The 57,671-nt window shown below is 41.2% G+C and carries 48 protein-coding genes and 1 pseudogene (2 of these 49 cut by a window edge); 18 read left to right on the forward strand and 31 right to left on the reverse strand.

What is annotated here, in order from left to right; all coding sequences use genetic code 11:
• The 8 genes from C6Y02_RS12265 to C6Y02_RS12300 form a co-directional block, all read right to left on the reverse strand.
• A protein-coding gene (locus C6Y02_RS12265) for a sensor histidine kinase (RefSeq protein ID WP_106031350.1) crosses the window boundary here: on the reverse strand, nucleotides 1-351 show its start. Its footprint begins 1,248 nt before the window's first position; the window shows 351 of its 1,599 coding nt (coding positions 1-351); its start codon is at nucleotides 349-351; its stop codon lies beyond the left edge, outside the window.
• 138 nt (nucleotides 352-489) lie between these two features.
• Nucleotides 490-2,688, reverse strand: a complete 2,199-nt coding sequence (locus tag C6Y02_RS12270; protein ID WP_142393577.1) for an exosporium glycoprotein BclB-related protein — start codon at nucleotides 2,686-2,688, stop codon at nucleotides 490-492.
• A gap of 116 nt (nucleotides 2,689-2,804) precedes the next feature.
• Complete coding sequence (ribD, locus tag C6Y02_RS12275; RefSeq protein WP_106031352.1) at nucleotides 2,805-3,887, reverse strand: bifunctional diaminohydroxyphosphoribosylaminopyrimidine deaminase/5-amino-6-(5-phosphoribosylamino)uracil reductase RibD; 1,083 nt, start codon at nucleotides 3,885-3,887, stop codon at nucleotides 2,805-2,807.
• Nucleotides 3,888-4,170: 283 nt separating this feature from the next.
• The gene (locus tag C6Y02_RS12280; RefSeq protein WP_106031353.1) at nucleotides 4,171-5,928 is read right to left on the reverse strand and encodes a WD40 repeat domain-containing protein; all 1,758 of its coding nucleotides are present in this window, start codon (nucleotides 5,926-5,928) and stop codon (nucleotides 4,171-4,173) included.
• A gap of 4 nt (nucleotides 5,929-5,932) precedes the next feature.
• Nucleotides 5,933-6,736 (reverse strand): formylglycine-generating enzyme family protein, encoded by an 804-nt coding sequence (locus C6Y02_RS12285; RefSeq protein ID WP_106031354.1) that lies wholly within the window; start codon nucleotides 6,734-6,736, stop codon nucleotides 5,933-5,935.
• 33 nt (nucleotides 6,737-6,769) lie between these two features.
• A complete protein-coding gene (locus C6Y02_RS12290) occupies nucleotides 6,770-7,495 on the reverse strand; it encodes a GTP cyclohydrolase II (RefSeq protein WP_066031179.1) in 726 nt (241 codons plus the stop codon).
• A 348-nt stretch (nucleotides 7,496-7,843) separates the two neighbouring features.
• A complete protein-coding gene (locus tag C6Y02_RS12295; RefSeq protein WP_034664521.1) occupies nucleotides 7,844-8,500 on the reverse strand; it encodes a class I SAM-dependent methyltransferase in 657 nt (218 codons plus the stop codon).
• Between the two features lie 962 nt (nucleotides 8,501-9,462).
• Nucleotides 9,463-9,810 (reverse strand): YflT domain-containing protein, encoded by a 348-nt coding sequence (locus C6Y02_RS12300; RefSeq protein ID WP_060595744.1) that lies wholly within the window; start codon nucleotides 9,808-9,810, stop codon nucleotides 9,463-9,465.
• 221 nt (nucleotides 9,811-10,031) lie between these two features.
• Here C6Y02_RS12300 and C6Y02_RS12305 point away from each other — a divergent pair, with 221 nt between their 5' ends.
• A complete protein-coding gene (locus C6Y02_RS12305; RefSeq protein WP_003214189.1) occupies nucleotides 10,032-10,421 on the forward strand; it encodes a YfmB family protein in 390 nt (129 codons plus the stop codon).
• Between the two features lie 108 nt (nucleotides 10,422-10,529).
• Entirely contained in the window at nucleotides 10,530-11,534 is a 1,005-nt protein-coding gene (locus C6Y02_RS12310; protein ID WP_060595742.1) for an NADP-dependent oxidoreductase, read from the forward strand.
• A gap of 34 nt (nucleotides 11,535-11,568) precedes the next feature.
• Here C6Y02_RS12310 and C6Y02_RS12315 read toward each other — a convergent pair whose 3' ends face one another.
• Complete coding sequence (locus C6Y02_RS12315; RefSeq protein ID WP_106031355.1) at nucleotides 11,569-12,711, reverse strand: DEAD/DEAH box helicase; 1,143 nt, start codon at nucleotides 12,709-12,711, stop codon at nucleotides 11,569-11,571.
• A gap of 152 nt (nucleotides 12,712-12,863) precedes the next feature.
• On the opposite strand from C6Y02_RS12315, the gene C6Y02_RS12320 reads away from it, so the two are divergent.
• Nucleotides 12,864-14,417 carry an ABC-F family ATP-binding cassette domain-containing protein gene (locus tag C6Y02_RS12320; protein ID WP_024426645.1) on the forward strand — a complete coding sequence of 518 codons (1,554 nt, stop codon included), beginning with the start codon at nucleotides 12,864-12,866 and terminating at the stop codon, nucleotides 14,415-14,417.
• A 49-nt stretch (nucleotides 14,418-14,466) separates the two neighbouring features.
• On the opposite strand, the gene C6Y02_RS12325 is transcribed toward C6Y02_RS12320, so the two are convergent.
• Together C6Y02_RS12325 and C6Y02_RS12330 are read right to left on the reverse strand one after the other, a co-directional pair.
• A complete protein-coding gene (locus C6Y02_RS12325; RefSeq protein WP_066031184.1) occupies nucleotides 14,467-15,657 on the reverse strand; it encodes an MFS transporter in 1,191 nt (396 codons plus the stop codon).
• 56 nt (nucleotides 15,658-15,713) lie between these two features.
• A complete protein-coding gene (locus C6Y02_RS12330) occupies nucleotides 15,714-16,139 on the reverse strand; it encodes a MerR family transcriptional regulator (RefSeq protein WP_060595739.1) in 426 nt (141 codons plus the stop codon).
• Between the two features lie 143 nt (nucleotides 16,140-16,282).
• Here C6Y02_RS12330 and folE2 point away from each other — a divergent pair, with 143 nt between their 5' ends.
• A complete protein-coding gene (folE2, locus tag C6Y02_RS12335; protein ID WP_066031185.1) occupies nucleotides 16,283-17,179 on the forward strand; it encodes a GTP cyclohydrolase FolE2 in 897 nt (298 codons plus the stop codon).
• A 25-nt stretch (nucleotides 17,180-17,204) separates the two neighbouring features.
• Here the strand turns inward: folE2 and C6Y02_RS12340 are convergent, their stop codons facing one another.
• A complete protein-coding gene (locus tag C6Y02_RS12340) occupies nucleotides 17,205-19,094 on the reverse strand; it encodes an ABC-F family ATP-binding cassette domain-containing protein (RefSeq protein ID WP_106031356.1) in 1,890 nt (629 codons plus the stop codon).
• A 133-nt stretch (nucleotides 19,095-19,227) separates the two neighbouring features.
• On the opposite strand from C6Y02_RS12340, the gene C6Y02_RS12345 reads away from it, so the two are divergent.
• A complete protein-coding gene (locus C6Y02_RS12345) occupies nucleotides 19,228-20,301 on the forward strand; it encodes a tetratricopeptide repeat-containing glycosyltransferase family 2 protein (protein WP_106031357.1) in 1,074 nt (357 codons plus the stop codon).
• A gap of 180 nt (nucleotides 20,302-20,481) precedes the next feature.
• A complete protein-coding gene (gene bcaP / locus C6Y02_RS12350; RefSeq protein ID WP_106031358.1) occupies nucleotides 20,482-21,873 on the forward strand; it encodes a branched-chain amino acid transporter BcaP in 1,392 nt (463 codons plus the stop codon).
• A gap of 204 nt (nucleotides 21,874-22,077) precedes the next feature.
• Here bcaP and C6Y02_RS12355 read toward each other — a convergent pair whose 3' ends face one another.
• Entirely contained in the window at nucleotides 22,078-23,493 is a 1,416-nt protein-coding gene (locus C6Y02_RS12355) for an SLC13 family permease (RefSeq protein ID WP_106031359.1), read from the reverse strand.
• A 262-nt stretch (nucleotides 23,494-23,755) separates the two neighbouring features.
• Between C6Y02_RS12355 and pbp4 the strand changes: the two genes are divergently transcribed.
• Both pbp4 and C6Y02_RS12365 read left to right on the forward strand, forming a co-directional pair.
• Entirely contained in the window at nucleotides 23,756-25,795 is a 2,040-nt protein-coding gene (gene pbp4, locus C6Y02_RS12360) for a penicillin-binding protein PBP4(5) (protein WP_106031360.1), read from the forward strand.
• A 134-nt stretch (nucleotides 25,796-25,929) separates the two neighbouring features.
• The gene (locus C6Y02_RS12365; protein WP_034664564.1) at nucleotides 25,930-27,168 is read left to right on the forward strand and encodes an MFS transporter; all 1,239 of its coding nucleotides are present in this window, start codon (nucleotides 25,930-25,932) and stop codon (nucleotides 27,166-27,168) included.
• Between the two features lie 35 nt (nucleotides 27,169-27,203).
• Here the strand turns inward: C6Y02_RS12365 and C6Y02_RS12370 are convergent, their stop codons facing one another.
• Genes C6Y02_RS12370 through rfbF form a run of 5 tightly spaced genes read right to left on the reverse strand, consistent with a single transcriptional unit; the run spans nucleotide 27,204 to nucleotide 31,985 of the window.
• On the reverse strand, nucleotides 27,204-28,133 hold the full coding sequence (locus C6Y02_RS12370) for a putative nucleotide-diphospho-sugar transferase (protein ID WP_106031361.1): 930 nt from the start codon (nucleotides 28,131-28,133) through the stop codon (nucleotides 27,204-27,206).
• A complete protein-coding gene (locus tag C6Y02_RS12375) occupies nucleotides 28,134-29,324 on the reverse strand; it encodes a glycosyltransferase family 2 protein (RefSeq protein ID WP_060595732.1) in 1,191 nt (396 codons plus the stop codon).
• Nucleotides 29,321-30,232: a putative nucleotide-diphospho-sugar transferase gene (locus tag C6Y02_RS12380; protein WP_060595731.1), complete on the reverse strand. Its 912-nt coding sequence runs from the start codon at nucleotides 30,230-30,232 to the stop codon at nucleotides 29,321-29,323. Before C6Y02_RS12380 ends, C6Y02_RS12375 begins: the two co-directional genes overlap by 4 nt.
• 12 nt (nucleotides 30,233-30,244) lie before the next feature.
• Nucleotides 30,245-31,216, reverse strand: coding sequence for a GDP-mannose 4,6-dehydratase (locus tag C6Y02_RS12385; RefSeq protein WP_025092661.1), 972 nt, complete (start codon nucleotides 31,214-31,216; stop codon nucleotides 30,245-30,247).
• 4 nt (nucleotides 31,217-31,220) lie between these two features.
• Nucleotides 31,221-31,985: a glucose-1-phosphate cytidylyltransferase gene (gene rfbF, locus C6Y02_RS12390; RefSeq protein WP_060595730.1), complete on the reverse strand. Its 765-nt coding sequence runs from the start codon at nucleotides 31,983-31,985 to the stop codon at nucleotides 31,221-31,223.
• Nucleotides 31,986-32,340: 355 nt separating this feature from the next.
• Here rfbF and C6Y02_RS12395 point away from each other — a divergent pair, with 355 nt between their 5' ends.
• Nucleotides 32,341-32,490 carry a DUF1540 domain-containing protein gene (locus C6Y02_RS12395; protein WP_003213883.1) on the forward strand — a complete coding sequence of 50 codons (150 nt, stop codon included), beginning with the start codon at nucleotides 32,341-32,343 and terminating at the stop codon, nucleotides 32,488-32,490.
• A 198-nt stretch (nucleotides 32,491-32,688) separates the two neighbouring features.
• Entirely contained in the window at nucleotides 32,689-33,768 is a 1,080-nt protein-coding gene (locus tag C6Y02_RS12400) for a DUF3900 domain-containing protein (protein ID WP_106031362.1), read from the forward strand.
• Between the two features lie 64 nt (nucleotides 33,769-33,832).
• On the opposite strand, the gene C6Y02_RS12405 is transcribed toward C6Y02_RS12400, so the two are convergent.
• On the reverse strand, nucleotides 33,833-35,035 hold the full coding sequence (locus C6Y02_RS12405; protein ID WP_106031363.1) for an MFS transporter: 1,203 nt from the start codon (nucleotides 35,033-35,035) through the stop codon (nucleotides 33,833-33,835).
• A 103-nt stretch (nucleotides 35,036-35,138) separates the two neighbouring features.
• On the opposite strand from C6Y02_RS12405, the gene C6Y02_RS12410 reads away from it, so the two are divergent.
• Nucleotides 35,139-36,047, forward strand: coding sequence for a LysR family transcriptional regulator (locus C6Y02_RS12410; protein ID WP_034664581.1), 909 nt, complete (start codon nucleotides 35,139-35,141; stop codon nucleotides 36,045-36,047).
• Between the two features lie 34 nt (nucleotides 36,048-36,081).
• Here the strand turns inward: C6Y02_RS12410 and C6Y02_RS12415 are convergent, their stop codons facing one another.
• Complete coding sequence (locus C6Y02_RS12415; RefSeq protein WP_060595726.1) at nucleotides 36,082-36,561, reverse strand: aminoacyl-tRNA deacylase; 480 nt, start codon at nucleotides 36,559-36,561, stop codon at nucleotides 36,082-36,084.
• A 145-nt stretch (nucleotides 36,562-36,706) separates the two neighbouring features.
• Here C6Y02_RS12415 and C6Y02_RS12420 point away from each other — a divergent pair, with 145 nt between their 5' ends.
• The gene (locus tag C6Y02_RS12420; RefSeq protein WP_060595725.1) at nucleotides 36,707-37,906 is read left to right on the forward strand and encodes an MFS transporter; all 1,200 of its coding nucleotides are present in this window, start codon (nucleotides 36,707-36,709) and stop codon (nucleotides 37,904-37,906) included.
• 17 nt (nucleotides 37,907-37,923) lie between these two features.
• On the opposite strand, the gene C6Y02_RS12425 is transcribed toward C6Y02_RS12420, so the two are convergent.
• Complete coding sequence (locus tag C6Y02_RS12425) at nucleotides 37,924-38,655, reverse strand: MurR/RpiR family transcriptional regulator (RefSeq protein WP_060595724.1); 732 nt, start codon at nucleotides 38,653-38,655, stop codon at nucleotides 37,924-37,926.
• Nucleotides 38,656-38,854: 199 nt separating this feature from the next.
• Between C6Y02_RS12425 and C6Y02_RS12430 the strand changes: the two genes are divergently transcribed.
• Nucleotides 38,855-40,183, forward strand: coding sequence for a 6-phospho-beta-glucosidase (locus C6Y02_RS12430; RefSeq protein ID WP_034664592.1), 1,329 nt, complete (start codon nucleotides 38,855-38,857; stop codon nucleotides 40,181-40,183).
• 33 nt (nucleotides 40,184-40,216) lie between these two features.
• Here C6Y02_RS12430 and C6Y02_RS12435 read toward each other — a convergent pair whose 3' ends face one another.
• Nucleotides 40,217-40,864 (reverse strand): DUF3885 domain-containing protein, encoded by a 648-nt coding sequence (locus C6Y02_RS12435; protein WP_106031364.1) that lies wholly within the window; start codon nucleotides 40,862-40,864, stop codon nucleotides 40,217-40,219.
• 113 nt (nucleotides 40,865-40,977) lie between these two features.
• On the opposite strand from C6Y02_RS12435, the gene C6Y02_RS12440 reads away from it, so the two are divergent.
• Nucleotides 40,978-41,184, forward strand: a complete 207-nt coding sequence (locus C6Y02_RS12440; protein WP_066031192.1) for a hypothetical protein — start codon at nucleotides 40,978-40,980, stop codon at nucleotides 41,182-41,184.
• A 10-nt stretch (nucleotides 41,185-41,194) separates the two neighbouring features.
• Here C6Y02_RS12440 and C6Y02_RS12445 read toward each other — a convergent pair whose 3' ends face one another.
• Together C6Y02_RS12445 and C6Y02_RS12450 are read right to left on the reverse strand one after the other, a co-directional pair.
• Complete coding sequence (locus tag C6Y02_RS12445; RefSeq protein WP_106031365.1) at nucleotides 41,195-42,106, reverse strand: NAD(P)/FAD-dependent oxidoreductase; 912 nt, start codon at nucleotides 42,104-42,106, stop codon at nucleotides 41,195-41,197.
• Between the two features lie 65 nt (nucleotides 42,107-42,171).
• On the reverse strand, nucleotides 42,172-42,609 hold the full coding sequence (locus C6Y02_RS12450; protein WP_106031366.1) for an Rrf2 family transcriptional regulator: 438 nt from the start codon (nucleotides 42,607-42,609) through the stop codon (nucleotides 42,172-42,174).
• Between the two features lie 180 nt (nucleotides 42,610-42,789).
• Here C6Y02_RS12450 and C6Y02_RS12455 point away from each other — a divergent pair, with 180 nt between their 5' ends.
• The gene (locus tag C6Y02_RS12455) at nucleotides 42,790-43,164 is read left to right on the forward strand and encodes a hypothetical protein (protein ID WP_106031367.1); all 375 of its coding nucleotides are present in this window, start codon (nucleotides 42,790-42,792) and stop codon (nucleotides 43,162-43,164) included.
• Between the two features lie 149 nt (nucleotides 43,165-43,313).
• Here C6Y02_RS12455 and C6Y02_RS12460 read toward each other — a convergent pair whose 3' ends face one another.
• Entirely contained in the window at nucleotides 43,314-44,642 is a 1,329-nt protein-coding gene (locus C6Y02_RS12460; RefSeq protein ID WP_106031368.1) for a 6-phospho-alpha-glucosidase, read from the reverse strand.
• Nucleotides 44,643-44,659: 17 nt separating this feature from the next.
• Nucleotides 44,660-46,246 (reverse strand): alpha-glucoside-specific PTS transporter subunit IIBC, encoded by a 1,587-nt coding sequence (locus C6Y02_RS12465; protein WP_106031369.1) that lies wholly within the window; start codon nucleotides 46,244-46,246, stop codon nucleotides 44,660-44,662.
• A 148-nt stretch (nucleotides 46,247-46,394) separates the two neighbouring features.
• Here C6Y02_RS12465 and C6Y02_RS12470 point away from each other — a divergent pair, with 148 nt between their 5' ends.
• Nucleotides 46,395-47,159, forward strand: a complete 765-nt coding sequence (locus C6Y02_RS12470; protein ID WP_060595719.1) for a MurR/RpiR family transcriptional regulator — start codon at nucleotides 46,395-46,397, stop codon at nucleotides 47,157-47,159.
• A gap of 132 nt (nucleotides 47,160-47,291) precedes the next feature.
• On the opposite strand, the pseudogene C6Y02_RS12475 reads toward C6Y02_RS12470, so the two are convergent.
• The 3 genes and pseudogenes from C6Y02_RS12475 to C6Y02_RS12485 form a co-directional block, all read right to left on the reverse strand.
• Nucleotides 47,292-47,741, reverse strand: a pseudogene (locus C6Y02_RS12475) (SMI1/KNR4 family protein); the annotation flags it as partial.
• Nucleotides 47,742-47,851: 110 nt separating this feature from the next.
• Nucleotides 47,852-48,823: a tRNA dihydrouridine synthase gene (locus C6Y02_RS12480; RefSeq protein WP_060595718.1), complete on the reverse strand. Its 972-nt coding sequence runs from the start codon at nucleotides 48,821-48,823 to the stop codon at nucleotides 47,852-47,854.
• Nucleotides 48,824-49,236: 413 nt separating this feature from the next.
• Nucleotides 49,237-50,373: a response regulator aspartate phosphatase gene (locus C6Y02_RS12485; protein WP_223256557.1), complete on the reverse strand. Its 1,137-nt coding sequence runs from the start codon at nucleotides 50,371-50,373 to the stop codon at nucleotides 49,237-49,239.
• A gap of 341 nt (nucleotides 50,374-50,714) precedes the next feature.
• On the opposite strand from C6Y02_RS12485, the gene C6Y02_RS12490 reads away from it, so the two are divergent.
• On the forward strand, nucleotides 50,715-51,197 hold the full coding sequence (locus C6Y02_RS12490; RefSeq protein WP_106031371.1) for a hypothetical protein: 483 nt from the start codon (nucleotides 50,715-50,717) through the stop codon (nucleotides 51,195-51,197).
• A 48-nt stretch (nucleotides 51,198-51,245) separates the two neighbouring features.
• Nucleotides 51,246-51,803, forward strand: coding sequence for a hypothetical protein (locus tag C6Y02_RS12495; RefSeq protein ID WP_106031372.1), 558 nt, complete (start codon nucleotides 51,246-51,248; stop codon nucleotides 51,801-51,803).
• A gap of 147 nt (nucleotides 51,804-51,950) precedes the next feature.
• On the opposite strand, the gene C6Y02_RS12500 is transcribed toward C6Y02_RS12495, so the two are convergent.
• Both C6Y02_RS12500 and rlmD read right to left on the reverse strand, forming a co-directional pair.
• Nucleotides 51,951-56,336, reverse strand: coding sequence for an NACHT domain-containing protein (locus tag C6Y02_RS12500; protein ID WP_106031373.1), 4,386 nt, complete (start codon nucleotides 56,334-56,336; stop codon nucleotides 51,951-51,953).
• A 243-nt stretch (nucleotides 56,337-56,579) separates the two neighbouring features.
• Nucleotides 56,580-57,671, reverse strand: the 3' portion of a protein-coding gene (rlmD, locus tag C6Y02_RS12505; protein ID WP_189318261.1) for a 23S rRNA (uracil(1939)-C(5))-methyltransferase RlmD. Its footprint extends 294 nt past the window's final position; 1,092 of the gene's 1,386 nt are visible here — the last part of the coding sequence; the start codon falls outside the window, past its right edge; its stop codon occupies nucleotides 56,580-56,582.

Below are 57,671 nucleotides of genomic sequence, written 5' to 3' on the forward strand. Positions count from 1 at the left end.
TCCTCTAAATACACTGATGGTTTTTCCTACATTCTCATGATTCGTATGAAAAAGGACCTTCCCTTTTTGATTGGTAATGAAGATGGCATGTGCTCTGACTTGATCCTTCATTTGCTCAAGCACTGCCTGTTCTTCATACTCAGACACTGATGAGGTGCCCACCGATGTTTTAATGGGCGGCATATATGAGATTGTTCTAGCGGTTTGCACCGCCAGCTGTTCAGCTTGCCGCTGCCTTTCTGATGTCTGCAGAAAACCAAAACAAATGGTCAATAACGCAATGACAACAAGCAAAAGCCCGATAATTAACCCCAAAATTTTCGTTTGTAAAGTGACTTTCCTTTTGCCCATCCTCACCGCTACAACCCCTAATTCAAGTAGATTCATCGACTAGACTCTAAGAAAATCATATCATTTTTTCTTACGAAGTTAAGAGAAAATTCATTCAAACAAAAAAGGACGACTCAAATCGAGTCATCCCTGTTTCAATTACGTGATAGATAAGCCTGCACTCGCATAGCCTGCTACAGTGTTAATTAAAGATAAGCCTGTTGCAGTCGCAGAGAAAACAACCAGTAATCTTGTTTCTGCTGTAACTGGCACATTCAGGCCGGTAGCGATTCCGTTTGAAATAGCACCAATAGTTAAAATCCCCGTTAATGGTGGTGCCAATGTGACACTCGCTACTTGAGTGAAGCTGTTATCTGGTGTCGGTGAAGCAAATAAGCTAGCTGTCACTGTAATACTCGTGCCGACTAAAGCCAATGCTGCCGTAGTACTAAAGTATCCGGCAAATGAAGTAATAGTGCCATCCCTTGGTACAGAGAATGCCATATTTAAAAGAGTACCTGCTGCTCCTGTTAAGTCGATGATACCACCTAGTATGCTAACGCCTGTTGCAGAGCTACCAAAGCCGACCAAACTAGAAGTTCCGACAAGACCCCCTGCAATTGTAGTCAAGACAGCAGGGGTACCTGATGCAAATGGAATAATCGCACTCGATCCAGTTGCTCCGGTTGCTCCGGTAACTCCGGTGGCGCCGGTATCTCCTGTGGCTCCCGTTACTCCAGTCGCTCCGGTGATTCCGGTATCTCCTGTGGCTCCCGTTACTCCAGTCGCTCCGGTGATTCCGGTATCTCCTGTGGCTCCTGTGACTCCGGTGGCGCCAGTATCTCCTGTGGCTCCCGTTACTCCGGTCGCTCCGGTGGCGCCGGTATCTCCGGTCGCTCCGGTGACTCCGGTGGCGCCAGTATCTCCTGTGGCTCCCGTTACTCCAGTCGCTCCGGTGACTCCGGTGGCGCCGGTATCTCCTGTGGCTCCCGTTACTCCAGTCGCTCCGGTATCTCCTGTGGCTCCTGTGACTCCGGTATCTCCGGTCGCTCCGGTGACTCCGGTGGCGCCAGTATCTCCTGTGGCTCCTGTGACTCCGGTGGCCCCGATATCTCCTGTGGCTCCCGTTACTCCAGTCGCTCCGGTGGCGCCGGTATCTCCGGTGGCGCCCGTTACTCCAGTCGCTCCGGTGACTCCGGTATCTCCTGTGGCTCCTGTGACTCCGGTGGCGCCAGTATCTCCTGTGGCTCCCGTTACTCCGGTCGCTCCGGTGGCGCCGGTATCTCCGGTGGCGCCAGTATCTCCTGTGGCTCCTGTGACTCCGGTGGCCCCGATATCTCCGGTCGCTCCTGTGACTCCGGTCGCTCCAGTATCTCCTGTTGCTCCCGTTACTCCGGTCGCTCCGGTGACCCCGATATCTCCGGTTGCTCCGGTAACTCCAGTCGCACCTGTATCTCCTGTTGCACCGGTCGCTCCTGTACCTGTTGCTCCTGTGATCCCGGTTGCTCCGGTAACTCCAGTCGCTCCCGTATCACCTGTTGCACCGGTTGCTCCTGTACCTGTTGCTCCTGTGGCTCCTGTGGCTCCTGTGATTCCGGTTGCTCCGGTAACTCCAGTCGCACCTGTATCTCCTGTTGCACCGGTCGCTCCTGTACCTGTTGCTCCTGTGATCCCGGTTGCTCCGGTAACTCCAGTCGCACCTGTATCTCCTGTCGCACCGGTTGCTCCTGTACCTGTTGCTCCTGTGGCTCCTGTGATCCCGGTTGCTCCAGTAACTCCTGTTGCTCCTGTGGCTCCTGTGATTCCGGTTGCTCCGGTAACTCCAGTCGCACCTGTATCTCCTGTCGCACCGGTCGCTCCTGTACCTGTTGCTCCGGTTGCACCCGTTTCACCAGCAGCTGCTAACAATGTATAATCTGGTGACGTACCTGGCGTACCTGTTGGCGGCGCTGAATTCACCACATACGTACTTCCATCGAATGTCACGACTTGACCTACTGGATAGGTTGGGGCTACCGCTGGATCAAATGCCACGATGCCCGTTAAGCCTACACCAGTGGCTCCAGTTGCTCCTGCCGGGCCTGCTGGGCCTGCTGGACCCGCTGGACCCACTGCACCTGCTGGACCTGCTGGGCCTCTTCTTCCTCTCCCGCCTGGCGGACCTTGAATCACACAAACACAAGGATCTTTTCCGCAGCAAGGATTTTTCACTGGTTTCCCTGGCTTTCCAGATTTCCCTTTCTTACAACTATCACATTCCCAGCCGTCATCCTTATACGCATCATACCAGCTTCCTTTTTGGTAGTGGTCTGTCGAATGAGTTGGATATGTCTTTCCGCATTGTCTACATCTTCTCATGGAATCACCCCCCATCCATCGTATTCATCATTCCTTGGAAAGGTGTATGTACACTTTTATTTTTATCAAGAAGTATTGAAAAGACCTTGCGCTCGATGCACAAAGTCTTACATTTATTAGAATTTTATTGTCATTTTGATATCTTTTCCAACCATACTATATTCAATATCTGCTGGACGGATCGCTTCTTTTAGTTTTTTCACCCCCTCTCCTTCAAAAAAAGTAGGTGCATGTTTTCCACCGATTAATAAAGGTGCCATATAAATGACGGCTTCATTGACTAGTGATTCTTCTAAAAAGGACGCACTCACATTTCCTCCTGCTTCAACGAGAACTGACATGACAGAACGTTCCTTCAGCTTTCGTAACACGTCATGAATATTTGTCCGCTGCTCTCCGCTTGTGACATAGACTTGATGCCCTTTATCTACCAGCTGTTCATACTTTTTCTGATCATACATGTGCGAGGTGCAAATAATGGTTTCGGCCATATGATCTGTTAAACATTTCGCATGAAGCGGAATCCTTAATGTGGAATCTAAAATGACACGAATGGGCTGGGTCGCCATTGAATCTTTCACAATAAGACCTGCATCATCTTGAATAATCGTTTCGACACCTGTTATCACAGCATCGGCTTCTTGACGCAATTGCTGCACTTCTTTCCTCGCTTCTGTTCCTGTGATCCATTTGCTTTCAAGATGAGATGTTGCAATTTTCCCGTCTAACGAAATGGCTGATTTTAAGATGACGTAAGGAAGGTCTGATTGAATGAAATGAAAAAAAGGCACATTTAAGCGATCCGCCTCCTGTTTACATATTCCTTCATCTACTTCGATCCCTGCTTGTTTCAACATGGTAACCCCCTTACCTGCGACAAGCGGATTTGGGTCTTGCGTCGCAATGACTACACGTTTCACACCACTTTTGATAATGGCTTCCGTGCAAGGACCCGTTTTCCCATGATGCGAACAAGGTTCAAGCGTCACATACATGTCAGCTCCCTTTGCCTTTTCCCCTGCCATTTGCAGCGCATGAATTTCAGCATGAGGTTCGCCCGCCTTCATGTGAGCACCAATCCCAACAATCTCACCTTGCTGTACAATGACTGCACCGACAAGCGGATTTGGGGAGGTTTGCCCTTTCATTGCCTTTGCGTTGGCAATCGCCAGCTTCATATAAAAAACATCGTCTTTCATGTGAGTCTCCTTTCTTCTCTTTCAAGGGAAAGAACTCCTTCAGGAAATGAAGGAGTTCTATTCTCATGTGCTATATTTTTTCCATCCGTTTCTTTTCAGATCGATCATAGTAAGGCAAGGAATAAAAAAGTTTATATGATGCTCGTTGTTTACAAAAACAGCATTTGCGTAATTCATATTTATTAATGAGGAGCACATGCGGACAATTGAGTACAGTCAGGCCTTTTTTCATATGTTCCTTGCAAACACTTATCATGAGAATCCCCCGCTTACATTCTTTTTCTTAATGAGAGATTACTTCTTTCGGAAATTGTTCAAATAAGCGCAGTACTTCAGTATGTGTGCCATCTTCTCGAATATGATAAATCCCGCCGTCATATGAGCTTGCGTATACATCATTGCCTAATTGTCTGATGGCACTAATCCCATTCTTGGCAATTCTAATTGGGCCGGTATTGACATCTAGCTCTGGATTCCACACAACGACATAGCCCCAATAATCTCCGCTCACAATATAGCCAGAGTCTGTGACAGAGACAGATTTAATAGAATACTGGTGTTCATTATGCTGGTCTAAAATTCTTCCTGTATGCAAATCAAACAATCTCACATTCTTGTCACGGCTGACAATGGCAATACGATCTCTTTTACTATCAATGAATACATCATTTAACAGCTCTGTCGCTCCGATATATTTCGCTTTTAAAGACAAGCTCTTCTTATCTAAAAGACAGATGGTTCCTTCTACCGCGGCTGTGATGATATGATCTCCTTCTACTTTTAATGCTTTAACAGCACAATCGTGTGCTTTGGAACGGCCAATTTCCTTTAAATGTTCTGTCGAAATGACATGTACATAACCGCCGTAAGTTCCAATATAGAATTGCCGATCCTCCTCGTGGAAATACACACTGTTGACCGGCCCTGTGTTGAGATCAAACGAAACCATTTGCTGTAATGATTCATGAACAATATGCACCTGACTTGCATGATCTCCCCACGCATAATAGCTTCCATCTCGTGCGACAGCCACTCCATTTGTTAAAACGCCTGTCGATTTAGCGATTTCAATCCCGTTCTTTCTGAATTTTCCGTCATCTGATGCTGTGATGATATCTCCCGCATCAGTCAGCGCAATATCATTAATAGATGGTGTCGCCATTTCAATCTCATCTGATACAACTTTTCCCTTTTCAATAGACCATTCACAATACGTTTTTCCAAAACTGGCTCCTAGGATGGATTTCTCATCCTCCGTCCAGACAAGCGAACGCTCCCACTGATATTTATGAGGCAGCAACGTATCGACTAAATCCCCTGTTTCATAATTCCACAGCTTAATTAAATGGTCATAGCCTGCTGTCAGCAAGTAATTGCCGCTTGGAGAAAAGTTCACCCGCTTGACGCCCTGTAAATGGGCTTTAATGATTTTTTTCTCCTGTAAAGTAACCGCATCATAAATAATGACGGTGCCATCGTCTCTGCCAAGTGCGAACACTTCTTTTTGATTGCTGCCGCTGATTGTGTCCAGCTCATAATCAAACGGACCAATTTCTCCTACAATTTCTCCTGTATCATACAGCCATACAAGAACGTAGCCATCATCACCTGTTGTATAAGCTTTATCTCCATGTATCCATACAGCTAATACATCTTTGCTATGTCCATGGAATTCTCTTAAAATAGCTCCTGTTTCGATATCCCACACTAAGCACCTTCTATCTCTAGACACCGATACTAGTAAGGTATCCTGTTTGGCAAAGGCGACGGCTTCTACATCATCCGCATGACCAAACAGGGTGCGAATTCGAGTATGAGTACCTGTATCATACAATTGAATGGTGTAGTCTGACGATGCACTCGCTAAATACTTTCCGTTTTCAGAAAGAGATAAAGAGTTAATGATATGCTCGTGACTTCCAATAAACGTTCCTTCTCCTGTTGCCCGGTTCCACTTATAAATACAACGGTCATAGCCGCCAGTGTAAACAATTTGGTCCTGCTGAGTTGATAAAACAGATGTAATCGGTCCTCTATGCATGATTTTACACTCCCACCTTTATATGTTGTTTTTGACGAGTCACTATACGAAAACCAGTAAATCGGAAAACGGGATCTGGATGCTTCCCGTGTCTTCTGGCGACTCTGCATAAATCTCCGCCTCTTGCAAAGGAGCCGCCTTTTAAAATGTAGTAATTACTGCCAAGCGTCTCCGTTAAATCATCTACGACCTCGATGCCGCCTTCGTATACATGATATTTGGTGTTGACCCATTCCTCGACGTTGCCCCCCATATCATAAAGACCAAATAAGGATCTGCCCTTTTTGTATTGACGGACAGGCGTCGTTTTTTCAATATTTGATTCGAACGTATTACATAAAGAAGGATCAAACTCATCTCCCCACGGGTATTGATTTCTCGTATTTCCCCGGGCAGCATATTCCCATTCTTCTTCAGTAGGAATCGACACGTCTATCCCAAGTTTCCCGCTCAGCCACTGGCAGAACGAGAAGGCTTCCTCGATATCCATGCCCCAAGCCGGATGATCTTTCCCGCCACCAAGCTCTTGATTCGTTAAGCTCTCCGGGTACGCCTGGCCTGTTTCATCACAGTAGCTTTGATACCATTCATTGGTGACGACCGTATCTGAAATAAAAAATTCATTGATATACGGCTGATAGGATGGAAATTCTTTGTACAGCCATTTTTGAAATTTTTTCTCACGGCCGTAGGTTGGATTGAGAAGCTTGTCCTTCCAGAATTCTGATGCCTTTTTCATATCTTCTTCATTACTTCCAATCGTTGCATAGCCGCTTGGGATTTGAATCCAATTGATTTCAGGTTTCACGCTTTTCTCCCGCCTTCTTTAAAGTAAACTCATCTACTGATTAATTAATTTTTTCTCATCGACCATATGCCCTGAGGCTGCTTTTGCCTTCAAATAGGCTGCATTATAGAGAGAAGCTTCGACCGTATGATCAAATCGCAATACAGGAAGACCGTAAGCAGCAATGGAATCGACTTTATCTGGATTGTTCGTTAGGAGGTGCATTGGTTTCCCTTTGTTTAAATAGTGCAGAACAGCCGCTGCCTCCTCGTAATGCCGGTCATCATCTCCGCAGCCAATCAGGCGGTTGGCTTCAAAAGTATCCAGCTTCATTTCCTGTAATTTATACGTCAATGCTTTCGCCATCAGCCCAATTGACCGCCCTTCTTGATTGGCCATATATACGAGCATGCCTTTACCGTAATCGGTGATTTTCTTCAGCGATAACGCAAGCTGTGGACCGCAGTCACATTTCAGTGACCCAAACACATCCCCTGTTTGGCAGACACTATGAATTCGCACTAGCGGCGGCACCTCATTTTCAAAGTCGCCAAATAAGAGACAAGAGGAAAAGGTTTGCTGCGCGGTACTCATTTGGACAATAGATTCGATCGTTGGTTTTGTCTCCCCTTCAACAGGTGCGAAGGCATACCATTTAAATGGCACTTCTTCATGTTGAATGGAGATCGGCAGGTTCACTGGCCCCACGAGCAAATAGTTTTTTTCTTGAAAGGTAAAATGATGAATCATTGATTGTAATTCATCTACAAACTTGTTCATTTGTCTCCCCCCTATTCATCGCTGCACCCAAATCGACTCTCATAGCGCAGTGATGGAGTGATGAATATGTGTCCGCACTCCCTTACTTAACATGTGTGCTCATTTCAAACGGCACTCATGCCTAAAAAGAAGAATATAGATGTGCGATGCCTCTCATCGTTCAGACCCTGATTTTCGCTAGAATGTCTTCGTTCCCAGCTCTTCTTGCGATGTTTCAATCTAGGTCTTGTCCAGTACAAAGGAGCAGAAATCTTGGTTCATACGATGTTAACGCCTTTCGATTCTTACATGATGCATGCTCTTTATTAGAATGAACACCTCTGCTAGGTTTGAGTGATCACCTTTGTACTAGATTTTGACGGCAATGACATGATGCTGGCTAATGCCGGCCTTTGCTTTTAATGGTGTAATCGATACAAGCTCCAGACCTGATGAACAAATTCTTTCTCCAAGCTGAGAGTCTGAAAATGAAAAGTGGAAACGGCCATCTTCTCCGATTAACCCTGTTCTCCACTCTTCTCCCCATACAACAAGTGAGAAGACGCCGCCTTCATGAAGCAAAGAGGAAACCTGTTTTAAATAACGCTCATGATCATCAGGATGCTGGTGATGAAAGCAGCCATGATCTAAAATTAAATCAAACTGCATCCCGCGTCCCTGATCCATCGACCAGGACATAAAATCTTGATGAACAAAATGGACAGGAACCGTTTCTCTTTTCTGTAATCCTTCCCACTCCTCATGCTCATACAGGTCGATACCGACATATGCAGAAAGCCCCCTTAAATGTTCAAGTGCCCGGCCGTTCCCGCACCCGATATCGAGCACAGAAGCAAGTGCATTCTTTTCCCGTGAATGCCATGCCTTTAATGACATCACGGCTGCATCTGTTAAGGATGGATCAGTAGACCACATATCTGTTCTTTTCTCATAATGTTCTTGAAATGCCATACGCATTTTTTCTAGATACAACCCACTGTCTTCATGGTATAAAGCTTTTTTCATCACAGGACCTCCTTCTATTCAAAATCGGCTTTTCGGGCAAAGGTCATTTTCAAGCCAAAAACCTTATGTTAAAATGAAAGATGGATTTTTTAGGAAAATCTGTTTTCTGAAAAAGGAGAGAAGCATCCCACATGTTCACTCTTCTTTTTCAGCATGCATCCTCATATGCAGCCATTTGAGAGCTGCAGCGCCTCAGCTTATTGTCTCTTTTTTTCATATGAGTTCACCTCCTTCACCGTTCGATCAACTCACAGCCTTTATTGAAACCGCTTTCTCTCTTAAACAAGAACATAACGTCTTTTGAATATCTCTTGCAAAGTGATCATAGTAGAAAGGTCAATCTACTGTTTAGATCGGCTACCATTGTAAAAGACCGTTTTCTTATGTTTTAGTAGAAATATTCCAATCAAGCTTTTTCTCTTAAAAGCGCTTGTACCTTGGTTTTATGACACCACCTCTCACTAGAATGTGCCTTGAATAAACTCATCAGATATTTAACAACTACTTCCACAATGACTGGAATAAGCCAAATATATTGTTTTTAGATTATTTTGTCAACAAATTATTTCCTAAACATTAAAATGAATTTTCCAATTGAAAATACAGGTATTTTTCGTGGTTTTTTGACCTCAAAACACTTATTTCTACACAAAAATACAACATAAACCAATAGAACTAAGAAATTTATCTACTAAATTACACAAGATTTTTATTACATTTTGAAACAAAATCGAAAGATACAATGATTATTTCCCGAATGGATTTTTGTGAAATTTTTACTATTCTTTTCTCATTTCCGATCATTTTCTTTGGTATATCTGTATTTTCAATTAGATGATTTACTGTTTATTCCAATCTGCTGTTTTTTCTTATTATAGTAAAAAAGATATGTTCTCTCCTTCAGAGATATCGGCATGAAAAAAAGCCCCTTACGAAAGTAAGAGGCTTTTTTCAGTTGGCGTTTATGCCCAAGTTTTCACTTTTTCATGGTCTGTCACAAAGAGAAGGACTTTTCCTTCGTCTAAATGTTCTTCAAATTTCTCAGCTTCTTCTTTAGAGAAACCAATTTCATGGATTTTATTTCGGAGCTCATCGCCCTTTTTACTAAAGATGTTCCCAACAGCATGTTTAAGTCCAACTTCTCTTTGACCTATCGTATTAGCATCTGCATTTCCAGCAATACGCTCTGTACGATCATCGTCATGGGACAGAACATAAATGTCCTCTCTGGCTACACCGAGTGCTTTTAATTGCTCTACATCTCTTTGAAGTGTCTCATCATTTGAATACTCTCTTACAACAGGTTTCATTTTATATTCCTCCTTTAGCGTCTTACGAATCTTTTACCCGTCACTTTTGTCATTAAACCTTCCTTGAGCACATCCATTTTACATTGTGTACTAACCGTGCCTATTGGCTTATTTTTGACAAAAAGCCCGAAAAAATGACTAAATTTTCTGAAATATTGTATTCATCCCTGCTGTTTTGTTGTACAATTCTTATACTGGAGGCTAGAAATGAGGTAGAGCTGATGTATTACTTTTCAGCGGAGCAGCAGTTTAATGCTTGGGTTGTCAGTGATTTGGTGAAACAGCTTTTTCAGAAGTGGAATCCTGAAGAAGCAAAAGCAAAGCCGCTTACATTGTTTGCTGAACAGCACTTTCGCATCTCCATTGATTATCTCTTTTCAATCATCATTAACATTGGAGATATCGAGTCGATTGAACAAGATCCACAAGACCTGTTGTCCTCATACTTGAATATCCTTTTTCCTTTTGTGACGCGCGATATGATGAAAGCCTCCATGCAAAATGCGAACGAATATTTGTTAAAAGAACGTGATGCGGATGTGTATCAGCTGTTTGGCTGTCTGCCGCCGCTCCTCTCTGTTGACTTCCAAAAAAGTAGTCCTCATCTATGAGATGGCGGCTGCTTTTTTGTATGTGTTTGAAAAAGACCGTATGTTTTGAATGAAAAGAAGCATCATGTTAATGTAAATCTAGGCTGCAAGTGAAAGGGAGGATTTGACATGAGTCAACAAAAGCAAATTCAATTAGCCAAACGTCCAAAAGGATTACCTACAAAAGATGTTTTTCATTTTGAAACAGTCGATATACCTGTGCCGCAAGATGGCGAAGTCTTGATTCAAACGAAATATGTTTCTGTAGATCCTTATATGAGAGGACGAATGCAGGATACAAAATCCTATACACCTCCATTCAAGCTAAATGAAGTGATTCAGGGCGGTGTTGTCGGAGAAGTCGTTGAATCCAAATCGCCTCAATTTGAAAAAGGGGATTTTGTTCTTGGATTCCTTGGCTGGCAAGAATATTCTACAGCCAAAGCTGAATCTCTGACTAAAATTGATCCATCCATTGCGCCATTGTCCTATTATTTAGGAATTTTGGGCATGCCAGGGCAAACCGCTTATTTCGGACTTCTTGCGATTGGCCAGCCAAAAGAAGGCGAGACCGTTGTCATTTCTGGAGCCGCAGGTGCCGTTGGTTCCGTTGTGGGACAAATTGCTAAGATCAAAGGCGCTCACGTCGTTGGGATTGCGGGATCTGATGATAAGCTGGCTTATTTAAAAGAACTAGGCTTTGATGAAACGATTAATTATAAAACAACAAATGATTTAGATGATGCCATAGCAAAGGCGTGCCCTAACGGCGTCGATGTGTATTTTGACAATGTTGGCGGCGAAATTTCTGATGCCGTGATGAATCATTTGAACCGCTTTGCACGTATTCCAGTGTGCGGCGCAATTTCGTCTTATAACATTAGCGCAAGCGAGGACATCGGACCGCGTGTGCAAACAAAACTCATTAAAACAAGCGCATTGATGCAAGGCTTCATTGTTGCCAACTATTCAGATCGTTTTGAAGAGGCTGCAAGAGATCTCGCACAATGGGTAAAAGAAGACAAACTGACTTATAAAGAAACAATCATTGAAGGCTTTGACAACATTCCTGATGCATTCCTTGGACTATTTAAAGGGGAAAATGTCGGAAAACAGCTTGTCAAAATTTCATAATAAAAAAGGCCCCTCCATGTGGAAGGGTCCTTTTTTATGCCTGCTTGGGGGCAAGATGCAGCTGGCCTTGCTTATAAACAATTTCCTGAAGCGAAAGATTCAGCTTTTTCGCCATTTTTTTGAGCGTTGCATGCTCTTGAGGTGTGACTAGGCTGATGACAGCCCCTTCCTTTCCTGCGCGCCCGGTTCTGCCTGAACGGTGGATATAGCCTTCTTCGTTTGGCAGGTCGGCATGGATTACGTACGGCAGATCGTCAATATCGATGCCTCTTGCTGCGATATCTGTTGCAAGGAGAAGCGGAAATTCACGCTGTTCAAATTCCTTTAAGATGATAGCACGCTCTGCTTTTTTCGCCTCACTATGAAGCACACCAAGGTCGACATGGTGATACGCTAATTTCTCTGCATAAATGCTTAAATTCGTAATATCACGCACAAAGACGAGCGCCTGCATGTCCTCAAGCCGTGATAGCTTTTGCAGTAATTTCACTTTATCACGCTGATCACATAACAGATAATAGTGTCCTACTTTCTGCGCTTCTTCCTCACTTCTGGCAATTTTCAATACTTCTGGTTCAGACGTCATTTGTTTAATCAGTTGAACCGTTTCCTCTTTTAACGTCGCAGAAAAACAGAGGATTTGTCTTTCTTTTAATGTGGATTTAATGATCGATTGGATCGTTTTCATATGCTCTGGCACAAGAAGCTGATCTGCTTCATCTAGCACGACCGTTTTCACTTCATGCATTTTCAGTTTTTTGATTTTGATTAATTCCTGTACACGGCCAGGTGTTGCGACAACGATGTTCGGGTGTTTCTTTAGTTTTTCCTGCTGCTTTTTGATGTTCGCTCCACCAATCAAGGAGACCGCTTTGATATCTGATCCTTGTTTGAACTCTTGCACGACATCAAAAATTTGCATCACAAGCTCTCTTGAAGGTGCCAAGATTAAGACTTGCGGGTGCTTGATATTCACATCGATTTTATTTAAAAGCGGCAACACATACGCCAGTGTCTTCCCCGTTCCCGTAGGCGATTCTGCGATCACATCACGCTTCTCCGTAATCCACTCTGCTGTTTTTTCTTGTATAGCTGTTGGTTTTTCGAAGCCAGCCGCTTGAAAGTTTTCCTGAATAAATGGCTTTGCTTCTTTCAAAAATGCCCAATTTTCTATCATGTCGATCTCCTTTATCCTCATTCAATCTATCCTTTAGTATCTCAAAATCAGCTTTGAAACGCAATTTTTCTTTTGATGCTTTTATCGAGCCGGACAGTTCGATATAATCATGAGAGGCACTAGCCGTTTTGAATCTATTTGAGGTGTAAAAAATGATATTATCTGTTAAAGATTTAAGCCATGGCTTTGGCGACAGAGCCATTTTTCACGAAGTCTCCTTCCGTTTATTAAAAGGCGAGCATGTCGGCTTAATTGGCGCCAACGGTGAAGGAAAGTCAACGTTTATGAATATTATTACTGGCAAGCTGGAGCCAGATGCAGGAAAAGTCGAATGGGCAAAAAATGTCCGTGTCGGCTACCTTGATCAGCATACTGTACTAGAAAAGGGAAGAACGATCCGCGAAGTGCTTCAGGATGCATTCCACTATTTATTTTCCATGGAAGCAGCGATGAATGACATTTACGGCAAAATGGGTGAAGCCGATCCTGATGAGCTGGAAAAGCTGTTAGAGGAAGTTGGCGTCATTCAAGATGCGCTCACAAACAATGATTTTTATATCATTGATTCCAAGGTCGAAGAAATTGCGAGAGGTCTTGGGTTAACGGATCTTGGGCTGGACCGTGATGTGACGGAGCTGAGCGGCGGGCAGCGTACAAAAGTATTGCTTGCGAAATTGCTGTTAGAGAAGCCAGAAATTCTCCTTCTCGATGAGCCAACCAACTATTTGGATGAGCAGCATATTGAGTGGCTGAAGCGCTATTTACAGGAATATGAAAATGCGTTTATCCTCATTTCACATGATATTCCGTTTTTAAACAGTGTCATTAACTTGATTTATCATGTTGAAAATCAAGAGCTCACGCGCTATGTTGGTGATTATGATCAATTTAAACAAGTGTACGAAGTCAAAAAGCAGCAGCTTGAAGCAGCTTATAAAAGGCAGCAGCAGGAAGTCGCTGAATTAAAGGATTTTGTTGCAAGAAACAAAGCACGTGTCAGCACAAGAAATATGGCCATGTCCCGTCAAAAGAAACTGGATAAAATGGATATGATTGAACTCGCAGCAGAAAAGCCAAAGCCTGAATTCCACTTTAAGCCGGCACGAACTTCCGGGAAATTGATTTTTGAAACAAAAGATTTGGTCATTGGTTATGATGAACCGCTCTCTCGTCCATTGAATCTGAAAATGGAACGCGGGCAAAAAATTGCGTTATACGGCGCTAACGGTATCGGAAAAACGACATTGCTGCGAAGTCTTCTTGGAGAAATCACGCCAATTTCTGGTGAGGTGGAACGCGGAGAATTCCTGCATATTGGCTACTTTGAGCAAGAAGTAAAAGAGCAAAACAGCAACACTTGTATTGAAGAGGTGTGGAGTACCTTCCCTTCTTACACGCAATATGAAGTCAGAGCCGCTCTTGCAAAATGCGGATTAACGACAAAGCATATTGAAAGCCGCGTGTCTGTTTTAAGCGGTGGAGAAAAAGCAAAGGTCCGTCTTTGTAAGCTGATCAACGAAGAAACCAACTTACTTGTTCTCGATGAGCCGACCAATCACTTGGATGTCGATGCAAAAGAAGAACTAAAACGCGCATTAAAAGAATACAAAGGGAGCGTCTTATTGATCTCTCACGAACCTGAATTTTATCAAGATGTAGCCACTGAAACTTGGAATTGCGAATCTTGGACGACAAAAGTATTATAACGACAAAAAAGCCTTATATCTGTTCAGAAGATATAAGGCTTTTTTCTATTTAATGACCTGCTTGAATATTGACCAAATGCTTCCGGCCAAGAAGCAGGATGATCATGCCTAACAGAACGACAGCCGCCCCTACATAGTAAGGGGTGCTTGCTGTGTAAGATTCAGCAAGTACTCCGGCAATCCAAGGAGCAATCGCGCCCCCAATAAACCGCACAGCACTGTAAGAGGATGAAGCAATCGAACGTTCAACCGGCGCCGATCCCATCACAGCGGTCGTGAGCACTGTATTGATCATGCCAAGGATGCCCCCAGCAATAACAATTCCGCAGATGACGACTACAACATGTGAAGTCCATACCCCAATGCCGAATAAAATCACAGCAAATGAAGCAAACAGAACCACAAGGGAAGTCAATGTCCCAAGTTTGCGATGAATGACCGGCGCTGAGAAGACGGATGTCACTGCCAAAAATAGTCCCCATCCAAAAAAGACATAACCAAGACCATGCTCATCCAGATGAAGCACAAATGGCGAATAGGCTAAAAGCACAAAGAAACCAAAATTGTATAAGAAAGCCGCAGATGCCATCGTTAATAGCCCTTTATATTTTAACGCCCCGACAGCCTCGAATAATTTCACCTTTTTCTGAGGTTTTTGCATCGGCGGGAGCATAAACGTAATGGCTAAAAGAGCAACAAGCATTAACACCGCAACGCCAAAGAATGGCCCGCGCCAAGAGATCGTCCCAAGCTCTCCGCCAAGCAGCGGTCCAACCGAAATCCCAAGACCTAGTGCAGCCTCGTATAAAATAATGGCCTTCGCACTTCCTCCAACAGACACACCGACAATCACAGAGAGGGCAGTTGAAATAAATAAGGCATTCCCAATGCCCCATCCGCCTCTAAAGCCGATTAATTCATTAATCGTTGAAGAGGTACCGCCTAAAGCAGAAAAGACAATAATAAAAATAAGTCCTATTAATAACGTCCATTTCGCACCAATCCGACTAGAGATAAAGCCGGTAAAAAACATGACAAAGCCGGTCACAAGTAAGTAGCTCGTAAATAAAAGAGAGACCTGACTTGGAGATGCATCTAATTGTGATGCAATGGCTGGCAAGATCGGGTCCACAAGTCCTATCCCCATAAATGAAATCACACACGCAAAGGCAACAGCCCAGACGGCTTTCGGCTGCCTAAGCAGACTTGTACGCTGTTTCAACACTTCTTCTTCCTTCATTCCATCAGAACCTTTCCTTCAAATGTTGACAAAATAAAATAAACACGCAGAGGTGTTTATTTTTGTAATTGCTCAATTGCATGAGCCGCTCTTTCTTTCATCGCTTCAAGATCCTTTTTAAAAGATTGAATCGTTTCAAGCTTTTTTGTAATCAATTGATGCTGTACAGACAGCTGCGCCTCAATATCTAACAGCTTCTCTAATCGTTCCTTCGGATCAAGCGACAGCAAGTAACCTTCTTTATTCAGCTCAAGCTGCTTTCCTATTTCCATAAACGATTGAAGCTCTTGTAAAGAAAATCCAAGTACCTCTTTTGCCTGCATCACTTTCTCTAGTTCTTCCATGTCGTCCTCTGAGTAAAGTCTGACACCGCCCTCTGTCCGCTTTGGTGCTGATAATAAACCAATCTCTTCATAGAAACGTATCGTCCGTTTGGTCAGTCCGCTTCTTTTCGCCACTTGATCAATTTTCATCCATTCCATTGCCAGTGCCTCCTGCTCATCAATTCATGATTTATTATACACCTTTATAACCTTAACGTAAACGTAAATGTTCTCACTCTTGATTTTTCTCGTGTTTTGATGCAAAATAAATAGGAATTATTACGATTTAAAGGAGGGATCTCATGTTTTCTTTTCCACCCAAAAAAGAACGACACCAACAATTCGGATCTGTACCGCCAAGCCTTGGAACGAAGCCTTCTCAAAAAGAGAACATGACTGACACCCAAAAGACGGAGCAGGACTTTTATTTTCATCTTGAACAAGTCGGCATCTGCCGCGTGTCTTATCCTGTACGAATTTTGTCTAAAACGGCACCGCAGGACCAAATAACTTCTGCTGACTTTGCACTGAGTACCTCCCTGAGAGCTCACGAAAAAGGCATTCATATGAGCCGTCTCACTGAACAGCTGCACTCGTTTTACGAAAGCGGAAAGCCGCTTGATGTGAATAGCTTAAAAGCATTGACAGCAGCGCTTGCCCGTCAGATGAATCAGTCATCTGCCTCGGTTCAAGTTTCCTTCCCTTGGTACATGGAAAAGCAAAGCCCAGTCACCGGGAAATCGGGTTTGATGCATGCGACAATCACATATGACATTCATTTTCATGAAAAGGATGGATGGACCTGTCATATTGGCTGCGATGCACAAGTCACCACATTATGTCCTTGTTCTAAAGAAATTAGTGAATACGGTGCACATAATCAGCGCGGCTCTGTTTCCATTCAGGTAGAGTTGTTTGAACAAGCATCATTCCCTAACGACATGAAAGCAGCTCTTTTACATATCATTGAGTCCAATGCGAGTGCACCGCTGTATCCTGTGCTTAAAAGACCTGATGAAAAGAAAGTGACAGAAGAGGCTTATGAAAATCCACGCTTTGTAGAAGATCTCACAAGGTTAATGGCCATCGAATTATATGAGCAGCCATGGGTCAGGGGCTTTCAAGTCGAGTGTCGTAATGAGGAATCCATTCATCAGCATGATGCCTATGCGAAATGCTCTTATCAAAAAAACCTGTAGATCAACTCTACAGGTTTCTTATTTCTTAGTCATGACTCTCTAATTCCTCAATCATCAGCGATAGTTCTGTCCAGCGGTCCATTGCTTGTTCTAGTTCTTCAGCAACGGCTTTTTGTTCGTCCATCAGCTCTTGAATTTTTCCAAAATCACTGCCTGCCTCCGCAATGCTTGCTTCAAGCTGCTGGTGTTTTTCCTCTAATGCCTGAATCCGGTCTTCAATTCCGTCCCATTCAAGCTGGTCTTTATAAGAAAGTTTTTTTCTCTTTTTAGGCGCCGCTTCTACTTGTTTCTCAGCAGGCTTTGTCTCTGTCCGCTTCGCCTCTTTTTCTTGCTCCATGTAATCGCTGTAAGCACCTTGGAAGTGTGAAATGCGGCCATTACCTTCAAAGACAAGCAGACGGTGAACCACTCGGTCTAAGAAATAACGATCATGCGATACGGTCATAACAACGCCAGGAAACTGTTCTAAATAATCCTCTAAAATGCTGAGGGTCTCCGTATCAAGATCGTTCGTCGGCTCATCTAAAAAGAGAACATTTGGTTCTTCCATTAAGACTTTCAATAAATACAATCTGCGGCGTTCTCCCCCTGACAGCTTGCGAATAAACGTCCGCTGCATGGATCTTGGGAATAGGAACCGTTCTAGCATTTGCTCTGCTGTCACGATGGCGCCATCAGATGTCTTGACGATCTCAGCTGTTTCCTTGATGTACTCAATGATGGTCAGTTCTTCATCCATTTCCTTGTGATCCTGCGTGTAATAGCCAACGCGAACGGTTTGTCCAATCGTCAATTGTCCTGTAGTCGGTTCTATTTTACCCGCTAGACAGTTAAGAAGAGTCGTTTTGCCGACTCCATTCGGTCCGATAAATCCAATCCGGTCGCCCGGCACGACTAAATCTGTAAACCGCTCCACAAGGGTCTGGCCAGCAAATGAAATTGATAAGTCTTCTGCCTCTATGACTTGTTTTCCTAGGCGGTGCGAGCCGATAGCGAAATCAAGCTCTCCTTTCGCATCAGGCCCTTTTTGATCCATCAGCTCTTCGGCTCTGCCAATGCGAGCTTTTTGCTTCGTCGTTCTTGCTTTTGCCCCTCTTCTCAGCCATGCAAGTTCTCGTCTGAGTAAGTTTTGACGCTTCGTTTCTTTCACCTGAGCTTCTGCTTCTCGTTCGGCTCTTTTTTCTAAAAAGACTTCATAATTTCCTTTATACGTATAGAGCTGCCCTTGATTCAATTCATAAATTCGGTTGGCCACACGGTTTAGGAAATAACGATCATGCGTCACCAGAATGACAGCACCGCTGTATTGACTCAAATATCCTTCGAGCCATTCAATCGTTGCATTATCGAGATGGTTGGTTGGCTCGTCTAAAATCAGCAATCCCGCGGGCTGAATTAAATTTTTAGCAATCGCGACACGCTTTTTCTGTCCGCCTGATAATGCATGAACAGAGCGGCTCACATCTTTGACACCAAGCTTTGTCAAAATCGTTTTTGCTGACAGGTTCGCATCCCATGCGTCTTCCTGATCCATTCGATTTTGCATGCGCATGAGCGCTTCTTGTTTTGCTTCATTTTGCGGATCATGCTCTAAATCGGCTAGCGCCTTTTCATATGCCTTCATCGTTTGAATCATGGGTGCCGTTCCAGAAAAAATGTAATCAAGAATCGTTTCATTCCCGCTCATTTCAGGGTCTTGCTCAAGAAATTCGATATCAAGTGTCCCTGCCTTCGTGATGTCACCCTCCTCAAACGATTCAAGTCCTGCAATGACCTTTAGGAGCGTTGACTTTCCTGTTCCGTTTGGTCCAATCAATCCGATGCGTTCCCTTGGTTCTATATGAAAAGAAATATGATCAAACAGCGTTTTCTCGCCATATGTTTTATATAATCCTTCAACATTCAATAAACTCATTTTTATCAGCCCTTACATAGATTCTCCCTTTATTTTAAATCAGCCGGTAGCAGAAAACTAGTTTTAAAAAACCCGCTGCTGAAAAGAATGTTTCCTTTTGCTGCTCGATACACTATGAAGAGGTGATCTAAAGATGGTAACCATTAGCTTATGTATGATTGTGAAAAATGAAGAGGAAGTATTGGCGGATTGCCTTTCCTCTGTTCAAGACATTGTAGATGAAATGATCATCGTTGATACAGGATCAACAGATCGTACGAAGGAGATTGCTCACTCCTTTTCAGCACAGGTACTTGATTTCGAATGGGTTCAGCACTTTGCAAAAGCCCGCAATTTCGCTTTCTCACATGCAACGAAAGAGTATATTTTATGGCTTGATGCTGACGATGTTCTGCTTGAAGAAGACCGTCAAAAACTTCTTCATCTCAAAGAGACACTTGATCCTTCGGTGGACGCCGTCTCGATGTTTTATCATGTGGGATTCGATGAAGACGGTCAGGTGAATTTTAAATATAGAAGAAATCGCCTTGTGAAGCGTGCCTTGAACTTTCAGTGGTACGGGGCCGTACATGAGTTTCTTCAAGTGTATGGCAACATCTTTCCAGCCGATATAGCCGTCACACATCAAAAGCGCAAGAAAACAACCACTGGTGAGCCCGGGCGCAATCTTCGAATTTATGAAGACATGCTCGCAAAAGGAGAGGACATGACGCCACGTGATCTCTTTTACTTTGCCAATGAATTAAGAGATAACAGGCAGCATGTCAGGGCGATTCGTTTTTATCATGAATTTTTAGCGACAAAACAGTGCTGGATTGAGGATGAAATTCGCACATGCCAATATTTAGCCGACTGCTATTATGCGGTAGGCTTCGAGGAAGCGGCTTTATCCTCATTATTACGTTCTTTCTTATACGATCAGCCCCGTCCAGAATTTTGCTGCCGGATCGGGGATCATCTAAAAATACAAAATAAACATCAGGCAGCGATCTTTTGGTATGAGCAGGCGCTGAAGGCTCCTGAAAACGAAACAGCCTTCACACTCACACAGTATAAAACGTGGTATCCACATCTCCAGCTTTGCTATTGTTATTATCAGCTCGGCGATTTGGAAAAAGCCAAGACACATCACCTTGCCTCCTCCGCCCATTACCCCACTCATCCAAGTGTGCTGTTCAATGAAAAAATATTTGCTGAACAGACATAGATCCCCCGTCACCACATCCGCCTTCCACCTGCCAGCGGATGTCTCTTTTTATGCACAAATTCGATTGTGATGTTTAACACTTTAGTGATTTAAAGCGTTTTTCAACCAATTGACTAAATTGTCAATTACGCATATACTAACATTCGTCTTACGAAAAGATTTATCCATTAGGAGGTCAACATGAGTTCTTTATTTCGAAAAAAGTCTCTCGACCAGCTCATGCTTGAAAGTCAAACGAAGCGGCTTAGCCGATCGTTAAATACGTTTGATTTAATCTTGCTTGGCATTGGCTGCGTGGTCGGGACTGGTATCTTTGTGATTACGGGGGTTGCGGCAGCAAAGGATGCGGGACCTGCGATTATTATATCTTTTATTTTGGCTGCGATCGCATGCGCCCTTGCTGCTTTTTGCTACGCTGAATTCTCCTCGTCCATTCCTGTGTCAGGAAGCGTCTATACGTATTCCTACGCCACACTTGGGGAATTTCTCGCCTTCTTAATGGGCTGGGATCTCATGCTTGAATATGTCATTGCGCTCTCTGCTGTAGCAAGTGGATGGTCGTCCTATTTTCAATCACTGCTCAGTGGATTCGGTCTGCACATACCGAAGGCTTTATCAGCTGCACCTGGAGCCGCTGATGGTGCCGTCTTTAACCTTCCAGGCGCACTTATTATTTTACTCATCACCTTTATCGTCTCAAGAGGCGTCAAAGAAAGCACGAAGCTGAATAACATCATTGTGTTAATCAAAATTGCCATCGTCCTTCTCTTTATCATTTCAGGCTTTGCTTACGTCAAACCTGAAAACTGGACACCCTTTATGCCGATGGGCTTTGAAGGAGTGATCGCAGGCGCGGCAACAGTCTTTTTTGCTTATCTCGGATTTGATGCGATCGCCAATGCATCTGAAGAAGTCAAAAATCCGCAAAAGGCGATGCCGGTTGGCATTATCGGGGCGCTCGGTGTTTGTACCATTTTATACATCGGTGTGTCCTTTGTCTTAACCGGCATGGTTCACTATACGAAACTGAATGTCAGTGACCCTGTCGCATTTGCTCTTCAAGTCGTTGGCCTTCATAGTGTGGCAGGTATCATATCAGCCGGTGCCATTATTGGGATCACAACGGTTTTAATTGCCTTGGTCTATGCGCAGGTTCGCTTAACCTTTGCGATGAGCCGCGATGGACTCATGCCAAAAATTTTCTCAAATGTTCATCCAAAATCGCAAACACCCGTTGCCAACACTTGGCTGACAGGTGCTGTCGCAGCATGTATCGTAGGTTTTGTGAATTTATCGACGCTTGCGAATTTAGTGAGTATCGGTACACTTGCTGCCTTTACGGTGATTTCAATTGCCGTCATTGTTTTACGGAAAAAGCACCCGAATGTCAAAGCAGCGTTTAAAGTACCATTCGTGCCTGTTCTTCCGATTATCAGTGCGGTCATTTGTATCACACTTGCGACGACCCTTTCATGGGTGACTTGGAGAGCCTTCCTTATCTGGGTGGCCATTGGTGTCGTTGTTTACTTCACCTATGCAAGACGAAAAAGTCATCTTAATGAAACACATTAGAAAAGAGACACGGGGTTTCCCGGTCTCTTTTTTTTGCTTAAATCACGCTGTTTTTGGCTGAATTTGAGTCCACCAAGTCTGGATCTAACACGCTTATTACACGCCAAAGGACACTCACATCAAAAAATCCACACCAGCACCGAAACCAAAAGAAACAAAAACACCGACGGTCTCGATTCGATCAAAGCCATCTTCTTAACCCGCTCAGCTTTTAAACACAATCGGGAGCCAGAAATAAACCGCAAGGACAATCGCCACAATACTGATGATATTTAACCAAAAGCCTGCCCTGACCATATCAGATATTTTCAGCACGTCCGCACTAAAGACAGCGGCGTTTGGCGGTGTGGAGATCGGCAGCATAAACGCACATGAAGAAGCCAAAGCAGCCGCAGCCATTAACCCATATGGCTCCATGCCAATCGCAAGCCCAAGCCCTACCGTAATCGGAATAATCATATTGGCAACAGCTGTATTTGACATAATTTCAGTCATAAACAAAATCGATCCCGTTAAAATGATCAACAGCACGATATACGAAAGCCCATTTAAATGCTGTAGATTTTCCCCAATCCATCCCGTTAGATTGGTTTCTGCAAAGCCCGTAGCGAGCGAAAGCCCACCTCCAAACAAAAGCAAAAGCCCCCACGGCAGCTGTTTCATATCCTGCCATTCTAATATTCTCTCTCCATTTGTTGCTGGAATGAGAAATAACAGCATGGCACCGAAAATGGCGATAGACGTATCAGATACGGTGATCCCTCCAAACAAAAAGAGCTTAAAAATCCACAAAAACGCCGTCATGAGAAAAACAACAAACACCCATTTTTCCTCTTGTTTCATTTTTCCTAAATTCTCTAATCCCTTTCGAATGAACGCTACACTCATTTCACCTGTGTGCTCTACCTTGAACTGTACCTTGGTCAAATACAGAAATAAGAGAATGAGCAGAATCATCGCAACAGGAAAACCAAACAAAAACCATTCAAAAAACATAATTTCCCGATCTAGCAGTTTTTTTGACATCGCAGCAAACACCGCATTTGGCACAGATCCGACAAGTGTTGCTAGACCACCAATTGACGCTGAATACGCAACCGACAATAAGATGCTTTTACTGAATCGATCAAGAGATGGACCAGATAAGATTTCATTAGCCTTGACCTCTTTAATCACTGCAAGTGCCACTGGGAGCATCATCAGGGCTGTCGCTGCATTCGAAATCCACATAGATAAAAAAGCAGTCGCGATCATGACACCTAATACAATGCGATCACTTCTTGTGCCAATCACCCTCAAAATGTGTAAGGCCATTCTTCTATGTAAGTTCCATTTTTCAATGGCAATAGCAATCATAAATCCTCCCATGTACATAAAAACGATCGGATCTCCATAAGCCCTTGATGTCTGTTCCATAGAAAGCCCGCCAAGTGTCGGCAGTAGGATGATGGGCAATAAAGATGTTGCAGGTATGGGCAGTGCTTCTGTCACCCACCATGTTGCCGTCCAAGCCGTAATGCCCAAGACTACCCTCGCAGCATAGGTCAATTCATCTTCAGGTATGAGAAACAGAACGAGCAAGAAGAGTGTCGGTCCAAGAATAAGTCCAATTACATTCACTTTTTTATAAACGATAACAATTCCCCCCTATTGAAAGCGCTTGTCATATTTTTTCTAATTTTCCACATTCGATGATCTCTTAAGAAATCCTTTAAATCATAAGAAAAAATGAAGATATCTTTCATAAAAACAGCTGTCATTTTACTCCCATTTCCAATACCATGACATGATGCCTTGGTCTATTTTCATAGAAGAAACTATACAAATCATGTGCAATCACTGTAAAATATAGAAGATCTAATCAAAAATTGAGGTGTTTTCATTGTATACGGATCAAAGAAAATCATTTTGGAAACAGAAAAAATTCATTATTCCTCTTCTTAGCATCATCGTGATAGCAGCTGCTCTCTTTTTCTTAAAAGATACTCTTTTCTCAAAAGAAAAAGAGGCTTTAAAAGCGGCTCAATCCTTTACGAAACAATTGGAGAAGAAAGACTTTACGAAGCTGGCTGATGAGGTAACGAGTACGTCTTTGAAAGCCAATGACTTCTCAAAAAAACAACTAGCCGAAAAATATGACAATATCTTTAACGGAATTGGTGCTTATGATCTGAACATATCAAAGCTCAACGTCGAAAAACAGGACAAAGGAAATGGGTATCAATTTTCCTATGATGTGACAATGAAAACGTCTTTTGGCAAGCTGCACAAGCTTTCTTACAAGGGCGTTCTCTCAGAAGAAGATGACAAGTGGAAAGTGGACTGGAAGCCAAATCTCATCTTCCCGCAAATGGAGAAGGGAGATACTATCAAAGTCAAATCAGACCCTGCTGTCCGTGGAAACATTGTAGACCGAAAAGGGCGTACGCTGGCAGAAACAACTGGTGGAAACGCACTTGGCATCATCCCAGGTAAACTCGGAACAGGGAAAGAAAAAGAACGCAATATCAAAAAAATCAGCAAGGCGTTTGATATAGACGAAGAACTGATTGACAATCAGCTGAAACAAGCATGGGTCACAGACGACACGTTTGTCCCGCTCAAATCAATGTTAGAGCAAAAGCCGATTCCAAAGGATGTAAAAGGCGTCACCTATCAATCGAAGGAAATGCGTTACTATCCTTATAACGAAGCCGCCGCCCACCTCACCGGCTATGTCGGAAAAGCAAATGCAGATGATATCAAAAGAAATCCGGCATTAAAAGCAGATCAAATCATCGGCAAAACCGGCCTTGAATTTACGTTTGACAAAAACCTGCGTGGACAAGATGGCGGAAGCATTCTGATCGTCCATGATGAAACAGGCATTGAAGAAACATTGCAAAAATCAGATCGAAAAGATGGAAAAACAGTGAAGCTGACCATTGATGCTTCCTTACAGAAAAAAACCTATGAACAGCTAAAAGGTGAAAAAGGGGCCGTCACGATCATGAATCCATCATCGGGGGATCTATTAGCGCTTGTCAGCGCCCCTTCCTACGATGTCAATCTCATGACAAATGGGATCACACCTAAGCAATATCAGGTATACAGTGAAAACCCAGACCTCCCATTCCAAGCCCGGTATGCGAGCCGGTATGCACCAGGGTCTACATTCAAAACCATTACAGCGGCCATTGGGCTGGAAACAGGTGTCACAAAACCTAATAAAGTACGCACCATTCATGGACTGAAATGGCAAAAGGATCAATCTTGGGGCAATTATCGAATTACACGGGTTCACGATAAAGAAAACGTAAATATGGTCGATGCCCTCGTGTACTCAGACAATATTTACTTCGGACAGGAAGCACTGGAAATTGGCAAAGACACCTACGAGAAAAAAGTAAAAGCATTTGGGTTTGGCGAAGATTTGCACATGCCATTTACAATGAAACCAGCACAAGTATCGAACGATGGCATTCAATCGGACATCTTACTTGCTGACTCTGCCTATGGCCAAGGCGAATTACTCATGTCACCGATTGAACAAGTACATGCCTATTCTCCATTTGCAACAGGAGGCAAGCTTGTCTATCCTCGAGTCGTTCAAGATGAAAAAACAGCATCACCAAAACAAATCATCAAAGAAGACTCGGCAAACTCAGTGAAAGACGCGCTGACTCAGGTCGTGACCAGTCCAAACGGTACAGCTCACTCCTTACAAATTGAAGGAGCTGATATTGCCGCTAAAACAGGAACGGCAGAGCTGAAGAGCAAACAAGGGGCAACAGACGGTTCTGAAAATGGATTTTTACTTGCATTTAATCCTAAAAAAGAAGATTACGTCCTCGTCGGCATGATTGAAGGTGTGAAAAACCGCGGCGGAAGCGGACTCGTCATTCAAAAAATGAAGCCTGTGATCGCATCTTTTTATCAATAACCCTTTAGAGACACAAGCACTTGTGTCTCTTTTTTCTAAATCATGACAATTTGCTATTGTTTTATAGTTCACCTTATGAATAAAATGAGAAGAATGCAAAATAGAAAACAGTTGAATGAAAGGAGGAAGTCTCATTGGCTATTGCTGCTCGTACAAAGGATAAACCTCAAAATTCTGTCACCGGATCAACGGTTTACCCCATTTTATTGATTATTGGCATTTGCCATATGCTGAACGACACATTGCAAGCCGTTATTCCTGCGATGTTCCCTATTTTAGAACGCTCAATGGGGCTGACCTTTACACAATTAGGGCTGATTGCCTTTACATTAAATATGGTCTCCTCCGTCATGCAGCCCGCTATTGGGTGGTATACAGATAAACGGCCGATGCCTTATGCACTCCCGATTGCTTTATTTTCTAGTGCTGTCGGTATATTCGGGCTTGCGTTTGCGCCTTCCTTTGCCACCATTTTGCTTTGCGTTGTCTTTATCGGACTCGGCTCTGCAATTTTCCATCCAGAGGGCTCTCGTGTTGCCAACATGGCAGCTGGTCCAAGACGAGGACTTGCACAGTCCATCTATCAAGTAGGCGGAAATACAGGTCAAGCCTTTGCTCCGCTGATCGCTGCATTAATGCTCGTCCCTCTCGGTCAGCCAGGCGTGGCTTGGTTTACGATTGTTGGAATGATTGCTGTCGGTTTCCTTCTTTATATTTCAAGATGGTACGCAGGAAGACTTCAAACCATTCGAGCTCAAGCGAAAAAGGCTCCAGCAAAAGCTGCAAGATCTGATATTCATCGTAAGTCAGCACTCACAGCACTTGGCATTATCGTCTTTCTCATCTTTGCCCGCTCTTGGTATGGGAATGCGATATCGAATTTCTATGCGTTTTATGCGATTGAACAATATGGATTGACGATTAAAGAATCACAGACTTATATTTTCTTATTTCTCATTCTAGGTGCAATAGGGACATTTTTAGGCGGGCCGCTTGCAGACCGCTTCGGCAAGAAAACCGTGATTTTAATTTCCTTATTGGCATCCTTTCCACTTGCCCTGCTGCTGCCATTTGCCGGACCTGTTTTTGCTTATGTTTTACTTGGACTAATTGGGGTCATTCTGACATCAAGCTTCTCTGTCACAGTCGTTTATGCTCAAGAACTATTTCCCGGGAAAATTGGCACAATGTCTGGTTTAACTGTTGGGCTTGCGTTTGGTATGGGTGCAATTGGATCAGTCGCTCTAGGCTCATTCATTGATGCCTTCGGTTTAACGCCTACCATGATCGGAGTCGCCTTTTTACCGATATTAGGCATCCTGGCCTTCTTACTACCTAGCGATCAAACCATCTCCAAATGGAATGAATCATAAAAAGGAGAAAACCGCTCAGTTATTGAGCGGTTTTTTCATATCTCATAAAAATGCGTGTCAGGAACGTGCTTCTTTGCAATAAACCCTTGCTGAAATTCTGGAAAGACCTTTTGCACCTGTTTAATTTTTTGATGAACCAAATCGGCATACGGAATATATAGATGATCCACTAGATTTTGTTCTGTCATATAGTAATACCAATTAAGATTAAAGGTATTCTCATCAATGATCGTAAAGGCAGAAAAATGATAGAACAAGAGTGGATATTCGTCGAGATACATATCCCCTTTCACAACTGAAAACTTGTAGTTTTCAATATTCCAAATGGCGGCATTGGCTCCTTTAGATGTCACCACATGGACCCCTTCAAAATCATCGATCCATCTTTCAACATACCGCTGATCTCCATACGTCTTATTTTCTGTATCCATTTCTACTGTACAGTGTGCAAGACAGTTTTCCTTCCATTGTGTGACCGCCTGTTTGGCAACGTCTGTGTTGCGGCAGCCGACAAATCCAGTATTAAAGCGGCCAGACAACTCATAAAAGTGATAGAACCGCTTGGAATTCATATGATCCGTCAAAAATAAATGAGCGAGTGGATTCTCTGCAAATACCGCCTCTGGATCATGATAAAAATACAAATCCGTATCCAAATGGGCGAGATAATCCGCTTCTGAGGACTCAAGGATTTTGAGCAGAAAAGCAGGCTTTAACGTCCAGCAATACTCATGGAACGTCCGATCATCTTTTGCCTTTCGCAGCGTGTCATCTTCAATGTCTTCAAGCTGTTCATATTGAACGTGCGGATGAGGGAATTCACTTAACACCTTGTAAGCCAATGGGTCCGCACATAAAACCGACAGCTTGAATGAATGGGCGGTTTGTTCAAGCGAATGAATCAGCGCCAAAAGCTTAAAAATATGGGTATTCGACACAATGGTTGTAAAATGATAAGATGCCATCTATAACACATCCACTTGAAACAAATCAACGCGTAATAGCTCTTTCGTCAGCCCTTGAATGGCTTCTACAAGCACTGTGCAGCCATATTCCTGCCGTGCAAGCTGCGCTGCTTCTGACAGCTTTTTCAAAGGGACATGCTTTGCTGTCAGCTGATCTTTTTTATCGCGTTTGATGCCTACATTCCGCTCTGTGATCAAATGAAGCAGCTCTAAAAAATAAGAAAGCAGACCATCGAATGCCGGATTTTCACGCAGCTGCCGGACCTCTTTCACAATGTCATTTGTGACGGTGTGAGAAAATGGACCAGAGAAAGCCAAATGGACATCAATGGCATCAATATTGTTGTACTTCTCGCACATATACAAAATGTTATATTTGATGTCATCAAATGACGTTAAATTACTTGGATGCTCCTGATGCACACTCATGATATCCTCTCGCAATTCAAACGAGAGACCAAGCTGATGCAGACGAATTCCTAAATCATAATCCTCAAACCCGTACCGAACGATATTTTCATCAAACATCCCGAGTGCCATGACATGCTTACGTTTGACAGAGGAGTTATTCGTAATAAAAAATCGCCACGGCAGCTCATAAGAGCCTAAATCATAGTTATACGTGCGCAAAATGTCTTTGAGAATATCAATAAACTCAGACTGCAAATCGAAGCTTTTCTCTAGAAATCCACCATTTTCAACTTCCTTCATTGATAAAAGAGGCGTTTTATCTTTCATTTTCCGCTTATACAAGCCTTGCTTTTTCAACCGATTGATATGATCCTGATCAAATGCTTCGTAAAAATAACGATAAATCCGCTTCCAGCATACACCACAAATCACAAGGTCCTCATGAACAGCATGTGCCTCCGCATGCTTTTGAATAAATTGCGGCTCTGCCAGCATATCGCTGTCATGGAATATCAGCAGGTCTCCCTCCGCCTCGCGAATGGCATGATTGCGACCCTTGGCAATCCCTTGATTGACAGGAATACGTACCTTTTTAAACGGGAAATTCACCTCAATGTTCTCAAGCATTTCCATCGTGCCGTCCGTTGACCCATTATCAGCGACAATCACCTCAAATGGAATATCCGTATCCTGAAGCGTTAAGGAAAAAAGACTCCCTTCTAAACGCTCTTTGGCATTATAGCTTGGAATAATGACGCTTACCTTTGGCTTCTCATTCATGCGTCATCCCCCTCCAATTTGGCATAGCCGTTAAACAGCGGATCGACCTTCTCAACAGATTCAATCACATGGCGCAGCACGTTTCGATAGGCTTCTTGGAAAAACGGCAGATCATTTCTCCCTTTTTCATGAATTTGCTGCATCTCATCCTTGCTCACGATGCGAAAGCCGCTGAAATGATAGCAAATGAGCGGATGCCCATCGTCCAGCAAAATACGTCCATTCTCTTCCCGATAAGAATGCTGCCCATAGTTCCAATGACCAATATTCACGCCTTTTGTTTGAATATCTTCCACTTTTTCAAACAGCTTCGGCATATGATCCAAATATCCTTGATCGCCAAACTTGCCTTCTCCCGGCGCATTTTTGCATTCCTTCAAGCATTCTTCTTTCCACCAGCTGAGGCATTTCCGGCCGGCTTCATCTCCTTTAAAATACAGGAAGCCTGAGTTATATCGTCCTAAAAGCTTCTGAAGCATCTTCACTTCCTCAGGATCGAAGCTCGGAATCACAATATCCCCTCTCGAGAGTAAAACAGAGGCATCCGGCTGATGTTGAAAAATCGCTTTCGGGCTCTCATAAAAAAATAAATCCGCATCAAGATAGGTTACGCCCTCTGCCTGCTCCTGTTCAAATAACCACTCAATCCAAATCGGCTTTAATGTCCAGCAATATTCCGAGGCATCCCGTTCCTCTTTTTTCTCCAGCAGCTCCGGCGTTTCGAGCTCCCGTACATGAACAAGATCGACATGAGGAAAATTCATTTGATGAAGCAGATCAAATGCAGCATCATCCATACATAACGTCTTGATGACAGCATCATCTTCTACTTGCTTCAATGATAAGAAAAACGCAATGGCTTGATAAAGTCTTCCACTTGATAGAACCGTACAATATATGCTGTTCATCTACTTACACCTCTATTTTTGAAAGAATTCGCGGTACCATTCAATCGTCTTCTCTAAACCTTCATCAATGGAATAGTCAGGCTTCCAATCAAGCAGCTTTCTCGCCTTTTCTGCCGACAAATATTGATGCTTAATCTCATGCGTTCCTTGGTTTAAAATACGCGGCTTCAGTTCACTGCCCATTGCCTTTAAAATCTTATCCACGAGCTCAAGCACCGTCAGCTGAATTTCATTACTAAAATTAAAAGCTTCTCCAGCGAGCCCTTTTTCCTCCATCTTCTCAGCTAGCAGCAAATAAGCCTTGACCGCATCTTCAATGTAGAAATAATCACGAATAAATGTCCCATCACTTCTAATTTCAGGTGCCTTTCCTTCTAGCACAAGCTGGATGGTTTGCGGAATGATTCTGTTGAAATTTAAATCCCCGCCCCCGTATAAATTGCCGCAGCGTGTAATACAAACCGGAAGACCATATGTGTTGTAATACGTGTGAGAAATTAAATCTGCACAGCTCTTCGATACATCATACGGATGTTTCCCATTTAACGGCATATCTTCATCGTATGGAAGCTGCTCCTGATCGCCGTATGCTTTGTCACTTGATGCAACGATGACTCGTTTAATCAGCGGCTGTCTTCTGCAAGCCTCCAGTACATTCCATGTCCCTAAAATATTGGCTTCAAATGTAGAAACAGGGTGTCTATTTGCGACCCCAACAATGGCCTGCGCCGCCAAATGGAAGACAGTATCAATTTCGTATTCTCCTAACGCACGTTCAATCGTTTGCATATCCTCCAATGCACCTTGCACCACATTCATCTTTTCGAATTGACTGCCTTGATATAAATTCGATCGAGGCACCTGATCACGCACAAGTCCAGTTACGTTTGCACCTTGATCAATCAATTCCTTGACGAGATAGCTTCCCAATAGTCCTGTACATCCAGTCACAAATACGTTTTTCCCATTCCAAAATCCGCTCATGCCGTCACCAAACCTTCCATGGTTGTTTTCCATTTGTCCACATGCCATTGATTTCCTTCAGGTTCTTATACGTATCGATCGCTGTCCAAAATCCGTGGTGTTCATAAACCGCAAGCTCTCCATCATTCGCCAGATTTTGAAGAGGCTCCGCTTCAAACACGCATTGATCATCGTCTGTCAAATAGTCAAATACCTTTGGAGACAACACAAAAAATCCTCCATTGATCATCCCGATACTGTCTGTCTTCTCAGAGAAGGATTGTGCCATCCCGTTATATACCTTCAACGTCCCGTACTGTGACTTCTTTTCAATTCCTGTGACAGTCGCAGCAGCCCCAAGATCCTGATGACGCTTCAGCAGATGAAACATATTGATATTGGCAAGTCCATCACCATACGTCATCATGAATGTCTCATCCCCAATGTAGTCCTGTGCCTGCTTTAACCGTCCGCCTGTCATCGTCTCCTCACCCGTATCTAAAAAGGTGATTTTCCAGTTCTCTAACTTTCCTAAAAGCTTCATTTCTCCTGTTGCCATATCCAGCTGCATGCTGTGATGCCGCCAGTCGTAGTTCAGAAAATATTCTTTGATCTTCTCTCCTTTATATCCAAGCAATAAGATAAACTCATCTACTCCGTAATACTGATAGATTTTCATAATATGCCATAGAATAGGCCGATCTCCGATCATAGCAAGTGGTTTAGGAAGCGCTTGTGTGACCTCACTCATTCTCGTTCCCTTTCCTCCGCAGAGAATGACTGCTTTCATCTTCTCCCCTCATCTCTCTATGAAAATTTTTGATTGAAAACCTTATCTTTATGCGGAAAATCAGTACATGTACCCTCAGACTTTGTCCGACATCAGGTTTTGAATCTACTCTATTCATATGTCGAAATGAGAGATGGTGCCACCTAGCATTTAACTATTTTTACAAATAAAAAAAGAGCGAGATTTGTATTCTCGCTCTTTCAAAGTTTAAATTGTATATTATCAGGGTAGATGGTATGATAAACATGTGCATCATCAGCACAAACAGCCTCTTTTTATAAAGAGACTACTAGATGGAATGAATTCAAGTGGCAGCTTGCTTCATTCTCAATATGAATCACGGAGGTGAATTCCCATGGCACAAAACGTACTTTGTGAAGTGAACTCTTGCCGTTTTTGGGCTGATAACAGCTGTACTGCTTCTACCATTAAAATTGGTAAAAACACAATGACTGATGTGACTCGCAATGCCGAAACTGATTGCGAAACATTTGAAACAAAATAAGTTGTTTTTCTGAGATGAAGGAACTGGCAGGTTCCTTCTTTTCTTTTATCATTCTATCAAGAATGATAATTATTATCAAGTGTTTTTCACTAAACATTTCTCGGGAAATAATGACACGATATTTCTCCATTCGTTGACGATTTTCACTCCTTTTTCTATACTCAACATATCCGAAGAAGAAAAAGTGGTGACCAATCAATGGATTTTACGATACGTTTTCTATCATTCTTTGTCGTAGAAATCGAAGGCAAAGATGAACAAGCAAATAAACGGTTCAAGCATTATCAAACATTAGATCAAGAGGAATTTGAACAAAGTGAGCTGAAGGACTTTTTAGATGGTGAGCTAAAAAAAATCGTCAAACGAAAAGTGGACAGACACCCTAAATCAGAACAAGTACCGACCAAAATTGGCCGATTCATTGTCGAACCCGGTCATGAACTCGATTCAAATCCAAACTACAATTTATTTCATCAGACGAGATTTGCCGATACAAAAGAAGTATTTAATGAATGCAGCGAACAGTTTGTTCGCACGTATTTAGATACAAGTGCTGTCAGAGGCGGCGTTTTTTTAGTTGCGTCTGCCGTCCCTAAAAAGTACTTCGATGACTCCTTTGTCTTTATTATGAAATGCGATTTTGAACAGAAAGTGGCTTCTATCGCTGATACATCTACCTTGATCAAAAAAGTCGAAATGGCCATTACAACAAAAAACATGAAATCGATTCAATACCCGTTTATGCCAGAAGAGGGCATGACAGAGGAAGCCGAAGTGAAAATTCACCAATCCTCACATGCGCGTTATTTTGAGGACTTTCTGAAATTCGTCGAATACGGGGAATCTATGCCTGAAATCATGAAATCACAGGTCATGAATATGGTGCAGGAACAAGTATTTGAAACATTACAGGATGAAAGTGAAGAATTAAAGCAGTTCGAAGAGGATCTTGAAATATGGGAAGCGAGTGAAAAACGAGAAATTAGAGAAACACTCGATACAGAACAGGTCACACTAGCAGCTTCTCACATTGTGGAACAAACCCCTGATATCACAATGAAAATGCGTCTAGGTGAAACTGAAATCAAAGGACTTCTCGCGGACTTTGGCCACTCGATCCATATTGCGAAGGTCAACAATCGATATGTCTTGCTCGTTGAAGCAGACCAAATCGTCTTCGAAAAAGGAAGCACACCTGTTGAATTCCATAAACCAAATGGATTAAAAGAGGTGGTCAGCCACCTGACGCAAAAAGCCTACGATTCAGACATAGAATAAGAGAATATGACTGCCTCCTGCGATCAGCTGCATGAGGCAGTTTTTTTATATAACGCTTCATTTTTTACACTGCACCAGAAGAAACATGCAGCTGCCCGTCTCTTGCCCACATGCTGACAAGCATTAAGCTTATGATGAGCATCAGCCAAAAGACACTGTTTGTTCCGAAAAACTGAATCAACGTATATCCGCACAAAGGCCCTAAAGCAGCACCCATATCTTGAACAAAAGAATAGCTTGCGAGAAAGCGGTTCTTATCTGTTTGAGCAGAGGCTTTTTGAAAGGCAAGTGTATCGGTGAACGTTGTTACAATCGTTGCCAGCAGCTGAATCAAAAGCAGCATCAATAGGAACCAGCCGCTTACCTTCAGCATGACCCCAAGAAAACTGAGCCCTCCAAATGAAAGAAACATCCAGCTTAGCATTCGTTCCTTCATCACAAGCCGATCAAACCATTTGCCTGTTCTCGGTGCGACAAATGGTTCCCACCCCCACCTGATTGCTTGAATGACACCGCTTAAAGCCGAAGCTCCGATGACAAAGCCAAATAGAGCAAATTCATCCTGATCGATCTTTGCTTCAATGACATGACTCAGCGTGGATGCGAATAAACCTTGTATAATAAGTGCGACCAGCATGCCTGTTATCAGTACTTTTACAACATCTCGTGCAAACCACTTCTGTTTGATGCCATGATACATCTGCGTGCCTTCTCTCTTTTCAATTTCATCCAAAGATACATAAAAAACGCACCCTATCAATGTGAGTAAACCAAAGACAAGCGTCATGGACTGGAAGCCGAACAAGCTGGCGAAAATCCCGCCAAATAACATACCAAATAAACTGCCAAGCCGGTAAAGCCCATTATAAAGACCCGTCAAATGTCCTTGTGAGCCTTCGTCCATTTCAGCCAAAACCCTCATCCCGCTCATACGGAGTAACGTCCAAGCAAGCCCCCATGCGCAGCGGCAGATCAGCAGCAGCCAAAAACCACTCATCCCATATAATGCCGTGGTCACTGACGCGATCAAAATCGCCATTAATACACCGGTCTTCATTGGGATATAGCGATAGAGCCACCAAACGACAGGCGCTAGCGGAATGCGAATGAATCGGTTGATGGACAGCAGTAACCCGACCTCCCAAATAGATGATAAACCAATCTCTTTCCAATAGACTGGAAGAACAATATAGAGCATTGAATCCCCAATAAGTGCAAATGCTGTGATGAGCGATATTGACACAACTTGCTTTTGACGATGATCCATTTTCCCTTCCCCCTTCGCTATCTTTACGATAAGGGATGCTTTATAATAAATCTAATGAATGTTTTTGATTAAACCATTAAAATAATTGATAGGTGGTGCAAAGTTGAATTTACATGCCCTTCGGATTTTTGCAAAGGTCGCAGAGACTAAAAGCGTCACACAAACAGCAGACGCACTATCTTTGACACAGCCAGCTGTGACGGCTCAGCTTAGAAGCATTGAACGAGAGATCGGTTTTCGCCTTTTTAAACGAAACGGCCGAGGAATTGCGCTCACAGAAATGGGAAAGATGCTGTATCCTTATGCCCGGCAAGTGTTCGAGGCTGAAAAGGAAGTAGAATATCAGATCACACTATTACAAAACGGGAAAAAGGGACGCCTCCGCATCGCTTCTACCTACGTACCACTCAACTTTTTACTGCCTGATTGGCTCGCTGCTTTTAAATCGTCTTCACCACAGACAGAAATTGAATTAAAAAGCGGAAACTCCGCTCAAGTGATAGACAGCCTGCTTCAATATGAATCAGATGTGGCCATCGCTGTAATTGAAGATTTGGATCATGAGGAGATCGTTACCTCCCATTTGACGAATTTAAGCTATGATTTTATTGTGCCAGCAGACCATCCGTTAAACGGAAAAACCGTCCCGCTAGAGCGCCTGAGCCTGGAGCCTTTTTTAATGCGTGAAGAAGGCAGCTCCACAAGAGATAAGCTCTTTTCCCTTTTCACCTCGAAAGGAATTAAAAAACCGACTGTTGATTTACAATTCAGCGGTGTTCATGAAGCGATTCAAATGATCAAAGCTGGCTATGGGATCACACTTGTTCCCCGTGATGCGGTTCAAGGCAGTCTCAAGCGGAAAGAGATTGGGCGCGTATATATCGAAGGCATAGAAATCGTCAGACCCGTTGTTATCTGCAAACGGGCGAATGATCTTGAAGAAAATAGAACAGTGGATGCCTTTCTGCAAATGAAAGATATCGGTCCATTTAAGGCGCCTGCTGCAAATTAAAAAAGTGCCTGCATAAGAAACAGGCACTTTTTTTCTATTCGGCTGGTTGAACAATGTCATACGGTACAGCCTTTGAGGCTTTCACTAATTGTTCTGGTGTGATGAGGATTTCATTTCCCCATTCGCCTGCTCCAACGCCTAATACCTCTTCCTCTAATAACGAAGCTTCGATGATGGTGCGGAAGCCTTCTGGCTGCCAGCAAAATGGCGGTATCGAGCCAATTCGGTAGCCCGTCACTTCCAGAACCTTCTCTGGTGATGCCATTTTAATATTACGAGAGCCGGCCGCTTTCTTTAGTTTCCCTGACTTAATATGCTGGTCTGCGCCAACCATCACAAGCAGCTGCTCCCCTTCCCCTGTTTCAAAAATCAATGTTTTGATCATTTGTCTTTCACGAAAACCAAGGGCTGCTGCTACATTTGCTGCTCCCTTCTCTGTTTCGGAAGAAAATGCTTTGATCTCATATGGGATGCTGTGCTGATTCAAGAATTCATGTGCCGGTAGTACTTTCATTGATTTGAACCCCTTTCCTTGCGATGTCTTTCATTTAGCTTATCACAATCCTCTCATCCTTAAGATGTATTTTTCAATGAAAAGCCTCTAGGTCCTTCATCACCATGCTATACTGAACTTGTTTTTGAAAAGGAGCCGGTTGGATATGGGAAACAAGTTTTGGTATTATACAGGCAGTAAAAGCCTTCTCATGCTAAGTGATATTCTATTTGTGATGACGATCACGTTTGTGATCTATCAAGATACACAATCTGTTGCGTATGCGGCTTTATTTCCGCTAATAAGAACATTATGCCAGCTATTAGCTGGGCTCATCTCTCCTGTTTTGGCAGATCACTTTCAAGCGGGCCGGCTGTTGAAATGGGTCCCGCTTTTACGTCTTGTGATGCTCATCGTGTTTACATCCCAATTTCATTTCTTTCAGCAGCATATGGTCTGGCTGTTTGGTGCGCTTATTCTCATTTCCATCACAGGTGGAGTCATTAGTCCTTTATTACAGGCCATCATGCCGATGCTTGTGCCAGCAAATCAGCTTGTGAAAGCGAACAGTACAGCCTCCATTTTTCATCAAACGGTGCAAATCGCCGGTTATTCGTTTACTGGAATGCTCGTCCTGTTGATTGGTCCTTTTTATTTAATGTGGATTACTTGTTTCATGATTGTGTTGTCTTATTTGTTTTTCATCCCTGTTTTTCCTCTTCTCAAGCAAGAAGACACGGTTCGAAAAGCAAATAAGATGAACAGTTTCAAGGATGGCTGGGCGATTATTTGGACAAATAAAACGATTCGCACTCTGACCTTTATGGATGTTTGTGAAAATATGGCGGGCGCTATGTGGATCGGGGCGATTACCCTTGCCTTTGTCACCCATGATTTAAACGAAAGTGAGGAATGGTGGGGTTTTATCAACGCCGCTTATTATACAGGCGCCATTCTAGGCGGGCTCTTGGCTGCGTGGATAAGCCGGTTGATTCAAAAGCAGCTTCTTCTCTTTATGGCAGCTGGTTCATTCATTTATGCAGTGCTGACTATTGTCTTTTCACTGAATAGCCTGCCGTGGCTTGCTTTGCTGCTTTGCATTTTGATGGGGCCTGCTTATCAAATTCGAGATGTTTCGCAGCAAACCATTCTTCAAACGGAAACGCCCGTCCGAGATTTATCAAAGGTGTACTCGGCTCATTACGTCCTTTCTTCTGTATCTGTCGGTTTATCTATTTTCTTTGTTGGATTGATTGCAGATGCATTCGGAGCGAGGACTGTGTATTTGCTAGGCGGTTTGTTTGTGCTCATCTGTTCGGGGATTGCCATCCTCGCTTTTATGAGACAGAAAAAAAAGAGCGGCTGATTCATGCAGCGGCTCTTTTACTTTTTCTTTAACATCGCGAACATGTCACGAGCCATCGCTTCTAAAATATACACAACTGGCGTCTGTGTCGTAATATTGGCTCTGTGAACCCGTTCGTCTGTCACGTAATAAGCAATATTTAAATCGGAAATGCGCGAAATCGTACAGTGCTGATTGTTTGTAATACTAATGATTTTGCTTCCTTCTCTTTTTAACTTCGAAATATGATCAATCGTAATACGGTTCTCCCCTGATACAGACAGCACAATGGTGACACTATTGTCTAAATACTGCATATTCATCGGGAAAAACGGATCATTGATGTAAAATGAAAATTTCTCAAGACTCGAAAAATACCTCGCCCCATACTGTGCCAAAATACCAGAGCTGCCAGTTCCGATAAACAGCACATTTTTTGCATCGGCAATGAGCCTTGCTGCCTCCTTAATTTTCCCTTCAAAGTCCCCTTTCAGTGTGCGTTCAATAAATTCATATAGAAAGTGCTGTGTGCTTTTTAAAGTAGGAGTTTGCTCTGATTCTAAATACATTTTGAGTTTCACTTTAAACTCTGAAAAGCCTTCACAATTCACTTTTCGGCAAAAGCGAAGGACAGACGAGGTGGAAATATGGGCAGCATCTGCTAAATCCCGAATTCTCATATACACGACCTTTTCACTGTTTTCCATGATGTATCGGTATAAAGCGCTTTCTAGTTCATTAAAGCTGGAAATGACCTCACTTGAAAACATCTGACTTCCCCTTTCTCCAACAGCATGTCACAATGTGTTTCTTTTATGTAACAAATCTCTAAATGAGACACCCTTGCCTAAAGACGCTGAAGTCATTTACGCACTAGATGCTCTCACGATAAGCTATAGATGTACAGACAAAAGAATTGGCTTTTCTCTATTATAACATTGCGCGTTACATTATTCGGAGGTGCAGCACATGGCAAAAGGATTAAAGGTTGTCACAATTGGCGGAGGATCAAGCTATACACCAGAGCTTGTAGAAGGATTTATTAAACGATACGATGAATTTCCGATTAGCGAGCTTTGGCTTGTCGATATTGAAGCGGGAAAAGAGAAGCTTGAAATCGTCGGAAATCTTGCAAAACGCATGGTAAAAAAGGCAGGACTTCCAATCGAGGTTCATTTAACATTAGATCGCCGGAAAGCGCTTGCGGGCGCTGATTTCGTTACAACACAATTCCGTGTCGGACTTCTTGAAGCACGTATGAAGGATGAACGCATTCCTTTAAAATATGATGTCATTGGTCAAGAAACGAATGGTCCAGGAGGTCTATTCAAAGGACTTCGCACCATTCCAGTCATTCTTGATATTGTCAAAGATATTGAAGAACTGTGCCCAGACGCATGGCTTGTGAATTTCACCAACCCAGCTGGTATGGTCACAGAAGCCGTTCTTCGCTATTCAAACCATCGCAAAGTCGTTGGCTTATGCAACGTGCCAATCGGTATTCGCATGGGAATCGCCAAAGGACTTGATGTAGACGCAAGCAGAGTCGAAGTCAGCTTTGCTGGATTAAACCATATGGTCTTTGGACTCAATGTATTCTTAGATGGCAAAAGCATCATGGATCAAGTCATCGAAGACATGGCAGATCCAAACTCCAGCATGTCGATGAACAACATTCAAGCCATTCCGTGGAATGCAGATTTCTTAAAAGGGCTTGGCGTCATTCCATGTCCATATCACCGCTACTACTACAAAACAAGTGATATGCTGGCTGAAGAAAAGAAAGCAGCAGAGAATGAAGGAACTCGTGCAGAAGTCGTTCGTGCACTAGAAAATGACCTGTTCGAGCTTTACAAAGATCCTGATCTTGATATCAAACCGCCACAGCTTGAAAAACGAGGCGGTGCTTACTACAGTGATGCGGCTTGTAACTTGATTGCATCCATTTATAACGACAAGCACGACATTCAGCCGGTGAACACCATCAACAATGGTGCCATCAGTGACATTCCAAATGATTCTGCCGTTGAACTGAACTGTGTCATCACAAAAGACGGTCCTAAACCAATCGCTGTTGGCGAGATGCCTGTCGCAGTCAAAGGACTTATTTCTCAAATTAAATCTTTTGAACGTGTTGCCGCTGAAGCAGCCGTGACAGGCGATTACAACACAGCCCTTGTCGCAATGACGATCAACCCGCTAGTCCCATCTGATGCGATTGCAAAAAGCATCCTAGATGAGATGCTAGAAGCACACAAAGAATATTTACCACAATTCTTCAATAAAGTAGAAGCATAAAACAGAACCGCACTTGTCAAAAGTGCGGTTTTCTTATTTCACTGCAAACAGCCTGTCCATCTGAGCACGATCATAGTCTAATAGCCAGTGCTGTAAGCCCTCATAGACTGGCCGAAGACGCTCAGAATCTGACGCTATGAGATCACAGCCTCGATCATCATATAAGTGGAAAATCATCTGTTTCGAGAGATTGATGAGATAAATTTCATAACCAAGCTTCCCGTTCATAATTTGATTCGGTGCATAGAAATCCTCCTGGCATATGGCTTGTAGAAGTGGGCGTAATCGGATATCTTGCAGCTGACAAGTTAAGGTAAATCTCTCCAATGTCAGTGGCTCATCTAGTTCTGGTCTAACATAGGTCAAAAGCTCGTGACGTAATCGATTGCGTACTTGCTGGCGGACATATTTCTGATAAACTAGGAGCTTTTGCTTCGTTAATTCATGTTCATGCTGCGTATAGACATCCGTGACAAACAGAATATCGTCTTCTGGATCAAAAGCATATCTGACAATTTTCAAAGCACGATCCCCTGCTTTTTCTAATACAACTGATTCTTCTCCTAATGACCAATCTGCCACTTCAAAGCGAAGCCCAAAAGGCCATTGATAAAAAAGGGACGGTGTGAGGACAAGATCAGGAAAATGACTTTTAAAAAAACTATTGGTTTGATCGCTCATCTCATGTCCTTCCATTGGTTTTATTTATTATTTTACCGTTGAAACTGATGGAAATACAATTGGAAATAAACTGTCATTTCTTATATGATGGAAAGAGATGGAGGTGTGACCAATTGAAAAAATCAAAATGGTTTCTACAAGTGTTCCTCACAGCATTGATCACCATGTGGGTACAGACTGGACTTGATCAGGCGAACATCATTCATATCACCAATGTATGGGTCGATGCCAGCAGCTGGATCCTTATCTTCTTTGTCATCTACGCACTTTTTGAATGGGCAGCTCACGTCTTAGCAAAACGGAAAACCGCTCATCGCTGAACATCTCTTTTCATAGAGATGTTTTTTGTTGAAATTCCTCTTGCACAAGTTCATGGATGACGCCCATTCCTGCCTGGCTTCCAGCAGCTGCTGCAAGTACAAGCTGAGCAGGGCCGCCTAAATTGTCACCGCATGCAAAGACACCGCTGACGGTTGTACGTCCAAGAATATCTGTTTCAATGCCCGCATTTTTCGTCATTTGACAGCCTAATTTTTCAGCAAATGGAGCTGACTGCTTGAATTCACTTGCGACAAATCCGCCTTCTCTTTTCACCGTTTCCCCATTCGAAAGGTGAAGAGAGTGCATTTGTCCATTCTCATGATGAATTGACATAATCGGCACATCAATGACTTGAATAGAATGTGCTGATAGCAGTGCCTTATCCTCTTCAGCAAACACTTGCTGCCCATTCGTAAACACGATCAAATCCTTTGTCCAATTGGAAAGAAGTTTAGCCATATGCAAGGCGCGTGGATTCTCAGCAATTAGGGCAAGCGGCTTGTCCTTTAGCTCCCAGCCATCGCAGAAAGGACAGCTAAACAACGTCTTTCTATACACGTCATGAATTCCCTTAATCTCTGGCAGTATATCCTGAAGTCCTGTTGCCAATATGATTTTCTTCGCTTCGAATCTTTCTCCCTCTTGTGTCAGTAACGTATTGTCCTCATTGTTTTGTATCTCAACAATTCTGCTTCGCTTTATTTGGATATGAGGATAGTTTTGAATATCTGCCTCTCCCGCTTGTCTGATCTCAAACGGTGTCATTCCATCGTTTGTAATAAATCCATGTGATTCCTGGGTCACTCGATTTCTTGGCATCTCGTCATCGAATACAATGACCTGTTTTCTGCCCCGCCCCACAACAAGTGCTGCACTTAATCCAGCTGGTCCGCCTCCAATAATGGCACAATCTAATAGCATATAAATCTCTCCTTTTTATTCAAGACTTTAAAGACTCTTAATATCTATAATTCATTCAAAAAAAATCACATTTTGAAAAATGGATTTTTTTCTGTCTGCTCAATTTGGCTAGCGATATCAACTAACCGCTTTTGACTTAGCGTTTCCTGCATTTTCATTTCAACATCCTGCATGGCTTGTTCAATCAAACAACCATCATGAGGCATGAAAGAATCATGTTCTAAAGAACAACGAAATAAATTGGTTTGACCTTCTACCGCTTGAATGACGTCTAAAAATGAAATGTCCTCTTTCTTTTTCAGAATGGTGTAACCACCTTTTGCGCCAGGTGTTGATTCAATCAATCCTGCCTTCACAAGCTTTGTTAAAATTTTGGATAAATAAGTGGATGAAAGGTCTTGCATTTTAGCAAGAGGCTCAACGCCAATTGCTTTCCCCTTCGGCGCAAGAGTTAAAAACACCATCGTATGAAGTGCATAGTTGGTCGCTTTAGAATATTTCATAGGAACATTCCTTTCTATCTATTATAGACCTTTTATATCTGTAATTGATCATAAAAGATTCAAGAAGAAAAAGCAAGTGTTGTGGATCTGCTTCTTTTTTCATTCCACATTTCGCATTTCCTTCCGATAATAGAAGTAAGCACGAATAAAGCTTGATGAATATTAGAAGGAGTGAAGAAAATGTCAGATCAACAGCACAATGCAGCACACGAAGAAGAAGAAGAGGAATTCAATGTATACGACATGCTTCCGCCCGCAGGAACAATCATTGGTGAAGCAACAGAAGAAGAGATGGAAGCTGCGGCAGCATTAGAAGTGAGACATGTCGCGTTCATGCGCCTTCAAGACATGTTCATTCAATTTGATGGCTCGTCTTACAAAGACTTATTAAAAGACTTCCAAGAATTCGAATATGATTCTACAAAATTCTGGAGAGGTATTGCTAAACGACTTCAAATTCCATACGAATGGCCAATCCGACTCGACCACGCAAACGGTCCAATTTATATTGGTGAAACAGAGGATAGCCGTGAGATTGAGGAGAGTGCAGAGTAAGGAATTGGTGACCCCCCTTTTTGGTGAGGGGGTCTTTTAGTACCCAGTGAAAACCGCTTTGTCGCCATCACAAAAAAAGCGGAATACATCGGTTGAAAAAACAAATAAGCAATATGAGCGATGTAACGCCCATATTGCTTATCCTCGTGTTATGTTAACTCTGGCCAAAATGCTTTATTTGCCACAATTAAGTCGTCTAAAATATCTTTTGCTACTTTAGCACTCGGCACCGTTTTCGATAATGTGATGGCCTGCCATAGTTTTTGATAGGAACCTTCTTCAACTGCTTCTACTACTAATTTTTCTACGCCAACTTGCTGCTCCATGAGACTTTTTTGAAATCTAGGAATTTCTCCAACCACTAATTTTTCTGGACCGCTGCTGCCAACGATACAAGGAATTTCGACCATGGCTGTTGGGTCAAAGTTCATGATGGCGCCATTGTTCTCTACAATCATCAGCATCCGTTCTTTTTTATTAAAAGCAATGGCTCTTGCTAAATCAACGATATAGGAAGCGTGTTCATCGATGGTTAGTTTTGTTTCCTTCGCACTCCCTTTATCAATGATGGCCTGACATTCACTAAAAACAAAAGCTTCCCGCCCCTCCATCACTTCATTGGCACGCGTGAAGTCTATATTTGAATGTGCCACTTCTTCATCTGGAAATAGATAGTATTTCAAATACGTATTCGGTACCGTTTTTGGATCAAGTGCTTGAATATCTTTAGCCTTTTTTAACGTACTGTTCCAGCTCTTCTGCTGTTCTAGTTCAGATGTTCCATCTGTTGCATAACCATGCTGTCTTACATGCTGAATCACCTCAGGCATTAAGCTATTTCCTGCTTTATCTCTAATATCTGTCCACCAGCCAAAATGATTCAAACCATAGTAATCTACTTCTAGTTCTTTACGTGAAGTTAAGCCTAAATTCTTTGCAATCAATTCTTCGATTCCAATTGGCATATCGCATATATTTAAAATCTTGGCATTCGGTCTTAGCTTACGTGTTGCCTCTGCTACTATCGCTGCAGGGTTAGAATAGTTTAACATCCAAGCTTCAGGTGAGTATTTTTCCATATAATCGACAAGTTCTAATACACCTGGAATGGACCGCATTCCATAAGCTATTCCGCCTGGACCGCATGTTTCCTGTCCGACGACTCCATGCTTCAATGGAATTTTCTCATCTAATTCACGCATTGCATATTTGCCGACACGGATATGTGCCATCACAAAATCGACTTGAGTAAAGGCTTCTTCTGGGTCCGTGCTTGCCAGTAATCGCACTTCTGGTGCTCGTTCTTTTAACATAATCTCACATGCATCTGCAATCGTTTTTTGTCTAGCTTCATCATTATCATAGAGTTTAATTGTATGAATTGGGAACTCCTCTAGATAGTCTAACAGCATCAAAATGATCCCTGGTGTAAATGTACTTCCGCCTCCAGCAATGGTAATATTAAATGTTTTTTTCATGATATCCAGCTCCTTTTTCAATCTAATGAAAGTTTTGTCTCAAACGACTCTCTCACTTGCGGTACACTTAAGCCAACAATGATTTGAATGCTTTGACCACTCTTAGCCATTCCGTGTGCCCGTTTATTTTTTGTAAAGTATTCCCTATCTTTCACCAAGCTAGGGTCAATCACTGTAATACGCAGACGCGTGGCACAGTTTGTCACATCTTTAATGTTTTCTTTACCGCCAAGGCCTTCTAAGAAATAAACGGCTTTCTCTTCATACTCAGACGCATAAACGGGCGCTTCTTTTTTATCATGAGCTTTTTTATGACTCTCATAATCTTGTTTTGTAAATAGCCTCGTCTCCTCCTCATGTTTTCGTCCTGGTAATGGAATATCAAATTTCACAATCATCCATCTAAATATGACAAAATACAATGCTGTAAATAGACATCCAATCATCACTTGGAGCAGATAAACTCCTCCATGATTTGAAGAGAGCGGAATCCAGTTCAATGCAGCTATCTCAATAAGCCCGGAACCCATCATTCCGACAACACCAAACATATTCATGATTGTCACCATGGTGGCTCCAAGAAGTGCATGTATGACAAATAAATAAGGCGCGAGAAATAGAAATGTAAATTCAAGTGGTTCTGTAATTCCGGCAAATATTGCTGTTAATGTGGCGGGTAACACCAATGCCAAAACCTTTTTTCTATTTTCATTCGGGGTAGAAAAATACATCGCTAGAGCTATCCCTAAACAGCCGAACATCTTAATATTTCCATGCAGTAAAAATCCGTATGGATAAAGATCTTTCAAATCGGAAGTTGAGGTCGCAAATTCATTTAAGTGAGCAATCCAATATGGTTTTAACCCCCCATTTACAGCAGCTGGACCAAACTCAAAAGGTGTATAAATAAAATGGTGAAGTCCTGTTGGAATTAACACCCTTTCCAAGAAATGAAACAGCCAGACACCAATATAACCGGACTGTGACATGAACCCTTGGAGAGATTGAATCCCTTGCTGAACATAGGGCCATACAAAAGCAACGATAAAAGCAATAGGAATCATCACAAAGAATCCGATGATGACAACAAATACAAGCCCCTGGAAAATCCCGAGCATTTCAGGCAGCTTTTGATCATAAAAACGATTATGGATCCAAATCACGATTCCAGATATCATAACCGCACCAATGATACTTGTATCGAGCGTAGGTATACCCGCAATTTCTTTTACACCCGCTACATTCTCGACACCTTGCGATAAATCAACACCAAAAGTGGACGGCCAAAGTGTCAAAATAGCATGAATATAATTGTTAAACACAAGATAAATCATCAAAGCTGCGAGCGTAGCACGTGCTTGCGCTTTTTTTGCAAGAGAGATGGGCAAGCCAATCACAAATGCCAGCTCCATATGATTGAAAATCGTCCATCCCCCGCTTTCAATCAGTGCCCAAACCTTATACCACATCGTATCTTCTGCAGCCATTTCCCCCATAATCGCTGGATTCTTACATAAAGTCGCAAGGCCTACAACAATACCAAAAAACGCGAATAAAAGTACAGGAACTACCATAGCACTGCCAAATCGCTTGATTGCATTCATAAGCATAACCCCTTTGTTTGATCCATAAGACCACTGTAAAGGTAGCGCTTTCAAAAACCAATAGGTTTGACGTATTTAGAAATCAAGTTGTAACATTAGATTATATTTTCACAGGAAGAAAATATTTTCATGTTGGAGGGCACATCGCATGATATTGGACAAGTTGGTAAATGAATACTTCGAAGATTTAAATAAGAATGATCTGCACATTATTAAAACGATTCACGATCACCTTGAAGAAATGAAGACAATGAAAATTCAGGATCTTGCTCATTATGCTCATACTTCCATCTCATCCATCCATCGGCTTGCCAAGAAAATAGGCTTCGACGGCTACAGTGACTTAAAGTCTTATGTGAAATTGAATAATCATACTGAAGAAACAACACAAGATTTAATGAAGCTGCTCGATCAAGATATCCAGCAGACAAGGAAATATATGGAGCAGCTGGACTTTCATCAATTAAATCAACTGATTGATCGCGCACCGTATATTTATATTTATGGTACAGGAACAGCTCAGCTCGATTTGGCCAATGATGTACAACGACAGTTATGGTCACTGCATAAGAAATCTCAAGTTTTACGAAGTAAGCGAGACTTAACAGATGGAATCGTTGAATTTGGTGAGGATGACCTTTTATTTATCATTTCTTTATCAGGCGAATCGAAGAATTTAGATCAAATCATTCAATTGGTGAAAACGAGACATATCAAATTTATCAGCATGACCACATTGAGGAATAACCTCCTTGCGCAAAATGCCATGTTTAACATCTATGTAAGCAGCACCCCGTTTCCTTTGTATAACAAAGTGGACAACTCCAGCTTTCTGCCATTTTACATTGTGGTAGATATTATCGTCAGAAAATTTAGTGAGTGGAAAAGGAACCAATTGAATAATAGGACTTAAAAATAACAGGTACAGTTTTGGGGTGAAGTGGTGAAATAATTCATTTTGCTTCATAAAAAAGAGAGACACTTTTGTCTCTCTCAAAAAACACCAAAATATTTTTCTGAAATAAGTGATGACTGCTCAATGTTATTCAGCAGTATAATGCCCAGCAAGCAATTCATCAAACGAATCCGCTAATTTGAAATCCGTCTCATATTCTAGATCAAAGTAATGAATTGGCGGATGCTCCTTTGTTACTCTGTAATCCAATGCAATCCACGTATGACCATCCCCACAAAGCAGCACAAGTCCCTCAGGCAATTCCCATTCTTCTATTAAATAATCACTATCCATAATGCCTTCATTTTTAGCAATTCCTCTTAAATGATCAAATGACACATGATCCTCTGCCCATCCATTCGGCTGGTCCGTTGGAAAAGCATTATGCAAGGTATAACCGCCATTTTGTTCAAGAATAAGTTTCTTATATGTATCAGGCAGGATGACGCCTAGCTTCTTTTCCGCTTTTGCAATTCCTTTCTCATTGATTTTCTTAAATGTCTCTTCACTTTCTCTGTCTTTATCCCAAAATGATTTCAAATAAAATACCTCCAATTGTTATTTCTATCTTATCTTACCATTTGAGACGACTAGTTTAATAGTCCTATTCATAGAAAAAAGAGAAGGGCTTCTCCTCCTCTTTTCAATCGTTATTGTTCTTTATTTCTCGCTTCAAATTCATCCAGCATTGCACGCACTTCATCTGTTGATGATGTGTTCATTAATTGATTTCTTAGGAAACTCGCTCCTCTGAATCCTTTCACATAAATCTTAAAGAAACGGTGCAGTGCCTTGAATGGACGCAAGCCTAGTGATGAATATTGATCATGTAGATCAAGATGCAACCTTAAAAGGCCTAGCAGCTCATCACTCGTATGCTCCTTCTGTTCTTTTTCAAAGGCAAATGGATTATGGAAAATCCCGCGCCCAATCATCACTCCGTCCACTCCATACTGCTCAGCGAGCTTTAAGCCCGTTTGACGATCAGGAATATCACCATTGATGGTCAAAAGAGTATCAGGTGCTACTTCATCACGCAGTTTTATAATCTCAGGAATAAGCTCCCAATGCGCATCCACCTGGCTCATTTCCTTTCTAGTACGAAGATGGATCGATAAGTTCACAATGTCTTGCTCCAAAATGTGTCTAAGCCAATCGCGCCATTCATCGATTTCTGTAAAACCAAGTCTTGTTTTCACACTGACAGGCAGTCCCCCAGCTTTTGCCGCTTGAATCAGCTCTGCCGCAACATCTGGGCGTAGAATCAATCCACTGCCCTTCCCATTTTGAGTGACATTCGGGACAGGACAGCCCATATTAATATCAAGCCCCTGAAATCCTAACTCCGCCATTCCAATGCTCATTTGTCTAAAGTTCTCAGGCTTGTCTCCCCAAATATGAGCAACAATCGGCTGTTCATCCTCTGTAAAGGTTAAACGCCCCTTCACACTTTGAATACCATCCGGATGGCAATAGCTCTCGCTGTTCGTGAACTCTGTAAAAAACACATCAGGTCTCGCCGCCTCACTCACAACATGACGAAACACAACATCTGTCACTTCTTCCATTGGTGCTAATATAAAAAATGGCCGCGGTAAATCACGCCAGAAATTTTTACTCATCTTTCATCCAATTCCTCTCATGACATAGCGCCTTAAAGGGCATGTCCTTCTATAAAGTCATTCAGCAATTTTTATCATTATATACTTTAGTAAGGATTCAACGCAAAAGGAGCATAAAATGAACATTAACAAAATGCTATCAGCACTTTATAAAATATCAAAAATTTGAGAAGACGTAAACGCCGTTCAAAAAGGTACTACTGGAAAACGTGTCATGCGACGGGCAGCAGGTAATGCATCTGGCAAACTAATAAAAAAGATATTCAAATAAAAAAAGCCCTATGCAGGGGCTTTTTAAATTGTAATTGCCTTTTCTGTTACATGATAAGTATTAGAAGTAATGATTTTATCAAGCGACCAACCGGCAGCGAATAACACAGAAAAAATTGTTAAACTGATACATAACTTTTTCATCATAAACCCTCCGCCATTTTTAGTATTTGTTGTTGAGCTTTAATGGTCTTTTTTAGATATTCTCTATTCATTTCAAAATTCCCTTTTTGATAATGATAATCTGCAAGTTTTTCTGATAACTCTGCAACATCTTGCCATAGATGTTTACTTTCTAAATAACCGAGGCTTTCTTTTACCTCCAATTCATTATATTCTTCAAAAAGTGCATAAATGATTTTTAATTTAGCTATATATTCTTGATCGTCTGCAAAGTTAGCTCTATTTAAGCCATAGGTGAAATATTGATTTCCTTTATCTTTTTTATCTTGTTCGTAGAATACCCATGACAACATATAAAGAGTTCTAATTCCCGAAACCGTTTCGGCATGTTCTTTAATTTGAATTGAATTTAGAAATTCATTTTCTGCGGTTTCAATTTCCCCAGCTCTTCTTTTAACTAAACCAATATTATGATGTATTACCCCAATAATTCTCCGTGCCGTTTCCTCTTTAAGCTCTTGTGCCAGACTCAAGGCTTCCCTATAATAAGATTCTGCCTCATTTAAGCGGTATAAGTCGTACATATTCGCTCCAAATTTGATATTACAACCGACTACTTTCGCTTTGTAAAACTCGCTTGTTGAATACATTTCTTTTGCTTTTTCCAAATGGTTTAATGATACGAAATGTTGATCAATGCGATAATAAGCATCAGCCAGTTTATAATGAAATTCCGCTCTTTCTATATCATCAGGTACATTCTTTAAATGTTCTTCAGCAATCTTATAAAAATTTATAGCAGCAACATAATTTTTGTGATGGAATTCGTGCATACCTCTAAAGAAGTTTGAATAGTAGTCAAGCGTTCCTTTGACATGGGGTTGTTTGTTCTCTATTTCTTTGAGTAAGTTGGGTAAAGTGGGGCGTTGTTGATTCATTTTAATAGGCTCAAGACTCTCAAGCATGAGTCGATGCCTAAACTCCATTAATTGATAATAAAGTAGTAAATCTTGATCTTCTTCCATGTTCTCTATTTCTCTTTCAACTTGTTCTTTTAAAATCTCTGCATCCGGCACGCTGAATGTTCTTATAAATCTATACCAATCATTTATCAAGATACCAACTTGAGAAGAAAGAATTTTCTCCACTCCTACCATCCCCTTCCTTGCCATTCCCTATAATGACATATATTATCATTTTCAGAATAATTCCACACCGAAAAGAAACCGCAATTTCCATAAAAATCAAATAGATACACGAATTTATCACATTACAAAAAATACAGTACAAAGATATTATTTATCCTTAATATGGTTTATATTACAATTTTTGTATACATATAGAAAGGAGTGATTATCCTATATAAAAGACCTATACGGATTTAAGACATATTTCACTGGATTTTCTTAAGATGTATTTTATAATTGAGGCTTAAACAACAAGATTTTTCTAGCATTATAAACAGCCTCTTCATTAAATTTTCGGAGGCGAAATTAACATGACTTTTAGAAAAAAATTTGTTCCTATACTACTAAGCGCAACTTTATTAACTTCCGGTCTTGGTGCGACTACTGCGTTTGCAACAGAGCCGGCTAAATCAACAGGACCATTACATACGAAGGTGTATAAAACTTCTTTACAACAAGCCGCGACAAATAACAGTACCAGCCCTGTCCAATCCAATTCTTTAGCAACTCAAGCTACAACAAATGGAGATGTTTCTACTCAAGGTGTTGTTTCGTGGTCATATAAAGCTTTCAGAGGTGCTTTACGTTCTGGTGGATGGTTACTGTCAAAAGCATTGAAACCCTTTAATCCAAAGGCTGCTGCTTGGATCAGAAAGAATTCTGCCAAAATCGCAAATATAATGGATAAAGGGGAAAAGTGGACGGAAAAACAATTCATAAAAGCTTTTACTAAAATAGGCGCTCCTAAAGATGTTGCTAAAACTTTGGCAAAGTTCATCGTTAATCTTATCTAAATAACAAGTGCTATTAGTTTCTAATAGCGCTTTTTTATGGAGGTATTCATGTCTTTTTCTTACGTGATTTCATTGACTTTTTTAATACTCCTTTTAGTGTCTATCATACTCTATACTTTTTTCAGAAAGAAAAACGTTGTAGATGAAGCCCCTGGCGCTATTGCTGCCGTTCTTCTTATTTTACTAATATTTTTTTCCCTAAGTTTCGTTATTGCCCTTCCAACTGTTATGCTTTATCTAGTCTCATTGGGAGTGAATTTTCTTTTCGGTGAATACATCACTTATGATTCATTTTTCTCTTTGATTACCTTCTCGTTGTTAGTTAGCATCATTGTGATTTTTTGGTCATTTATCGTTTTATTTATAGGGAAAGGAATCACTTTTTTGTTACAGCTCCCAAAATGGATGATTTATATTTTAGAATTTTTTGCTTCGTGGGCTCTTATTTACTTCTCGATTAAATATGTACTAAATTTGGAGAAAATTGAAGTTTCTATATGGGGAAATGGTGTATTGATTTTATCTTTCTTTGTTAGCTTTTTATACATCGGACTTGATATAATATCCTCTGCGCTTGATCAAAAGAATCATAACATAGAAGAATAACCCCCTTCCTAGATAGGGGGTTATTTTTATATAGATTTATCCAGTTAACATAAATGTGCGAATATAGATTACAAAAGATATCTGTTAGTTACTTAAAAGGTCTAAAGGTGTAAAAGTGATGTACAAAGTGGTTATGCAACAACCGGCTTACCTTTCCATTAGTTTTTGGCTCAAGGATCTAATTTGACCAAATTGCTTTTCGAACATCAAATCCCATATATCAAGACATTCATTTGCAATATCTTTTATCTCAGGGATAGTTGAGTTAGAGGTTTCGTCATATAATCCAATAATCAATTTAGAAATTTCATCTTCTATTCCCCAAATCTCTTCAAACTTACCAACTTCGTTTCCAAGTAAGTGGTAACTCATTGAAAATATAATATCTTTGTAATCAACTATTGATTTTGATTTTTCTTCAAGATAATGAACAAAAGCATGTACTATTCTACGGTTTAAACCAGAATTCATTATTTCAATCAGAAAATCCTTATCTCTCTTTAAATCAATGAGATCATCATAAAATAATCGTGAAATTGGCATCTCGAGATCTAATGCACTTGCCTTAAATTTACGTATTAAATCTTTTACTATTGAATTAAATTCACCTTTGTTAAAATAATTAGTAGCCATATGAAGTATGACTTTTGCTTGTGCTTCACTCATTGCATCTACGTTATTAATTATTTCGGAAAATTCATTATTACGAATAAACATTTCTGAAAGACAATTTGCACCCATTTCAATTAGGTCTTTATCTTCGGATTCGTAGCATTTTTTAATAGTTTTCAGTACTTGTTCACGATATTTAGGATAAAGTAAAAAGAACATATTTTTCGTATCATAAAAACCCGCTAGCCTGTAATCTTTACTAAATTGAATTAATATTATCCCTAATGCCCACTCCCTATCAATATTATATGCGGGCCATAATGCGAATAAACTAGCTAAATTCACTGCCGGATTTTCATCAAATACCAATCTTTCAATTGTATCTTTAAACTGTTTAAACAAAGTTCTTTCATTCCATAATAACTCAGCTATTGCTTGAGCTGCGTTACCCCTTACACAGTTAATCGCATTACTTTGTAGCATGGCATAGCTACGCATTTCTTTATCCTCATTATTAGTTACATTTACAATTCCTAATTCTGGGTTATTATGGTTGATCGCAATATCCTTTAGAATATCCAAAATCTCCTGAGACCAATTTACGTTTTTCCTGTCTCTAATGATTGAGCAAATATCGTTCGCCCGATATGAGGTATAATCATATGGATAGGTCAAAATCATTTTTTCCAATAACTCTACCGGCACATCCCCCAATGCCTTACTAGATGCAACGCCACTAAATAAGGAATCTACGTATGCTTCCAGAACTTTCTCTTTATTTGAAAGAACTAGATTTATCATTCTTTCAGGTTCCTCGGAAACAGCTTTACTAAAACTACTTGCAAATTCTTCAATAGCAGAACTAATAAAACCTTCTGGAACCTCTATCCATCTGGAAGAATCTTTTTGAATAAGTTTTTTATTAGTTAAAATCTCTATCCACTTTTTGTTATTTAATTTTTTCCCCGCCACGGGTGAGCTTATCGATCCGCTGTGCCCATCTGTATATTTATATAAAGTTGACCCTTTAGGGAATTTACGTCTTAAAACACGCAGCAAATCCCTTGCTTGAATACTTAAACGATTATAGGGAAGAATTTCTAGAATTTCTTTTTGGAAATCACCCCAAAAACTCCAATAAACTGTACGACCATTTTTTTCTCTATTATAATTAATTCTACGACGATATACGTCTTTAGCTTGCGGAGAAAGATAACTTAGAACTCTCTCTTCTAATAAATTGAAAATATCCTCACTACAGTATCTCGTATGTTTTTCTAATATTTGTTTGGCAAGAAGTAATTTATCACCATTGCCACTTGTATTATCGAATACGTTACTGTTTAAATCACTGCATAAATAATTAATTACAACATCGCTATAACTTTCTGACACTCTGAATAATCCATCCAATATAATTTCATTAAATAAATCATTACCTTTTCCCGTGAATTCTTTATAGCGATCAAAAAATTTTTTCGGTTGTTGAGAAATTATTGCTGCATTCGCTTTCTTTATAATTTGAATACAAGCCCTTTCTAGCCCTCTTTTATGAATATATTTCCCAGACCAATCACTATAAATAAAGCTTACGTCTTTATCTATTGGAACGAGTGGTAATAATAAATTAAGAACCTCTTCTCCATTATTGATTAGAATTTCAGAGTCTTCATAGAGAAATGTTTCTTCGTAATAATAAATTTGTTTCCCCTTGCTTTTAATTTTATTTTCCAATAAAAAAGCTAATAGCCGTATTGTTCTTAATTCACTATTTTTAAGCATCGACTTAAAATCAAAATAGTTATCAGCCATTCGCGGATATCGCTTATAAAATTTCATTCTTAATTCAAATAACTCATCCGTATCCTGATTTATATCTCGCAAAAAACATTTAGAGAATTTATTATCGTCTTCCTGTGAATTAAATGAATATTTTTCAATAAACGTAATATCCTCAGCCTCAAAATTTGGGCTTATACTTACAAAGAAATTGATAACCATATCTTTCTTAGATGGGGTGTTAAACCATTTCTCTAAAATGCCACATTGTCTAAGTAACTTAATATAATTGGGCTTTGAGAATATAACGTTATTAATAATGTGATTGCCGTAACTTTCATTTTCACAGTTATTCACTATAAAGTTTTGTATATTTTCATCTATTTTATCTATCTGATTTAGCACCTCAAAGAAAACAAATTTGACAAAATACCTGATTTGTTTTGCTTCAAACATTTTTTGTCCAACAGTAATAAAATCATGGCTATCAATTTCAAATAAATTTTGCATAAACATTTGCACTTGATATCTTTTACCAGGTGTTTGTTTATCTTTAGCCCCAATTATATCTACGATATCTTCACCATCATAATATCTATGAAGCATCTTATCTGCTAAAAAACAGTCTAATATAGACTGATGAGCGAATGAAACTTTTCTATCTTGAATTATTAAGAAAGCATTTGAAGATAAAAATTCTAAGGTTGATTTATTTTCGTTTAATATACTTAAAGGAATAAATATTCTACTAGACTTTTCTAAAAAAGTTACCATCTTATCTTTAATCTGATTTAGATTGTCTTCTCTCAATCCAAACTCAAAACATTTTTCGGAGAGCTGTCCCCACCATTCTGATATCAAATGGCTTGCGGTAGAACATTCTGCATATACTTTGCCAGGGTCTAGCTGTTTCCAAATATATAAATTGCTTGGAATTCTTAGTATCTCTTTCAGTTTACTTGTTAGTTGCTCATAACGCTTTCCAACAATACCCTCAACTAATTCCTCGTCCAACTCATTAACCTGAACCCTATCCCATTGAATAACGTCCTCTTTTGAATCATCTTTTTTAAATAATGCTCTAATATTATTATCGTTTTCTAAATCATGAGTTCGACACACAAAAACAATAGATATCTTGTTTTCTCTATCATTATTCAATGTCTCTATTTGATTAATAATCTGAGAGCATACTAATAAAGCATCTCTAGAATGCGCCAGAGTCCAGCGTAGGGCATCCAACTGATCCAAAATAATTACTGCCCTTTTATTTTTAGAAACACTGTGAATACAATGAGTGATTGATGCAGGTAATCCTAAATCTTCTCCCCACTTCTCGGCAGTCATACTGGGAACTCGTTTATCTAATTTAATTGCCAAATATGGTATCTCATTTTCTTCACAATAATTGATAACATCTTCTGTACATCCACTTTTCCCTCTTCCAGCCTTTCCATGTATTATTAAAGATTTCTCTGAATCTAATGCTTCCCTACATATAGAAAATTCTTTTCTCTTTATAAGACTATTGCCCAACGGAATAAAAGCTGATTTATATTCGTGATTCAACTCCTCTATCCTAGGCTTGATTTGTTCATTAGACGTAAGGTGTTTATTCATTCCTAACAAATAATTGGCCCTTAGCTCCTCAATTGTTCTGTTAATTTCCCCTTCTGATTTACCAATTGACTCAACAACCATTGATACAATTGCCTTGTCTTTAATATCTAATAACGATTCTCGAAAATTTACTAGTATTTCAAATAACTCAGAGAAGTACTCTTCAAAATCGCTTGGTTTCTTAATGGGTGTATGCTTAAATTCATCTTTTTTAATATTGACAAATTCGACCGCTTCTTTTGCTAGTTTCTTAAATATATCTTGGTAATCTTCCTTTGTAGTGTTATATGCATAAAATACTCTTTGTATTATTGTTTCAACAGTCTTGCTCTGTTCAAGAAATTCTATAAAATAGTTACTATCAACCTCAGTATTATCAAACTTACGATTAAATTCAGTAACTGTATCTTCTATGTCTTTAATTAATCTCTTTTCATCTCGATTTGTTAAACCTTTTGACAAAAGATAACCAGCAATGTTTGGGACAATCAAAGTTCCTGCTATATATGCTAAAATGCTCACTATTATTCCCCCCTAATCGACGACCTGACTTTTCTTATATTCTAATAACAAACCTTCTCATCATCCTTTTAATTATCAATTTTACATTTTATTCATATTTCTATTATATCAAAAATTTAAAATGAATTTTCTGTTAATTTCCTGATTAAGTACCAGCAGTTACCGACAAAGAGTTTGAGGGAACTTCAACTAAAACTTTGTTAATCCCCCTACTATAAAAAAAGAAGACAACCCCCATACGGGTTAGTTGCCTTCTTTTAAAATAAGTTGCGCCACACATTCCACATGTGAGGTATGCGGAAACATATCCACAGGCTGCACTTCCTCTGTCACATACCCGCCATCTTCAAGAATACGCAAATCACGAGCTAACGTCCCAGGATTACAAGACACATAAACAACGCGGTTTGGTTTCATCTTTAAAATCGTATCAAGCAGTGCTTCGTCACAGCCTTTTCTTGGCGGATCGACGACGAGGGTGTCTGCTTTGATGCCTTCTTTGTACCAGTTTGGGATGACGGTTTCTGCTTCGCCGACTGCGAATTCGACGTTATTGATCTCATTTAAGGCAGCGTTGCGTTTTGCGTCTTCAATTGCTTCTGGCACAATTTCTACGCCATATACTCTGCCTGCTTTTTGGGCGAGAAATAAGGAAATCGTACCGATTCCGCAATACGCATCAATCACGGTTTCTTCACCTTGCAGCTCTGCATATTCAAGCGCTTTGTCGTAAAGCACTTTTGTTTGAGCTGGGTTCACTTGATAAAACGAGCGGGCTGAAATGGCAAATTTGATGTCGCCAATCGTGTCATAAATGTATTCTTCTCCCCATAAAACGGTTGTTTCGTCTCCGAAAATGACATTTGTTTTCTTTGAATTCACGTTTTGTACAATTGACCGAACGTGTGGGAAGCGTGCTATAATCTGCTCAATCACCTGCTGCTTTTGCGGAAAGTCAGCCGTTCTAGTAACAAACACTACCATCATTTCACCTGTTGCAATACCGTAGCGAACCATCACATGACGCAGCCACCCTTTGTGCCGCTCTTCGTTATATGCTTTAATGCCAAACGCATTGCATATGTCTTTTACCGCCTGTACCACTTCGTCATTTTCTGATTGCTGGATCAAACATTTTTTCATATCGATGATTTCATGGGTACGCTGCTGATAAAATCCTGCAACAAGTCCGCCTTCCCGTTCGCCAACTGGAACTTGTGCTTTGTTTCGGTAATTCCAAGGGTCTTCCATGCCTAGTACAGGATGAACTTTTACACGGCTCATATCAAGCTTGCCGATCCGCTCTAAAACGTCCTTTACTTGTTTCTGTTTAAA

The organism is Bacillus sp. NMCC4 (assembly GCF_002998555.1).
Taxonomy (GTDB): Bacteria; Bacillota; Bacilli; order Bacillales; family Bacillaceae; genus Bacillus.

Bases quoted from the DNA above. Each gene is read 5' to 3' on its own strand.
- C6Y02_RS12415 (WP_060595726.1), bottom strand. From the start codon at position 36,561: ATGAAAGTACTACCGGCACATGAATTCTTGAATCAGCACAGCATCCCA.
- rfbF (WP_060595730.1), bottom strand. From the start codon at position 31,985: ATGAAAGCAGTCATTCTCTGCGGAGGAAAGGGAACGAGAATGAGTGAG.
- folE2 (WP_066031185.1), top strand. From the start codon at position 16,283: ATGTTTTCTTTTCCACCCAAAAAAGAACGACACCAACAATTCGGATCT.
- ribD (WP_106031352.1), bottom strand. From the start codon at position 3,887: ATGAAAGACGATGTTTTTTATATGAAGCTGGCGATTGCCAACGCAAAG.
- C6Y02_RS12295 (WP_034664521.1), bottom strand. From the start codon at position 8,500: ATGAAAAAAGCTTTATACCATGAAGACAGTGGGTTGTATCTAGAAAAA.
- C6Y02_RS12345 (WP_106031357.1), top strand. From the start codon at position 19,228: ATGGTAACCATTAGCTTATGTATGATTGTGAAAAATGAAGAGGAAGTA.
- C6Y02_RS12375 (WP_060595732.1), bottom strand. From the start codon at position 29,324: ATGAATGAGAAGCCAAAGGTAAGCGTCATTATTCCAAGCTATAATGCC.
- C6Y02_RS12280 (WP_106031353.1), bottom strand. From the start codon at position 5,928: ATGCATAGAGGACCGATTACATCTGTTTTATCAACTCAGCAGGACCAA.
- C6Y02_RS12485 (WP_223256557.1), bottom strand. From the start codon at position 50,373: ATGGTAGGAGTGGAGAAAATTCTTTCTTCTCAAGTTGGTATCTTGATA.
- C6Y02_RS12290 (WP_066031179.1), bottom strand. From the start codon at position 7,495: ATGAACAAGTTTGTAGATGAATTACAATCAATGATTCATCATTTTACC.
- C6Y02_RS12310 (WP_060595742.1), top strand. From the start codon at position 10,530: ATGAGTCAACAAAAGCAAATTCAATTAGCCAAACGTCCAAAAGGATTA.
- C6Y02_RS12385 (WP_025092661.1), bottom strand. From the start codon at position 31,216: ATGAGCGGATTTTGGAATGGGAAAAACGTATTTGTGACTGGATGTACA.
- C6Y02_RS12305 (WP_003214189.1), top strand. From the start codon at position 10,032: ATGTATTACTTTTCAGCGGAGCAGCAGTTTAATGCTTGGGTTGTCAGT.
- C6Y02_RS12315 (WP_106031355.1), bottom strand. From the start codon at position 12,711: ATGATAGAAAATTGGGCATTTTTGAAAGAAGCAAAGCCATTTATTCAG.
- C6Y02_RS12400 (WP_106031362.1), top strand. From the start codon at position 32,689: ATGGATTTTACGATACGTTTTCTATCATTCTTTGTCGTAGAAATCGAA.
- C6Y02_RS12320 (WP_024426645.1), top strand. From the start codon at position 12,864: ATGATATTATCTGTTAAAGATTTAAGCCATGGCTTTGGCGACAGAGCC.
- C6Y02_RS12380 (WP_060595731.1), bottom strand. From the start codon at position 30,232: ATGAACAGCATATATTGTACGGTTCTATCAAGTGGAAGACTTTATCAA.
- C6Y02_RS12465 (WP_106031369.1), bottom strand. From the start codon at position 46,246: ATGAATGCAATCAAGCGATTTGGCAGTGCTATGGTAGTTCCTGTACTT.
- C6Y02_RS12300 (WP_060595744.1), bottom strand. From the start codon at position 9,810: ATGAAACCTGTTGTAAGAGAGTATTCAAATGATGAGACACTTCAAAGA.
- C6Y02_RS12450 (WP_106031366.1), bottom strand. From the start codon at position 42,609: ATGAAATATTCTAAAGCGACCAACTATGCACTTCATACGATGGTGTTT.
- C6Y02_RS12370 (WP_106031361.1), bottom strand. From the start codon at position 28,133: ATGGCATCTTATCATTTTACAACCATTGTGTCGAATACCCATATTTTT.
- C6Y02_RS12330 (WP_060595739.1), bottom strand. From the start codon at position 16,139: ATGGAATGGATGAAAATTGATCAAGTGGCGAAAAGAAGCGGACTGACC.
- C6Y02_RS12325 (WP_066031184.1), bottom strand. From the start codon at position 15,657: ATGAAGGAAGAAGAAGTGTTGAAACAGCGTACAAGTCTGCTTAGGCAG.
- C6Y02_RS12405 (WP_106031363.1), bottom strand. From the start codon at position 35,035: ATGGATCATCGTCAAAAGCAAGTTGTGTCAATATCGCTCATCACAGCA.
- C6Y02_RS12340 (WP_106031356.1), bottom strand. From the start codon at position 19,094: ATGAGTTTATTGAATGTTGAAGGATTATATAAAACATATGGCGAGAAA.
- C6Y02_RS12470 (WP_060595719.1), top strand. From the start codon at position 46,395: ATGATATTGGACAAGTTGGTAAATGAATACTTCGAAGATTTAAATAAG.
- C6Y02_RS12270 (WP_142393577.1), bottom strand. From the start codon at position 2,688: ATGAGAAGATGTAGACAATGCGGAAAGACATATCCAACTCATTCGACA.
- C6Y02_RS12420 (WP_060595725.1), top strand. From the start codon at position 36,707: ATGGGAAACAAGTTTTGGTATTATACAGGCAGTAAAAGCCTTCTCATG.
- C6Y02_RS12460 (WP_106031368.1), bottom strand. From the start codon at position 44,642: ATGAAAAAAACATTTAATATTACCATTGCTGGAGGCGGAAGTACATTT.
- bcaP (WP_106031358.1), top strand. From the start codon at position 20,482: ATGAGTTCTTTATTTCGAAAAAAGTCTCTCGACCAGCTCATGCTTGAA.
- C6Y02_RS12455 (WP_106031367.1), top strand. From the start codon at position 42,790: ATGTCAGATCAACAGCACAATGCAGCACACGAAGAAGAAGAAGAGGAA.
- C6Y02_RS12425 (WP_060595724.1), bottom strand. From the start codon at position 38,655: ATGTTTTCAAGTGAGGTCATTTCCAGCTTTAATGAACTAGAAAGCGCT.
- C6Y02_RS12430 (WP_034664592.1), top strand. From the start codon at position 38,855: ATGGCAAAAGGATTAAAGGTTGTCACAATTGGCGGAGGATCAAGCTAT.
- C6Y02_RS12490 (WP_106031371.1), top strand. From the start codon at position 50,715: ATGACTTTTAGAAAAAAATTTGTTCCTATACTACTAAGCGCAACTTTA.
- C6Y02_RS12445 (WP_106031365.1), bottom strand. From the start codon at position 42,106: ATGCTATTAGATTGTGCCATTATTGGAGGCGGACCAGCTGGATTAAGT.
- C6Y02_RS12395 (WP_003213883.1), top strand. From the start codon at position 32,341: ATGGCACAAAACGTACTTTGTGAAGTGAACTCTTGCCGTTTTTGGGCT.
- C6Y02_RS12480 (WP_060595718.1), bottom strand. From the start codon at position 48,823: ATGAGTAAAAATTTCTGGCGTGATTTACCGCGGCCATTTTTTATATTA.
- C6Y02_RS12495 (WP_106031372.1), top strand. From the start codon at position 51,246: ATGTCTTTTTCTTACGTGATTTCATTGACTTTTTTAATACTCCTTTTA.
- C6Y02_RS12435 (WP_106031364.1), bottom strand. From the start codon at position 40,864: ATGAGCGATCAAACCAATAGTTTTTTTAAAAGTCATTTTCCTGATCTT.